The sequence below is a fragment of the Romboutsia sp. MSSM.1001216sp_RTP31141st1_G3_RTP31141_220114 genome, from assembly GCF_039031195.1.
Lineage (GTDB): Bacteria > Bacillota > Clostridia > Peptostreptococcales > Peptostreptococcaceae > Romboutsia_C > Romboutsia_C hominis.
In genome coordinates this window covers 173,015-230,685 of record NZ_JBCIUO010000001.1, presented here as the reverse complement: position 1 = coordinate 230,685, position 57,671 = coordinate 173,015, and the positions used below count along the sequence as shown (strand labels likewise).

58 protein-coding genes, 2 pseudogenes and 2 riboswitches (2 of these 62 running past the window's edge) are annotated in these 57,671 nt (G+C 26.9%); of the genes and pseudogenes, 10 read left to right on the top strand and 50 right to left on the bottom strand.

The features are described from left to right. The 22 genes and pseudogenes from fliD to ABCP60_RS01090 all read right to left on the bottom strand — a co-directional run. Positions 1-1,428, bottom strand: partial view of a flagellar filament capping protein FliD gene (gene fliD, locus ABCP60_RS01195; protein ID WP_343101048.1) — the 5' portion only. Its footprint begins 144 nt before the window's first position; the window shows 1,428 of its 1,572 coding nt (coding positions 1-1,428); the start codon lies at positions 1,426-1,428; its stop codon lies beyond the left edge, outside the window. A gap of 11 nt (positions 1,429-1,439) precedes the next feature. Next, a complete protein-coding gene (gene fliS / locus ABCP60_RS01190) occupies positions 1,440-1,823 on the bottom strand; it encodes a flagellar export chaperone FliS (RefSeq protein WP_195236873.1) in 384 nt (127 codons plus the stop codon). Between the two features lie 13 nt (positions 1,824-1,836). Continuing rightward, positions 1,837-2,049: a carbon storage regulator CsrA gene (gene csrA / locus ABCP60_RS01185; protein ID WP_092926915.1), complete on the bottom strand. Its 213-nt coding sequence runs from the start codon at positions 2,047-2,049 to the stop codon at positions 1,837-1,839. Further along, the gene (fliW, locus tag ABCP60_RS01180) at positions 2,036-2,431 is read right to left on the bottom strand and encodes a flagellar assembly protein FliW (RefSeq protein ID WP_195580889.1); all 396 of its coding nucleotides are present in this window, start codon (positions 2,429-2,431) and stop codon (positions 2,036-2,038) included. Before fliW ends, csrA begins: the two co-directional genes overlap by 14 nt. A 13-nt stretch (positions 2,432-2,444) precedes the next feature. Further along, positions 2,445-3,377, bottom strand: a complete 933-nt coding sequence (locus ABCP60_RS01175; RefSeq protein ID WP_195580888.1) for a hypothetical protein — start codon at positions 3,375-3,377, stop codon at positions 2,445-2,447. 9 nt (positions 3,378-3,386) lie between these two features. Next, entirely contained in the window at positions 3,387-4,670 is a 1,284-nt protein-coding gene (gene flgK, locus ABCP60_RS01170; RefSeq protein ID WP_195580887.1) for a flagellar hook-associated protein FlgK, read from the bottom strand. 17 nt (positions 4,671-4,687) lie between these two features. After that, on the bottom strand, positions 4,688-5,101 hold the full coding sequence (locus tag ABCP60_RS01165; protein WP_195580886.1) for a flagellar protein FlgN: 414 nt from the start codon (positions 5,099-5,101) through the stop codon (positions 4,688-4,690). Then, a complete protein-coding gene (gene flgM / locus ABCP60_RS01160; protein WP_092926926.1) occupies positions 5,098-5,370 on the bottom strand; it encodes a flagellar biosynthesis anti-sigma factor FlgM in 273 nt (90 codons plus the stop codon). The genes ABCP60_RS01165 and flgM overlap by 4 nt, the downstream gene beginning before the upstream one ends. A 33-nt stretch (positions 5,371-5,403) precedes the next feature. Further along, the gene (locus tag ABCP60_RS01155; RefSeq protein ID WP_092926928.1) at positions 5,404-5,724 is read right to left on the bottom strand and encodes a FliM/FliN family flagellar motor switch protein; all 321 of its coding nucleotides are present in this window, start codon (positions 5,722-5,724) and stop codon (positions 5,404-5,406) included. A gap of 11 nt (positions 5,725-5,735) precedes the next feature. Further along, on the bottom strand, positions 5,736-6,158 hold the full coding sequence (locus ABCP60_RS01150; RefSeq protein WP_092926930.1) for a YaaR family protein: 423 nt from the start codon (positions 6,156-6,158) through the stop codon (positions 5,736-5,738). A gap of 93 nt (positions 6,159-6,251) precedes the next feature. Next, positions 6,252-7,559 carry a GGDEF domain-containing phosphodiesterase gene (locus tag ABCP60_RS01145; RefSeq protein ID WP_166504980.1) on the bottom strand — a complete coding sequence of 436 codons (1,308 nt, stop codon included), beginning with the start codon at positions 7,557-7,559 and terminating at the stop codon, positions 6,252-6,254. Positions 7,560-7,738: 179 nt separating this feature from the next. Beyond that, positions 7,739-8,425: a lytic transglycosylase domain-containing protein gene (locus tag ABCP60_RS01140; protein ID WP_092926934.1), complete on the bottom strand. Its 687-nt coding sequence runs from the start codon at positions 8,423-8,425 to the stop codon at positions 7,739-7,741. 125 nt (positions 8,426-8,550) lie between these two features. Further along, positions 8,551-9,567: a sensor histidine kinase gene (locus ABCP60_RS01135; RefSeq protein WP_343101047.1), complete on the bottom strand. Its 1,017-nt coding sequence runs from the start codon at positions 9,565-9,567 to the stop codon at positions 8,551-8,553. 205 nt (positions 9,568-9,772) lie between these two features. Beyond that, complete coding sequence (locus ABCP60_RS01130) at positions 9,773-10,474, bottom strand: hypothetical protein (protein ID WP_092926938.1); 702 nt, start codon at positions 10,472-10,474, stop codon at positions 9,773-9,775. Between the two features lie 216 nt (positions 10,475-10,690). Continuing rightward, positions 10,691-11,341 (bottom strand): fructose-6-phosphate aldolase, encoded by a 651-nt coding sequence (gene fsa, locus ABCP60_RS01125; RefSeq protein WP_092926940.1) that lies wholly within the window; start codon positions 11,339-11,341, stop codon positions 10,691-10,693. 319 nt (positions 11,342-11,660) lie between these two features. Further along, positions 11,661-12,233, bottom strand: a complete 573-nt coding sequence (locus tag ABCP60_RS01120) for a xanthine phosphoribosyltransferase (protein ID WP_343101046.1) — start codon at positions 12,231-12,233, stop codon at positions 11,661-11,663. Positions 12,234-12,385: 152 nt separating this feature from the next. After that, positions 12,386-12,487, bottom strand: a riboswitch (purine riboswitch). Positions 12,488-12,825: 338 nt separating this feature from the next. Next, positions 12,826-13,675, bottom strand: a pseudogene (locus ABCP60_RS01115) (glycine reductase). 124 nt (positions 13,676-13,799) lie between these two features. Then, positions 13,800-14,454, bottom strand: a pseudogene (locus ABCP60_RS01110) (glycine/sarcosine/betaine reductase component B subunit); the annotation flags it as partial. Between the two features lie 118 nt (positions 14,455-14,572). Next, positions 14,573-14,890 carry a thioredoxin family protein gene (locus ABCP60_RS01105; RefSeq protein WP_092926943.1) on the bottom strand — a complete coding sequence of 106 codons (318 nt, stop codon included), beginning with the start codon at positions 14,888-14,890 and terminating at the stop codon, positions 14,573-14,575. 19 nt (positions 14,891-14,909) lie between these two features. Further along, entirely contained in the window at positions 14,910-15,875 is a 966-nt protein-coding gene (trxB, locus tag ABCP60_RS01100; RefSeq protein WP_195580884.1) for a thioredoxin-disulfide reductase, read from the bottom strand. 86 nt (positions 15,876-15,961) lie between these two features. Then, complete coding sequence (locus ABCP60_RS01095) at positions 15,962-16,150, bottom strand: GrdX family protein (protein WP_242871363.1); 189 nt, start codon at positions 16,148-16,150, stop codon at positions 15,962-15,964. 267 nt (positions 16,151-16,417) lie between these two features. After that, positions 16,418-16,527: riboswitch (glycine riboswitch) on the bottom strand. A gap of 109 nt (positions 16,528-16,636) precedes the next feature. Further along, positions 16,637-18,331, bottom strand: coding sequence for a M3 family oligoendopeptidase (locus tag ABCP60_RS01090; protein ID WP_092926947.1), 1,695 nt, complete (start codon positions 18,329-18,331; stop codon positions 16,637-16,639). Positions 18,332-18,468: 137 nt separating this feature from the next. Between ABCP60_RS01090 and yidA the strand changes: the two genes are divergently transcribed. Beyond that, entirely contained in the window at positions 18,469-19,281 is an 813-nt protein-coding gene (gene yidA / locus ABCP60_RS01085; protein WP_343101045.1) for a sugar-phosphatase, read from the top strand. Between the two features lie 160 nt (positions 19,282-19,441). On the opposite strand, the gene ABCP60_RS01080 is transcribed toward yidA, so the two are convergent. Then, positions 19,442-20,641 carry an ion channel gene (locus tag ABCP60_RS01080; protein WP_343101044.1) on the bottom strand — a complete coding sequence of 400 codons (1,200 nt, stop codon included), beginning with the start codon at positions 20,639-20,641 and terminating at the stop codon, positions 19,442-19,444. Between the two features lie 176 nt (positions 20,642-20,817). Between ABCP60_RS01080 and ABCP60_RS01075 the strand changes: the two genes are divergently transcribed. From ABCP60_RS01075 to ABCP60_RS01065, 3 genes are all read left to right on the top strand, one after another. Further along, the gene (locus tag ABCP60_RS01075) at positions 20,818-21,243 is read left to right on the top strand and encodes a hypothetical protein (RefSeq protein ID WP_092926953.1); all 426 of its coding nucleotides are present in this window, start codon (positions 20,818-20,820) and stop codon (positions 21,241-21,243) included. Positions 21,244-21,320: 77 nt separating this feature from the next. Further along, a complete protein-coding gene (locus ABCP60_RS01070) occupies positions 21,321-21,626 on the top strand; it encodes a DUF1540 domain-containing protein (RefSeq protein ID WP_092926955.1) in 306 nt (101 codons plus the stop codon). A 107-nt stretch (positions 21,627-21,733) separates the two neighbouring features. Beyond that, positions 21,734-22,036, top strand: a complete 303-nt coding sequence (locus tag ABCP60_RS01065; RefSeq protein WP_207741678.1) for a DUF1540 domain-containing protein — start codon at positions 21,734-21,736, stop codon at positions 22,034-22,036. A gap of 123 nt (positions 22,037-22,159) precedes the next feature. Here the strand turns inward: ABCP60_RS01065 and buk are convergent, their stop codons facing one another. The 5 genes from buk to ABCP60_RS01040 form a co-directional block, all read right to left on the bottom strand. Continuing rightward, complete coding sequence (gene buk, locus ABCP60_RS01060) at positions 22,160-23,245, bottom strand: butyrate kinase (RefSeq protein ID WP_092926959.1); 1,086 nt, start codon at positions 23,243-23,245, stop codon at positions 22,160-22,162. A 194-nt stretch (positions 23,246-23,439) separates the two neighbouring features. After that, the gene (locus tag ABCP60_RS01055; RefSeq protein ID WP_092926961.1) at positions 23,440-24,027 is read right to left on the bottom strand and encodes an indolepyruvate oxidoreductase subunit beta; all 588 of its coding nucleotides are present in this window, start codon (positions 24,025-24,027) and stop codon (positions 23,440-23,442) included. Between the two features lies 1 nt (position 24,028). Beyond that, entirely contained in the window at positions 24,029-25,828 is a 1,800-nt protein-coding gene (gene iorA, locus ABCP60_RS01050; RefSeq protein WP_092926963.1) for an indolepyruvate ferredoxin oxidoreductase subunit alpha, read from the bottom strand. 82 nt (positions 25,829-25,910) lie between these two features. Beyond that, entirely contained in the window at positions 25,911-27,176 is a 1,266-nt protein-coding gene (locus tag ABCP60_RS01045; RefSeq protein WP_242871344.1) for an aminotransferase class I/II-fold pyridoxal phosphate-dependent enzyme, read from the bottom strand. A 258-nt stretch (positions 27,177-27,434) separates the two neighbouring features. Then, positions 27,435-29,378: a sigma 54-interacting transcriptional regulator gene (locus ABCP60_RS01040; RefSeq protein WP_092926967.1), complete on the bottom strand. Its 1,944-nt coding sequence runs from the start codon at positions 29,376-29,378 to the stop codon at positions 27,435-27,437. A 140-nt stretch (positions 29,379-29,518) separates the two neighbouring features. Here ABCP60_RS01040 and ABCP60_RS01035 point away from each other — a divergent pair, with 140 nt between their 5' ends. Next, the gene (locus tag ABCP60_RS01035; RefSeq protein ID WP_176698701.1) at positions 29,519-30,160 is read left to right on the top strand and encodes an SIMPL domain-containing protein; all 642 of its coding nucleotides are present in this window, start codon (positions 29,519-29,521) and stop codon (positions 30,158-30,160) included. Between the two features lie 39 nt (positions 30,161-30,199). Here ABCP60_RS01035 and ABCP60_RS01030 read toward each other — a convergent pair whose 3' ends face one another. The 13 genes from ABCP60_RS01030 to ABCP60_RS00970 form a co-directional block, all read right to left on the bottom strand. Further along, positions 30,200-30,619 (bottom strand): DUF3785 domain-containing protein, encoded by a 420-nt coding sequence (locus tag ABCP60_RS01030; RefSeq protein ID WP_092926971.1) that lies wholly within the window; start codon positions 30,617-30,619, stop codon positions 30,200-30,202. A 10-nt stretch (positions 30,620-30,629) separates the two neighbouring features. Beyond that, positions 30,630-31,550 carry a biosynthetic peptidoglycan transglycosylase gene (locus ABCP60_RS01025; RefSeq protein WP_092926972.1) on the bottom strand — a complete coding sequence of 307 codons (921 nt, stop codon included), beginning with the start codon at positions 31,548-31,550 and terminating at the stop codon, positions 30,630-30,632. A 302-nt stretch (positions 31,551-31,852) separates the two neighbouring features. Further along, the gene (locus ABCP60_RS01020) at positions 31,853-32,332 is read right to left on the bottom strand and encodes a hypothetical protein (RefSeq protein ID WP_092926973.1); all 480 of its coding nucleotides are present in this window, start codon (positions 32,330-32,332) and stop codon (positions 31,853-31,855) included. Positions 32,333-32,607: 275 nt separating this feature from the next. Further along, positions 32,608-33,627 carry a serine/threonine-protein kinase gene (locus ABCP60_RS01015; protein ID WP_092926975.1) on the bottom strand — a complete coding sequence of 340 codons (1,020 nt, stop codon included), beginning with the start codon at positions 33,625-33,627 and terminating at the stop codon, positions 32,608-32,610. Continuing rightward, the gene (locus tag ABCP60_RS01010) at positions 33,618-33,917 is read right to left on the bottom strand and encodes a hypothetical protein (RefSeq protein ID WP_092926977.1); all 300 of its coding nucleotides are present in this window, start codon (positions 33,915-33,917) and stop codon (positions 33,618-33,620) included. The genes ABCP60_RS01015 and ABCP60_RS01010 overlap by 10 nt, the downstream gene beginning before the upstream one ends. Positions 33,918-34,111: 194 nt before the next feature. Further along, entirely contained in the window at positions 34,112-34,609 is a 498-nt protein-coding gene (locus ABCP60_RS01005) for a 3'-5' exonuclease (RefSeq protein ID WP_092926979.1), read from the bottom strand. Between the two features lie 175 nt (positions 34,610-34,784). Then, positions 34,785-35,903, bottom strand: coding sequence for a M23 family metallopeptidase (locus tag ABCP60_RS01000; protein ID WP_092926981.1), 1,119 nt, complete (start codon positions 35,901-35,903; stop codon positions 34,785-34,787). Between the two features lie 20 nt (positions 35,904-35,923). Further along, positions 35,924-36,829, bottom strand: a complete 906-nt coding sequence (gene ftsX / locus ABCP60_RS00995) for a permease-like cell division protein FtsX (RefSeq protein ID WP_092926983.1) — start codon at positions 36,827-36,829, stop codon at positions 35,924-35,926. Then, positions 36,813-37,499, bottom strand: a complete 687-nt coding sequence (gene ftsE, locus ABCP60_RS00990; RefSeq protein ID WP_092926985.1) for a cell division ATP-binding protein FtsE — start codon at positions 37,497-37,499, stop codon at positions 36,813-36,815. Before ftsE ends, ftsX begins: the two co-directional genes overlap by 17 nt. Positions 37,500-37,666: 167 nt before the next feature. Then, complete coding sequence (locus ABCP60_RS00985; protein WP_195580878.1) at positions 37,667-38,620, bottom strand: S8 family peptidase; 954 nt, start codon at positions 38,618-38,620, stop codon at positions 37,667-37,669. Positions 38,621-38,649: 29 nt separating this feature from the next. Further along, a complete protein-coding gene (locus ABCP60_RS00980) occupies positions 38,650-39,867 on the bottom strand; it encodes a hypothetical protein (protein ID WP_092926989.1) in 1,218 nt (405 codons plus the stop codon). Between the two features lie 96 nt (positions 39,868-39,963). Continuing rightward, the gene (locus ABCP60_RS00975; RefSeq protein ID WP_166504965.1) at positions 39,964-40,980 is read right to left on the bottom strand and encodes a 3'-5' exonuclease; all 1,017 of its coding nucleotides are present in this window, start codon (positions 40,978-40,980) and stop codon (positions 39,964-39,966) included. Between the two features lie 216 nt (positions 40,981-41,196). After that, positions 41,197-42,060, bottom strand: a complete 864-nt coding sequence (locus ABCP60_RS00970) for an ATP-binding protein (protein ID WP_092926993.1) — start codon at positions 42,058-42,060, stop codon at positions 41,197-41,199. A gap of 254 nt (positions 42,061-42,314) precedes the next feature. On the opposite strand from ABCP60_RS00970, the gene ABCP60_RS00965 reads away from it, so the two are divergent. The 3 genes from ABCP60_RS00965 to ABCP60_RS00955 are packed head-to-tail and all read left to right on the top strand — an operon-like array spanning position 42,315 to position 43,384. Beyond that, a complete protein-coding gene (locus ABCP60_RS00965) occupies positions 42,315-42,524 on the top strand; it encodes a spore coat associated protein CotJA (RefSeq protein ID WP_092926995.1) in 210 nt (69 codons plus the stop codon). 2 nt (positions 42,525-42,526) lie between these two features. After that, positions 42,527-42,790 carry a spore coat protein CotJB gene (locus tag ABCP60_RS00960; protein WP_166504964.1) on the top strand — a complete coding sequence of 88 codons (264 nt, stop codon included), beginning with the start codon at positions 42,527-42,529 and terminating at the stop codon, positions 42,788-42,790. 21 nt (positions 42,791-42,811) lie between these two features. Further along, the gene (locus ABCP60_RS00955) at positions 42,812-43,384 is read left to right on the top strand and encodes a manganese catalase family protein (protein ID WP_092926999.1); all 573 of its coding nucleotides are present in this window, start codon (positions 42,812-42,814) and stop codon (positions 43,382-43,384) included. A 624-nt stretch (positions 43,385-44,008) separates the two neighbouring features. Here the strand turns inward: ABCP60_RS00955 and ABCP60_RS00950 are convergent. The 3 genes from ABCP60_RS00950 to dut form a co-directional block, all read right to left on the bottom strand. After that, a complete protein-coding gene (locus tag ABCP60_RS00950; RefSeq protein WP_343101043.1) occupies positions 44,009-44,416 on the bottom strand; it encodes a hypothetical protein in 408 nt (135 codons plus the stop codon). A 248-nt stretch (positions 44,417-44,664) separates the two neighbouring features. Further along, positions 44,665-45,789 (bottom strand): SH3 domain-containing protein, encoded by a 1,125-nt coding sequence (locus ABCP60_RS00945; RefSeq protein ID WP_343101042.1) that lies wholly within the window; start codon positions 45,787-45,789, stop codon positions 44,665-44,667. A 313-nt stretch (positions 45,790-46,102) separates the two neighbouring features. Continuing rightward, positions 46,103-46,534, bottom strand: a complete 432-nt coding sequence (gene dut / locus ABCP60_RS00940; RefSeq protein ID WP_343101041.1) for a dUTP diphosphatase — start codon at positions 46,532-46,534, stop codon at positions 46,103-46,105. Between the two features lie 93 nt (positions 46,535-46,627). On the opposite strand from dut, the gene ABCP60_RS00935 reads away from it, so the two are divergent. Both ABCP60_RS00935 and ABCP60_RS00930 read left to right on the top strand, forming a co-directional pair. Next, entirely contained in the window at positions 46,628-47,257 is a 630-nt protein-coding gene (locus ABCP60_RS00935) for a hypothetical protein (RefSeq protein ID WP_195928310.1), read from the top strand. A gap of 86 nt (positions 47,258-47,343) precedes the next feature. Then, positions 47,344-49,524: a DNA topoisomerase gene (locus ABCP60_RS00930; RefSeq protein WP_343101040.1), complete on the top strand. Its 2,181-nt coding sequence runs from the start codon at positions 47,344-47,346 to the stop codon at positions 49,522-49,524. Positions 49,525-49,669: 145 nt separating this feature from the next. Here ABCP60_RS00930 and ABCP60_RS00925 read toward each other — a convergent pair whose 3' ends face one another. The 6 genes from ABCP60_RS00925 to glyQ all read right to left on the bottom strand — a co-directional run. Further along, positions 49,670-49,918 carry a zinc ribbon domain-containing protein gene (locus tag ABCP60_RS00925; protein WP_092927011.1) on the bottom strand — a complete coding sequence of 83 codons (249 nt, stop codon included), beginning with the start codon at positions 49,916-49,918 and terminating at the stop codon, positions 49,670-49,672. Between the two features lie 318 nt (positions 49,919-50,236). Beyond that, positions 50,237-52,861: a pyruvate, phosphate dikinase gene (gene ppdK, locus ABCP60_RS00920; protein ID WP_343101039.1), complete on the bottom strand. Its 2,625-nt coding sequence runs from the start codon at positions 52,859-52,861 to the stop codon at positions 50,237-50,239. Positions 52,862-53,010: 149 nt separating this feature from the next. Continuing rightward, on the bottom strand, positions 53,011-53,847 hold the full coding sequence (locus tag ABCP60_RS00915) for a pyruvate, water dikinase regulatory protein (protein ID WP_092927015.1): 837 nt from the start codon (positions 53,845-53,847) through the stop codon (positions 53,011-53,013). A 10-nt stretch (positions 53,848-53,857) separates the two neighbouring features. Beyond that, the gene (locus ABCP60_RS00910; protein WP_092927017.1) at positions 53,858-54,496 is read right to left on the bottom strand and encodes a helix-turn-helix transcriptional regulator; all 639 of its coding nucleotides are present in this window, start codon (positions 54,494-54,496) and stop codon (positions 53,858-53,860) included. A gap of 372 nt (positions 54,497-54,868) precedes the next feature. Further along, complete coding sequence (gene glyS / locus ABCP60_RS00905; protein WP_195236851.1) at positions 54,869-56,935, bottom strand: glycine--tRNA ligase subunit beta; 2,067 nt, start codon at positions 56,933-56,935, stop codon at positions 54,869-54,871. Between the two features lies 1 nt (position 56,936). Next, on the bottom strand, positions 56,937-57,671 hold the 3' portion of the coding sequence (gene glyQ, locus ABCP60_RS00900; protein ID WP_092927021.1) for a glycine--tRNA ligase subunit alpha. Its footprint extends 141 nt past the window's final position; only the last 735 of its 876 coding nucleotides appear in the window; its start codon lies beyond the right edge, outside the window — the gene reads right to left on this strand; its stop codon occupies positions 56,937-56,939.

Sequence of the window (57,671 nt, the reverse complement as noted above, 5' to 3'; positions counted from 1 at the left end):
TTCTGAGTAAAAATTCTTCACAACAGAAGATGTTCTCTCTAGCCCAGCTTTTCTAGCAAATATAGATGATGATCCTCCTATATTCTTGTTAAGAATATCATTCATTTTTCCCATTATACTAGATTTATCTTTTGCAAATAATTTATAGACTTTATCCGAATTATATTCTAAAGATTTAGTAAATTTATCCTCATTTAATGATATCTGACCTTTTTTATTATAGTCTTGTGGACTAGTTACACCCATTTCACTTAAAACTTTTATATTATCACCAAATATAGCATTTTGCATATCATTTATAAATCTTCTCATCTCAGAATCATTTCGAAGTATACCTTTTTTAGCATTAGCTTCCCATTTCTTTACTTCTTCTTCACTCATATCCTTTTTCTGTTCTTCTGTAAGCGGTTGATAATCTTTCTTAGATTTTTCAGTTATAAGACTATACATTTTATCCATTATTTTATTATAATCTTGTACAAAACCTTTCATGTTATCTAGGGCTTTGGTTGTATCCTTTTTTGAGGTTATCTCAGAAGTTCCTTTATTATAAATACTATAATCTATTCCATCTATTGAGAAATTATTTTTTTGCTCATTTATTACTTTACTAAATCCGTCATCTCCTGAGACTTTGATATAAGAATTACTTCCACTTGCTATACCTGAAAAATCAACCATATCAAAATCTGGTTCATTCTTTGAATTTAATACAAAACTTCCATCTGCATTTGTCTTGTATTTTTTTGTTTTTAGTCCTAAAAATTCTAGAGAATTAGATTTGCTTCCATCTTCAGAAATGATTTCAATATTACTGTTTGATCCTGTGTCAAAAGATTCAATACTAAAACTTCCAGTCATCTTGCTATATGATGCCTTTATTTTTCCATTTCCATTACTGTTAATTTTATCAACTAAAATCTCTATAGTATCACTTGATTCTATTGTTATAGGATTTGAGTATAAAATATTCCCTTTGTCATCTTTTCCAACAGAAATTTTAAATGATTCTCCTATTTTAGCTCCTAAATCCGCTAATTTACTTGACTTGTCTAAATTGTCTTTTGAAGATACAATTTTAGCTGGTTCTGCTATTTTATTAACTTCAAAATTATAATGTATATTATCTGCTCCCGCTCTTGATGTAGCTGACATTACACTACTATTAGAACTTTGAACTGATAATGTATTCCAAGCTTTACTACTCACTATTGAATCTTTAGATGTTACTGAAAAATATTTATCATTTATATTTTTCAAATCTTTCATTACGTCTCTATAAATTTCCTGCTGCCACTTTACTATTTGCTCTTTTTGCTTGACTTTATCAATTTTATTTTGTTCACCAACAAGCATTTGCTTTACAACTGTGTCGGTGTCCATTCCCGTTGCAAGACCTGGTATTCTTATTGTATTTACTCTTGTCATATAAAATTCACCTACTTACCTGTCTTTATTTTTTTGTCTACCTCATACCACATATCTCTAACATCTTCTATCACAGGAAGTACTTCATCTATTATCTTAATATCCTTTTTCATATTGGCTTTAGCAAGTTCGCTCTTTATAAAATCATATATATTATATAAATCTTCCATATATTTCCCAGCACTTTTATCCATAGTTATCATAAGTTCTAAAAATATATCTTGAACTCTAACCAATTCATTGTGAGCTCTAGAAATATTTTTTTCTAATATTGCCATTCTTGCTATTTTTGTATATTTAACTGCTCCATCTAACAACATCAACAATAGTTGTTCTTTAGAAGCCATATTTACTGAATTTTGCTTATATGTATTATATGGATTTGTTGTATACATTATTTTCCCTCTCTTACTTAAATAACTTTGTAATATCTTTAGTATTAATTATAGCCTTAGAATTTTCTTCTTTTATACTTTCGTAAACTTCTCTTCTTAGTATAACCTTATCTTTTGGCGCCTCTATGGCTATCTTTACGCTTCCATCCTCAATTTTTATAATTTTAACTTCTATATCATCTCCGATTAATATAGATTGATCTTTTTTTCTACTAATTACTAGCATTATTTTCACTTCCTGTTAAAGGTTCTTTTATATTATATTTGGTATCCTCTAGTATTAATTGCTTTCCTCTGTTATTATTTATGTTAATAATAATAGGAGCTCTTAAATTAACTGTACTTGTATCTATACTATTACCTAATGTTATTAGGCTTAATACTAGTACATCTTTATAATCTTTTATATTTAATTCATTTATTGTATCCTCATTTAATTCTATTTCATAATCTTTTTTTATCTCAAATGGAGATACACAAACAAATCCTACATTTAAGTCATCCTTAGATATCATGCTAATAAAATTTTTATTTTCCTTAATTTCTTCAAATAGAAAAGTATTATAATTTTCAAATCCAGGTATACCTTTTTCAAATAAAATGTCCATATGATCCTCCTAGCTATTTTAAGTAATCCATTATACTCGGTTGAATCAATCTACTTCCAACTTGAACTGACATTTGGTATATTAATTCAGCTGATTTTAATTCTATATATGCACTAACTTTATCTGTATCTTGAGTTAATGATAATACATCCTTCATGTTCATAATATTTTCATCATTTAGCTCTTTTATTTTTTCTGCAGTATTAACTTTTACACCAAATGATGTTCTTATATCTACTGAATGATTAAACAATGTATCAATATCATCTTTTATAGTGCCTAACACTTGAGCTTTATTAGTTTCTACATCTTTACCATTAACTATATCATTCATAGCAGTAGATAATTTATTTATAGATTCTAATAAATTTTTACCATCTTTGTTTAATAATTCTTTTGCTGATACATTATAATCTATATCTATTCCTTCAGATATAATTGCTTTTAAGTCTTGTGAATTTGATTTAGAATTTAGGGTAAGTTTAGCTACTCCGTCTTTTTCCTCGATAATTATAGGTAAATCTTCTACGTCACTTCCTCCAAACATATGATTACCACCATGACTTGTATTTAATGTTTCACCTAGTTCTTTTATTTTTTCATTCATTTCAGCCCTTATAGATTTCATCTCTTCTGCCGAATAAGTTCCATTACCTAACTTTATTATTTCATCTTTTATATCTCCTAATACAGTTCCTACTTCTTCTAAAGATGAATCTGTATTATTCATCCATCCTACTGCTTCGTCAATATTGTAATTATATTTTTCAGTATATTTTATTTCATTTTTTAAGTTCATTATTTTTATAGCTTTGTATGGATCATCTGATACTTTGTTTATAACCTTCCCTGTACTGATTTGTCTATTAAGCTTGTCCGTTCTTTGAAGATTTTCTTGATTATCATACATATTATTTCTTATCATTGAAGAATTGGCTATTCTCATACTATCCTCCTATCTTTTTAACCCATTTATTACTACGTCTAGTAAAGAATCTATAGTAGATATAACTTTTGCACTGGCATTATATGCATGCTGAAATTGGACAAGATTTACCATTTCTTCATCTAATAATACTCCAGATACATTAGCTCTAGAATTTTCTATTTCATTTATTATTTTATTTTGATTCTTTTCATTTCTTATAACTTCCTGCGCCTCATTACCTAGCTTTTGAACTATATTATTATAAAATTTATCTATGGTAATTTCTGGTTCATTACCAATTTTCATTTTTTTATCTTTAAATCTAAATATTTCACCTGCAACTTTAGATGAAACTGATAATTTATTTGAGTCTGTTAGATAATCATCATTAACTTTAAGTGATGGGCTGCCTTTTTTGTCAAATTCAAAAAAATTAATTCCTAAAACATCATTTATACCATTAGAAATGCCTTCTGATAGATCATCTATACTAGATGTATATTCATTAATTTTATCTACCATATCAATAGAACCTTGTATTTCACCTGAGACATCTCCTATTGCTTTTATATCCTCTAATGTAATACTTGTTCCATCATTTATTTTTTTTTCAATTAAATTCTTAACATTATTATCTTCTAGATTAAATTTATAACTTAATTTATCTAACACTTTATCTTTTTCATCTAGTAAGTCATTTGGTGTTTTTCCACTACCTTCGACAATTCTTATATTTTTATTTAATCCTCTTAATTGGTCAACCATATCATTTATTTCATTTAAATTTTTATTTATTTTATCATTTGCCTGACTTGATAGTTTTTCCAATTTATTTTTAAGATTACTTATATTAGTCGCTAAATATTTTGCATTTTGAACTACGGTGTTCTTTGATCCACTATCATTAGGATTTTTTGAAATTTCATTCCAACTGCTAAAAAAGTTGCTTAGTGATGATGAAATAGAAGTGTCTGATGGTTCATTAAATATAGTCTCCATATTAGTATAATACTCACTTTTTGTACTTACTTTACCATAATTATGAGACTCATTTCTAAATTGAAAATCAAAGAATGTATTTCTAATCCTTATAATATCTGTTGCTTCAACTCCTGTACCTAGTTGACCTGCACCCATACTACTGTTATATCCAGGGTAACTATAAGCACTTCTGGCACTTTGTTGTACTCTTTGTCTAGAGTACCCTGGTGTATTCATGTTATTTATATTATGAGACGTAGTCTGTATAGAAGTTTGACTTACACTCATACCAGACTTTGCTGTCTGTAAACTTCCTAGTAATCCTGACATAATTTTCCTCCAAACAATTACTTCCCTACTTGGCCATAAGCATTATATGTTCCAATACTTTTTCCTGGCTTTATGCAGTTTATCATCTTCTTTGTAAAAAATAATCTCTGCTTTATAAGAGTTTCATTTGCTTTTTTTTGTAATTCTATCATATTTAATATTTCTTTTATTTCTTTATAAGCTTGTTTTATATTTTCATCATTGCAATCTTCTATATAGTGCTTTACACTAGGCTTAGACTCCATTAAATTTCTTCTCTTTATTTCTAATCTAGCTAATTTTTTAGCAGCTTCATCTAATTCCTTAGCTATTTTATCTATCTTAATAAGATCTTTATTAATTATAAATTCATATTGATTATCTAAAAGATCTAGCATATTTTTTAGGACATTTTTTTCTTCAAAGATTACTATTTTCACCTCTGGAATCAATTATGCTCCCCCCTCATTTTTTCTATTATCTTCTTAGCTAATTCATTAGAATCTATTCTATATTGACCAGATTCTATCTTACTTTTTATTTCATTTACTCTATCTATGTTAACTTCTTCCTTAGATGAATTTACTTTATTTAAATACTTTCCCATTTGTGATATTTCAACTGTGTCACCTTTTTTCGTATTCTTTACATAACTAACATCTACTTTATTATTATTATATACTCTTTCTAAATTTCTAAATTTAACCAAATTTATATTCACAATATTCCTCCTTAGTATTTAGATTAATTAGTATTAATCTTCATCTGCACTTTTTATTTTAGCTAGTCTAACAGCTAGTCTATTGTCCATTATTATACTTTCTCCACTAGCTATCATTTTACCATTTACATTTATATCCAAATTCTCTTCTACTTGTTTATCTAGTTCTATTATATCTCCAACTTTATAGTTTATAATTCTCCCTATTTTTTCACTAGCACTTCCCATAGATACAGTTATATCTAATAGTGCTCCAAATATATCCGTAGCACTATTTAATGGAGTTTTCTCACCTTCTTTTAGCTGCTCAAACTCTATTTCATATACGTCTACATTATCTACTTCATTTTTCATGGTTATCCTCCTTACATGTATATATCTACTAAAAGTCCATTTATTTCATCTATTTTTGAAGCTATACTAATATTTTCTTTTTGCTCATAAATAAGTTCTCTAGTTATAGCCTCTAGCTTTTCATTTATAGTCCTTACCGTAGTAAAATAATTTCTATCCCAAAAGCTATTATCTTTATTTAAACTATATACATAGTCTACGGCTGATTTCAAATAATTCTTTATAGCTTTTTTATAATCTATAATATCACTATAATTTTTGGTAACTACCAATTTTTCTCCTATATTTTTAATCTCTTTCATATATACTTCGAGTTCTTCTTTGTTTTTCAGTCTATTTCTTTGATTAAAATTTTCTTCAAAATCTAGCTTTTCTTTTTTACCCTTACTTTCTATATTAATACTTTTATTTAATCCAATATTCCTTACCTTCATTTTGAAACCTCAATTTTTGTAATTTATATTATCTTGCTTTTGTAATAATACGGATATCCTTATTTTTTCTTAAGTTTTATATAACAATATATATTATATATCCTCTTGATTCAATATTTTTACCAAACTTTCATGCTCCATTGGTTTATGGAAATAGTACCCTTGAATAAAATCACACTCCATATCTTTGAGTAGTTTATATTCAAAATATTCTTCTACTCCTTCTGCTACTACTAAAGTATTGGTTGTATGTATCATATCTATCAAATTTTTTATGAATAAAGGATTATCACTTAAATACTTAACCAAAGACTTATCTATTTTTATTTCATCAACATTATAATTTTTTATATAATCAATAGAATTATATCCTTTTCCAAAATCATCTATGGAAACTTTTATGTCCATGTCTTTCATTTCACCTAGAATTTTTTGTATATTATCTATATTCTCTATATCATCGCTTTCTGTGATTTCGATTGTTAATAAATCTCTTCTAAAATTAGTTTCTTCTAGTGCTTCTTTAATATCTTTTATGAAATCTTTATGTTCTAATTGATAAGGAGAAGTATTCACAGAAAGATGTATTTCTTTACCCAAATTTGTATTTACATAATTTATATCTTCACAAGCTTTTCTCATAACCCATTTCCATAAGGTATTTATATATCCTGAACTTTCTGCAAATTGTATGATTTTATTTGGTTCAATATATCCGTGTTCTTTGCTAAACCATCTTATTAATGCTTCGACTCCATTTATTTTCTTTGTTTTTATATCTATTTTTGGTTGATAATAAAGTGTAATTTCTTCATTTAAGATAGCACTCTCTATAGTGTCTATATTTATGCGTAAATCATGCCTTTCATTATATATTTCAAACTTATTTACACCCTTTTTTATAGAATTTGACATAGATATTGATAATTTAGAAATCGCATCTTTTGTATCAAAATCACCATTTTTATAAATAACAGATGATATATTTGTAGAAATTTTTACAGTTTCAATTCCTATATTTACATTGGAGATCTTATTAATCATCTCTTCAATTATATTTTTAACGTAATTTATATCTGTTTGTTCTATATATACCCCAAAAGTAGATCCAGATAGTCGACATACTATACTACTTGTTTTCATATTCATTAAAATTTTAGCTATTAATTTTAATGCTTCATCCCCATATTTTATGCCAATATTTGAATTTAAAAATTTAATTGACATAACCTTAATGTTTATAAGAGTTCCATTTACCTTTTTTTCTATATAATTAAAAAAATAATTTCTATTATAAGCTTTAGTTAAATGATCATGCTTATTTAAGGAAATTCTCTCCCTACGTCTACATTTATTTAATAAAGTTTTATCTAATTTCAATATCTTTCTGCTTGTTTTCATTTTTATCTCCCAATTAATTTAACATTTAATTTATTAATCAAATCCCTAAATTATATTCGATTAACTATAACTTAATTTATATAGACTTTTGATAGATATTTATAAATTATAAATAAAAAGACTGTTTAAAAACTAACTTTGAACCTTCAATTTTTATATTTCATATATGTTTTAATTTTTTATGCTCTGTAATATTTCATAACTTTAGGTACATAATTTTGGGTTTCTTTTGGCATCTTATAAATATCATTTACAGATCTAACTCCTCTTTTTACCATTCTTGTTGGTCCTCCATTATATGCCATAAGACCCATTTCGATATTTCCATGGTATTTATCTATATATTCTTTTAAATGTCTTGTCCCAGCATCTATATTTTCTTTTATATCAAATGGATTTTTAACACCTAAATCCTTTATATTACAAGGCATAAGTTGCATAAGCCCTTTTGCTCCAGCCGATGATACACAGTTTGGATTAAAATCAGATTCTACTTTTATTACAGCTTTTATTAAATTTTCATCTATACCATATTTGCTCGAAGCAATTTTTACTGCACTTTCTATTTCACTTTTAGTATCTTTATCACTTGCTGTTACACTTACTTTTTTTAAATTTTGAGAACTATTAATGGTTTCTAAACCTAAATTTCTCTCTTTAACTATGCTATTCTCTTGTTGCTTTTTTCTTACTGCATCACTTAAATTACTTACTAAATTATAATTTTCTTCATCTAACAAAGTTAATACTAAATTTAGCATTAACTCATCAAAGGAACTATTTTTTTCGCAGCAACACCCACACTTATTTTGAGTATTAATACTACTATTAGCTATATTGCTAAATAAATTTATACCATTAACCATAATGCCTCCCTGTATTTTTTTATTTTTAATAATACGGTATTTTTTATCAATTCTTTATATATTAATTATCTGTATAAAAATTAAAGAGTTAGATTTTATAAATCTAACTCTTACTAATTTAAATTTTAATTTTTTCTTATATCATCTTTTCCAACAGGAAATATTATTCTTATTTCTGTTCCTTCTTGCTGTTTTGATACTATATTTATCCCTAAACCTAACTTATCACAAAGTTTTTTGCATAGATAAAGTCCTATACCAGTTGACTTTCCAAATATTCTTCCATTTTCACCTGTAAATCCTTTTTCAAAAACTCTATCTATATCCTTTTCATTTATCCCTACTCCATTGTCTTTTATACTTAATATTATATTATTTTTATTTTTTACTGCGTTTATTGATACTTTTCCTTCACTTTCTTTTGAATACTTTATAGCATTATTTATAATTTGATTTAATATAAATTCAACCCATTTTTCATCACTGTATACATTAAAATTAATTTCTTTTATATCTATCCCTATTCTTTTATTTATAAAATCACTTGCATTTTTCCTTATTACGCACCTAATTATTCTTTCAAGATTAAATTTTTTTATTATATAGTCTTTACTAACATCATTACTTCTTGAGTAATATAGAACTTGATCTATATAATTTTCTATTTTTTTTACTTCATACTTCATACTATTTGGTATATTGTCTTCATGATTTTCCATTATAAGCATTAACGATGCTATAGGTGTTTTTATTTCATGTACCCATGTTTCTATGTATTCTTGATACTCACTTTGCATATTTTTAAAATACTTAACATGTTCTTGCATATTGCGATTGCTTGATTTTAAAATATTATATAACAATTTACCCTCTATAAATTCTGGCTCACTTATTACTTCAGATATTAAATATTTCTTATCTAAGTTTTCACTTATACTTACAAGTTCATCATAATATTTTTTATGCTTTATCATCTCCATTAATATATATATACTAATTGGTGTAAACCATATTAAAAACACCATAGTTATAATGCTTATATTAACTTTAACAAATAACATTATACTTGCTGTGATTAAAAATAGTACTATATTCACTATAAAAAATAATGTCCTCTGCTTTAAATATTCATATACACTCATTTTGCTCTCCTAACATATTGTTATTTATTATTTTGTCCTATCTTTTATATTATATATCAACTTAAGCCTCTTAATATATTTTAATAAGTAAGTTATCTAATCATATAAATTAATAAATTTAAATCAATACATAAAAATAGCATCTTTTTAATTAAAAAAGATGCTATTTCTTTAAGTTTTAATTTGGAGTTTTATATTAATTATCTTATATAGCTAATTTAAGGTATCCACTTGGATGGAAGTAGTATATATTTGATGTATTCTTATCAACAAAAAATCCTAAATCAGTATCATAATCTGGGAAGAATACATATCCACTTAAACCTTTTTCTTTTAACGCATTAAAGTTATTTTCATCACCTTCGTAAGTATAGTTTACACCTTGATTATACATTTGTATTAATTCTTTAGCTTGTTCTTTGTTTAATACTTCTATAACTTCAACTTTACTTTCTTCTTTTATATCTGATTGTACTTTATCATTTGAAACTACTTTGTTTTCTTCTTGAACTTTATTGTCCTCAATTTTATTATCTTCAACTTTTTTATCTTCAGATACTTGTGGTTTTTCTACTACTTGATTATTTTCAGTAGTTTTAGTTTCTTCTTTAGTTACTACATTTTCTTTGTTATCTATTTTACTTTGTTTTTTATCTATGTAATCATTTTGATTGTTTAATTTATTATTTGTAACTATTTCTTGTTTTTCAACTTTTTTTACTTCCTTTTGTAAATTATCTTTATTTTCTTGCTTTGTTACTTCTTCTTTAGCATTGTTATTTATATTTTCAACTACTTCTGTAGCAGGTTTTTTATTAGAATTTTGTGCAAATATTATGTTGTTTATTGGACTCATAAATAACATTCCTCCACATAATACTGATAATGCTGTTATAGCTCTTTTCATTTAGATCACATCCTTTTCCTTTATATAAATTTATGTAAATTTTTGTTTTATTTCTTTCTATGTATTTATATTACCATAGTAAAATAATATATAACAGTTACACCGCTGTTACTTTAGATTACAAATTCGTAATTAAAGTTACAGCGGTGTAACCTTTGTTAAAACATGTTTTTAAATAATTAAAAAGGGTATGCAAATTTGCATACCCTTTATATATTATAATTTTAATGAAGCACCTTCCCAGTCTTTTATAAAGCTCTCTATTCCTTTATCTGTTAAAGGATGTTTAGTCATTTGCTTTATAACTTTAAGTGGAACTGTTGCTATATCTGCTCCTAATCTTGCAGCTTGTGATACGTGTATTGGATTTCTAACACTTGCAACTATTATTTGTGTATCTATATCATTTTGTGCAAATATATCCACTACTTCTTCTATTAATTCAAGTCCATTTTGACCTATGTCATCAAGTCTTCCAACGAATGGGCTTACATATGTAGCTCCTGCTCTAGCTGCTAAAAGAGCTTGAACAGAACTAAATATTAAAGTTACATTAGTTTTTATCCCTTTTTGAGATAATATTTTAGTAGCTTTTAGTCCTTCTTCTGTCATAGGTAATTTTATTACTATATTTTTATGTATTTTAGATAGTTTATCAGCTTCTTCTACCATTCCTTTTGCATCTAAGCTTATAACCTCTGCACTTATAGGCCCGTCTACTATTTCTGTTATTTCTTTTACTACTTCTATAAAGTCTCTTCCTTCTTTAGCTATTAATGATGGGTTTGTTGTAACACCACATATTACACCTAAATCATTTGCTTCTCTTATTTCTTCTACATTGGCTGTATCTACGAAAAATTTCATATTAGCCCTCCTAAAACTTATTTATATATTTATATTATTTTTTGTTTATATATTATAGTTAATATTATTTACTAGTCATAATTAAATATTCTAATAAGTAATATCATTTATATAATATACCATATTATACATATTTTTTCACGTTAATTAATTATTTAACTTCTTATATTTTATTATATAAATCTAAAAATCCTACATATTATATATTCTCTAATTGTAAGTAATAAAAAAGTATAGGACAAATAACATATTAAATACTTTATCCTATACTTTTATATTATAATCTAAATTAAATTTCTATTTTATTTTAAATATTATATTATCTAAATTTTATAACTCCATTTTCTATAGAATCAAGTATTGCTAATGATTCAAGTCTTATACCTTTACTTAATAAAAGTTCTCTTCCTTCTTGGAATCCTTTTTCTATAGCTATACCAACTCCTACTAAATTAGCTCCTGCTTGATCTACTAAATCTTTAAGACCAATTGCTGCTCTCCCATTTGCTAAAAAATCATCTAGAACTAGTATATTTTCACCTTCATTTAAATATCTTTTAGATACTTTTACACTATATTCTTTTCCTTTTGTAAATGAATATACTTTTGTTTCATATACTTCTTTATCTAAGTTCTTAGATTTTACTTTTTTAGCAAAAACCACAGGCACATTTCCAAAATGTTGTGATGCTATTGAAGCTATTGCTATTCCTGAAGCTTCTATTGTTAATATTTTATCTATTTTTTCATCTTTAAATCTATTTTTAAACTCTTTTCCCATTTCATTTAAAAAAGCTATATCTAATTGATGATTTAAAAAGTTATCAACTTTTAATATATCATTTCCTTCTATTCTTCCATCTTTTAATATTTTCTCTTGTAGTAATTCCATATTTATCCTCCAAACATTATGTTTAACTCTGATCTAATAAAAAACTCCTCTCTATTTATAGACAGGAGTTAATAATCTAGTTAAATATATAGAAATAGTCATTATGTAAATATTAAAATTACTAACAATGATTATATTACTAAATAAAACTATACTTTATATTAAGCTCCTGTAGTCAAGCTATTTACGGTAGCTATGTAGAAACATTTGAACCATATCTTCAAAAATATACAGGTAGTTTTTTATGTATCTATTTATTTATATAATTATATTATATATATTTACTTTATTCAATATAGTTTTATTTAAATTAAACACTTTCACTAGCATCTAAGCTATATTCTAATTTTAATAATATAAATATTTTTACTTCTCCTTTTCTTTCAAAAGTATTGTAATCTTTTAATAATTATCCATTAACTTCTTTATATAAGGGTCTTAGCTCAATTTATTTAAAAGTCACCACTTTTCTCCAATTTTGATTTAGAACTTGAGTTATAGTACCTTCTTCATATCTAGTTAATGTGTTTGTAGTTTTTATTTTATATGTTAATTCTATATTGCCTACTTTTTCATTAAATATTAATATAAACTATAAAATTATATTAATTAAAACTATAGGTCCTGTACAACCCATACCACTTTCTGCATATATATCATTTTCCCATAAATCTATGATTGCATCATCTAAATCCATAATATCTATTCCACTTATTTGTTCTGTAACTATTTCTTTTTTAGGCATTTTAACTTCTTGTTTTACTTTTATTTCTTTTTTTGTAGATTTAGATATTATATCATTTAATTTAGCTTTTTTAGTATTTCAAATTCATTTTTAGTTAATTCACTTATACTTCCTTTTACTATATCATAATCATACTTTATTGCATTTTTTACTACTGGAGCTCCTGATGCTCTAGATAATATAAGCATTTTTCAACTTGTCTAGCACCATCAACATTAAGTATACCTACCTTTGGATTTCTTATCCCTATGCTTTTTGCAGTAGCTATACCACATATTGCATTTCTAACCATAGACTCTATTCTATTAGTTGCACTAGTTCCTGTTGTTGCAAGTATCATTTCTTTTCCTTTGCCTGGTGTTATAACTCTGCCTACTGTGGATACACCTATAGGAAAGTTATAATGCATTGTAACACAAGCATCTATATATCCGCTATCTAATAACTCTTCCATTTTTTTATAAATTTCTTTTTCACAACTTACTTCTACAACTTCAAAGTCAGTATCTACTTTTTTACCTATTAAAACTATATCAAATAAGCTAGACTTGGCTAAATTAGCTCCATTTACTAAATTATCTTTTCCATGTTCACTTCCTAATGTAGTCAGTCCTATTCTTATTTTTTTACCAAATTCTCCACTTTCTATTGCATCAGCTATCTCTAGAAGAGTTTGCCCTATTATCTTTTTAGCTATAATATTACTTCCTATTCTTCTATCATATCTAATGCTAATTTTCTTAGGGACTCTGCTATTACCTTTTTAGCTTTTTCTTTAGATACTCCATTATTTTCTTCACTTATCCCTATATTTCTCTAAGCGCATCAACACCATATACATACGTATCATGAAGCAATCCTTGAGTTTGAAGCATATAAACATATGCTACTTTTGGAAGGTGTGGATACTCTTTTATTGATTCTAAAAGTGGCTTAGTTTCATAAACCTTAACTTCATCAGGAGTTAAATTTCTAGCAGTTTCCCCTAAATATGCTGCAGCTTTAAATCCTATCATTCTTACTGCTTTTTCATGGTCATGTTGTTTTAATCCATCTACTGGTTCTGCTATAACAACTATATTGTTAAGATTAGAGAAAGGGCAATATTTTGCCCCAGGTCCTGTCATATCGATAATACCTTCTTGTAATCCTACTATTTTACCAGTAGTAACAACAGTACACCCATAAATTGCATGAGTTTTTCCACTTCCAACAATTCAATCTTAGATATTATTCCTGGGAATATTCCTCCATTACCTTCTACTTTAACTCTTGGCTCTATAACATCTTTTACTGGTACTATTCTTACACTTTCACCTGGATGAGCTAGTTCTATATCTATAGACTTTATATGCTCGTACCCACCAATTTCTTTAAGCATCTCTTCCTTATTGATGTATAATGTAGCATCTTTAACTTTAGTTACTTCCCAAACTTAATATCTCTTATAAAAATTTTACCTAACTCAAGGCGCATGCTTGCACCCCCTAATTATTTAAGTTTTAAAAAACTAAAATTTATATTTCTCAACTAACTCAATATATAACCTTTAATATTTATTAAACTAGTTGTAAGTAACTACTTTATATAAATATTAAAGGTATTTCTTTATCATTTCTTCTATATTAATCTTAGTTGCATCATATTTTGTAACCTCATCTATTTTTTGACCATCTTTGTATATAGCTATTGTTGGAAGTCCTAATATTTTTTCTTTTATAGCCAATCTTCTAGCTTCTGTTGTATCTAGTTTACAGAATTTAAAATTTTCCTTATATTTATTAGCAAGTTCTTCAACCTCTGGAAGCAATGCTTTACACGGTTCACACCCTTCACTCCAAAAATCTACAACAACTATACCTTCATGTTTTAAAACTTCTTCTTCAAAGGTGTTTTTATCTAAAATTATCATTCAAATTCCTCCTTTATAATTAAATAGTTGATTTTTCTAAATTCCATTCTTTACTTTCTATATATTTTTCAGCACTTATTGTAGCTATAGCTCCATCATTAGTAGCTGTTACTACCTGTCTTAAGGCTTTAACTCTGCAATCTCCTGCTGCAAATACCCCTTCTATATTAGTCTTCATATCTTCATCTGTTATTATATAGCCATTTTGGTCTGTATATATTTTATCTCTAAATATCTCTGTTTCTGGTTTTAGTCCTATGAATACAAATACCCCCATTGTTCCATCTTCTTCATCTGCTTCATATTCACTTAATTCACCTGTTAGAATATTTTCAAATACAACTTTTTTTAATATTCCATCACCGCATAATTCTTTCACAGTCGTATTGTGTACAAATTCTATATTAGGATTGTTTTGTGCTTTTTCTGCTATTGATTTGGCACAAGTTAGCTTTTCATTTTTATTAACTATTGTTACTTTTCTAGCAAATTTTGTTAAAAAAATCCCTTCTTCAACTGCGCTATTTCCTCCACCTATTGCAAATACTTCTAAATCTGTGAAAAAATCTCCATCACACGTTGCGCAATATGATACTCCCTTACCTGTTAGCTCTTTTTCTCCTTTAACACCAAGCTTTCTAGGTGTAGACCCAGTAGCAATTACTACAGCCTTTCCTCTATATTCGCCTTTTTCACCTTTTAATACTTTTATATCAGATTCTAAATCTACATCTATTATATTATCTTTTTTCATTTCTGCCCCAAAACTTTTGCATTGTTCCACCATTCTTGCTATTAACTTAGGTCCACTAGCATTTTCTACTGAACCTGGATAGTTAGCAACATCATGAGTTGTTACTATTTGTCCTCCAGTTTTTCCTTTTTCAAGTATAAGAGTTTTTAACTTTGCTCTTGCACCATAAAGTCCTGCCGAAAGCCCTGCAGGCCCTGAGCCTATTATTATTAAATCATATATATTTCCCATAAATTTCTCCTTTATATTTATTTTTTTAACATTTTTATAAAAAAATATTTTATTATTTTGTCACATACAAATATTATTTTTAATTTCTATAATATATATTGAATTCTTTCTAATGTATTACTTAAGATATCTAAGTCTATAACTCTAAAGTCATCTATTACATTATATGTCCAATTAGGTGTTTGTTTATTATTTTGAAATTTATTAGAAATGTATATTGCTTCTTCAATTAATAGTACTGAATTTGTATCTAACTTGTTTGATTTTTTTAATATTATACTTCTGTATGGAGTTTCATTTGGCTTTATACTGGAATACAGATAAAAGTTCGTAACCTTTGTGAATTAGATTTCTACTTTCTTTTAAAATTTCTAGATATATGTCATTTATATATTTTACATTTTTGTGCTTTATTTTGTTTTTGACAATAGTATTATTGGTTATTATTATTATAAAAATCCTCTCCTTTTTAAGTCTATTTAATAAAAAACAGAGAAAACAAATCCCATTTGTTTTCTCTGTTAATATAATCTTCTGAGTTCCATCTGAATATAGTATTTTTACCTGAGAATTTCATTTGATTAAATTAGGATTTAATCAAACTTGTACCTTCGGTCACTTCTTTTTAGAAGTAATCTCCTATATCCTTCAACCGGAATGTTTAATTTTTTTATACTTTCTAAGTTAAGAAAAGAAACTTTCAATTTAAATTCCAATATATTTTTCTATAAATATTGCTACATATTTCTACCGTATATATATTATAAAGCTTTATCATCTATACTATCTAAATAATTTTTAATAACATCTATAATACTTTCTACACATCCATCTTCAAATGGAGATTTTAAATCACCTATCTTTACTATTTCTAAGAATGACTTTGTTCCTCCAACTCTACATATGTCTAGATAATTTTCCCATCCATTGATTCTGTCCACCCTCATTTTTTTCCAAAACTGTAATGCACATATCTGAGCTAATGTATAATCTATATAATAAAATGGATTTTTAAATATATGTCCTTGCTTAAACCACCAAGTTCCTTTTTCTAAAAAATCATTATCTTCAAATATTCTATGTGGTAAATATTTTTTCTCTAGTTCTCTCCAAATATTTTTTCTTTCTTCTTTAGTCATATTAGGCTGTTCATATATATAGTGCTGGAATTCATCTACTACTATTCCATATGGTATAAACTTAATAGCTGATGATAGATGAGTAAATTTATATTTCTCTGTATCTTCTTTAAAGAATAATTCCATCCAAGGCCAAGTTATAAATTCCATACTCATAGAGTGTATTTCACAACTTTCATAAGTTGGGAAGTTTATTTCTGGCATATCAATCCAAGTTGACATATAAAGCTGAAAAGCATGACCTGCTTCATGAGTTAATACATCTATATCATCTAATGTTTGATTAAAGTTCGAGAATATAAATGGAGATTTATAATCTGGTATATATGTACAGTATCCACCTGCTGCTTTACCTTTTTTAGTTACTAAGTCCATAAGTTCATTTTCTAGCATGAAATTAAAGAATTCTTTAGTTTCATTTGATAGCTCAGAATACATTTTTCTTCCATTTTCTATTATGTATTCGTCACTTCCCTTAGGTGTTGCATTCCCACTTAAAAACTCAAGGTTTTCATCTACATATGTAAGTCTATCTACACCTATCCTTTTAGATTGTCTTTCGTAAAGACTATTTGCTACAGGTACAATATAATCTAAAACTTGTTTTCTAAAGTTTTTTACCATGTCTTTGTTGTAATCAGTTCTCATCATTCTTATATATCCTAATTCTACAAAGTTGTCAAAACCAAGTTTTATAGCCATATTATTTCTTACTTTAACTAATTTATCAAATACTTCATCAAATTCATTTTCTTTTTCTTCAAAGTAATTGTAATATGCCTTAGATGCCTTTATCCTCATATCTCTATCTTCACTTGACATAAATTTTAAAAGTCCAGATAGGTTTCTTTCTTCTCCTTCAAAATGAATTTTAGCAGATGCTAATAGTTTTGTATATTTAGAACAAAGCTTATTTTCCTCTTGAAGGTCTTTTATTATTTCGCTACTAAAAGACTTTAAATTAAAGCTTGCTATATTTATAAACTGTCTTCCAAAATCTTTTTGAATATCTTCTTTAAATTTTGAGTTTACTACTGATTTATAAAAAAGTGAATTAAGTTCTTCATATAATGGAGAATATTCGTCCCAATACACTTTTTCCCTTTCATAAAACTCATCTTCAACATTTATACTATGTCTTATAGAACATAATGTACTCATAGTTTCTATATTATTTCTAATGCTATTTAGTTTATCAATATTTTGTCTTTGCTCTTTGTAAGTTTTTGAATTTTCTATATTATTTATTATTTCTATTATTTGATTTTTACTTTTTTCATAATTTGGTCTTTCATATTCAAAATCTGAAAACTTCATTGAAATATCTCCTTTATTTATATTTATTTTTAATATTTATATTATAGCATACACTCTTTTTTAATTTTCTCTATATAAATTCTGCATATATTGATATAATTATAACTATCTTTATGTAAATATCATAGGAGGATTATATGTATAAATTAATAGCACTAGATATTGATGGCACTTTATTAAATACCGAAAAAAAAATAACTAAGGAGGTTTTTGACTCTATCCAAGAAGCTAAACAAAATGGGAATAAAGTAGTTTTATCTACTGGTAGACCACTACCTGGTGTAACTCCACTACTTGAAGAACTTAATTTAACTGATGAAGGGGACTACGTTATATGCTTTAACGGAGCTGTTGTTCAAGAAGTTAAAACTAAAAAAGTTATATCTAATATAGAAATGAATTATGATGATTTTAAATCTATATATGAACTTTCTAAAAAACTTAATACTTATCTTCATATAAGTACACCACTTGATGTTGTAACACCTAACAAAAAACCTAGTAAATACACTGTTTTAGAATCTGATTTAAATAAAATACCTTTAGTTTATAAACCAGAAGAAGAAATAGATGAAACTATGAGATTTTGTAAGGTTATGATTGTTGACGAACCTGAAAAATTAGAAGAAATAATAAAAAATGTACCTCAAGAATTTTTTGATAAATACACAGTTGTTAGATCTGCTCCATTTTTCCTAGAATTTTTAAATAAAAAAGCTAATAAAGGAAATGCGCTTAAAGCTTTATGTAAAAATATAGATTTATCTATAGATAAAGCTATAGCTGTAGGTGATGAAGAAAATGACAAGCATATGATAGAGTATGCAGGGCTTGGTGTAGCAATGGGTAATGCTCGCGATAGCATAAAGAATATTGCAAACTATATAACTAAAACTAATAATGAACATGGAGTTGCACATGTTATCAATAAATTTTTACTAAATAAATAAGTATTAATATTAATCATGTAATATAATTCTTTCTTTGTGGATATAAGTCGCTTTATGTAAACTAACTTATATCCATTCTTTATATATTCATATGCGTTTAAGTTCTTGTATTACATTATTTTTTATTATTAAATGTTATATCTTTGAGTTTAAATTCTCTTTATTTTGTTATCTTCCTAGACAATGTAGCTGTCCAAATACCAACCATAGTAACACCTAAAAGCATTTCTATTGCAGATAATAAAGTACTAAAAAATCCTACTGGAGTTATATCTCCATATCCAACTGTTGTAAAAGTTACTATACTAAAATACAATGAATTAATGAAGTCTTTATTTATAGAAGATACATCTATATTTCCCATTAATGCACCTTTATAATTTATAAATTCTCCACCTATATTAAGACCTGTTATCATGTATAATATAGCAAATACCAATACAATTTCTAAAGATGTTATAAGCGCATATGTTGGACGTTCTCCATAACCACAAAGTGCCCAGTATATTATGGACTTTAACTTAGCTATTCCTTTTAAACCATCTTTCTCTATTAATTTAGCTATATAATAATATTCTCCACCTATGTTTAATAATCTATTAGCTTCAAATTTTGTTGATATATCCTTATATACCTTGTATATATCTATACACTCATTCTTATCTTTTTTCTTTAAGTCAACTTTATCTATAAATGTATGCTCGTCAAATTTGCTTAAATAATAATCTTCAAAAGATATATCTAAATGCTTTGGACGTAATATTTTAATAGCACTTAAATCACTGTCACAAATTATAACCTCTTTCATTATGCATTTATTAAATATAGAACCATTTAGATTACTTTCCTTTATATATACATTTTTTAAACTCATGCTTTCAAATTTTGTTTTTTCTATATTACTATTAGTAAATCTAACATCTCTAAACTTACATTCATCTTTAAATATATTTATATCATCTTTTTCATTATAGAATTTACAATCTTTAAATATTACATTTTCAAAATCACATTTAAAAAACACATTTCCTATAAATATACAACTTATAAATTCTATATTTTCAAACCTACATTCTTCAAATTCACAATACAATACTCTTAAGTTTTTTAACTTTTTTTCATTTCTTTCTTTACTATAAAATTTACCAATACTTTTTTTGTGTATTCTTAAATTATATAGCTTTTCTTCATCATATATATTATATAAATCACTATAATCTTTATTTTGAGTTTCTATTGTATATATTTGTTCTTTTTCTATTTTAAAATTTAACTTATTTATATATTTCATTTCTTTCTTCATTTTTTCAAGTTCGTTGTATGAATCTTCTCTTACTTTCTCAAAATTATAAGTTCTCATTTCATCACCCTAGTTTTAATTAATATAACATAATTACTTTATTTTTTTATAAAACCCTTTATTTATAGAATATATATCACTATTTTTTAATATATCTTATAAAGAGTGTTTATCAATGAATTCTAAGTTTCACTATATATTGTTTATTAAAGTATATAAATTATTGGAGGTTACATATGAATAAAAGTGTTGAGAAACTTAAAGAAGTATTACCAAAGAAATGTTGTTCTTATTGTACTCATCTTTCTCTATATGGTCCTGATGAAAATTACAAATATAATATAAAATGTATATTGCTAGATTCACTACCTAACCTATATAATGATTGTGATTATTTTGAATGTGAATATTCTAATCTAACTAGCTTTGACTTAGATAATCTGTATAGTGAATATTTAGAGGCATGCCTTAAAGTTAAGTATAAGGAATACTTAAATAGCATACATTGGCAAATATTTAAAGATTATGCGCTTAGAGAAAATGATTATACTTGTTCTATTTGTGGACAAGAACACAACTTAGATGTGTATCATATTAATAAAAATTTAGGCAGAGAGACTCTAGAGGATGTTGCAGTTTTATGTGACAATTGCCTAGAATAAATATATACCTTAAATGGATTAAATCTTTAATTTTTTCACATACTAAATTAGATAAAATTCTAGGAGGTATATTAATTATGAATGGAAATTTAGTATGTTTAGCATCTACATGTTTTTATAATAAATGCAGTAGTTGTTATGCTAACGGTATAAATATCTCAGGTTCTATAGCATCAAATACAAATGGTACCCACTGTCTAACTTTTGAAGATAGAAAAAATGCAACTTTGACTAACTCAACTAGTAATGAAGACTATGCTAAAACTCACAATATAGCTTGCCAGGCCAAAGAATGCAAACATAATGACGAAAGTTCTTGTGTTGCATTAAATGTTCAAATAAACAACGAAAATCAAAGTTGTGAAACATTTTGTCCTAGATAATAGCTATAAATAGATTAACTATAATTATTAAGTTGTAATATATAAGTTATATTTTCTTTTATTTTTCACATACTAACCTAGAAGATAATTTTAGGAGGAATGTAATTATGAATGAAAATTTAAATTGTTCTGCAACTAACTGTGTGTATAATAATAGCAAAAAATGCTATGCTGGAGGCATAAATGTTGCTGGTAGTAGAGCAGATTCTACATCTCAAACTACTTGTTCAACTTTTGTCGAGGGTTCTTTTGGATCTTTTACAAATAGTACTAATGATGAATATATAACACCTGAAAATATAATATGTCAGGCTGAAAAATGTAAATATAATGTTAGTAAAGCATGTAAAGCTGAAAAGGTTCATATAAACTCACAGGATGCAAGTTGCGAAACTTTCATATCTAAATAATTATATTTTAATATTTACTTAATCTAAAAATCACTGGATAAGTATCCAGTGATTTTACCTTAATCTCAGTAAAAACGCATTAATATGTATTATAATTAAAATTTACTTAAGTTTATAACACATTTATGCATTAGCTAATATTTCTTCTTTATATTCCCTCGCAGTTTCTTCATTATTTAAAACTCTTAATGTACCAAGTGCTAATGAATCTAATTCATTTTCTCCTGGCATTATTTCTACATGAGATATAAACTCTACTCTTCTCTTTATATGTTTTGTTACAAGCTTTGAGTAAGCTATTCCACCTGTCAATATTATTGAATCTACTTTTCCTTCTACAACTGTAGCTAATTCACCTATTGCTTTAGATACTTGATAACACATAGCATCATGTACTAATTTAGCTTCTTTATTTCCTTCTTCCATCATTTTTTCCACTTCTCTAACATCTACTGTATCTAAATAAGAAACTATTCCACCTTTTCCTCTTATCATCTTTAACATTTCTTTATGTGTGTAATTTCCAGAAAAACATGTATTTATTAATTTTTTACAAGGAATCCTACCTGATCTTTCTGGTGAAAATGGTCCTTCATCATCTGATACAATGTCAATCATTTTTCCTTTTTCATGAATACTTACAGTTATGCCCCCACCTAAATGAGCAACAATTATATTAAGATCATTGTATTTTTTATTATTGTCTTTTGCAAACTTTATAGCCATAGCTCTAGAGTTAAGTGCATGACTTAGACTTTCTCTATCCATATTTTTAATTCCCGATAATCTAGCTATATCATTAAATTCATCAACAGCTACTGAGTCATATATGTATGCATTTACTCCTATAGATTTTGCTATTTCATAAGAAATTATAGCTCCTAAATTAGATGCATGTTCAATAACAGGTCTATTAACTAATCTATCTATCATTTCATCATTTACTAAATATGCTCCTGATTTTACTGGAGGAAGTAGTCCCCCTCTTCCTACAACAGCACTTAAAGTATTTATATCTATATTATTTTCAGCTAGTACTTTTAATACTTCTTGTTTTCTCATTTCAAATTGGTCTTGTATTCTTTCATAATTTGCTATTTCTTCTGCTTTATGATCTATTCCTTTTACTAACAATTGCTCTTCATTGTCATATACTGCTATCTTAGTTGATGTAGACCCCGGATTTATAGCTAATATTCTATAGTTCATAATAATCCCCTTTTCCTTTATTTAAGTTATATATTAAATAATTCTAATTTCTATTTATAATTTTTCCCCATAAGTTATAAATAAAATTAATATAATTATTCTTAATTTTAATGTATATTTAAATTAAGCTACTATAAGTATTAACTTATAATAGCTTAATTTTTATTTATATAAATTTGTGTGTTTTATGATTTTTAAGCTAAAGCTTCATTACTTACTAGTTTCATCCCCTCATTAAATGCTTTTATATTTATATCTACAAATTTTTCTTTTACATTGTCTTTTATTATTTTTTCCCAATTTATGTCTTCTAAGTTCATAGATTTAACTAATGCACCTAAAAGGATTATATTCATTACTTTAGCATTCCCAAGTTCTAGTGCTTTTTCTGCTGCATTTAACAAGCTTCCATTTAATCTTTCTAATTCTTTTTCTATTTCTTCTTCTTTGTATTCGGCCTTTCCTGTAAGTATTGGCATAGAATCCATTCTATAGTTATTGTATATTATTTTTCCCCCTGGCTTTAAATACTCTAACCATCTTAAAGCTTCCATTTTTTCAAAAGAAACTAATATGTCAGCTCCACCTATTTCTATAACTGGAGAATATACTTCAGATCCATATCTAACTTGAGAGGAAACAGAACCTCCTCTTTGGCTCATTCCATGTATCTCACTCATTTTTACATCATATCCAGCTTCCATAAGCCCTGTAGTTAATAATTTACTAGCAAGTATAGTTCCTTGCCCACCTACTCCAACTAAAAGTATACTTTTTGTCATATTAGTTTACCTCCTTAGCTAATCCATTATTAGATATTGCATCTTTAGGACATACTTGAGAACATACATTACATCCTACACATTGATTTTTATCTATATTTACTTTCTTTTCATCCTTGTCAAATGATATAGCAGGACAACCTGTTTTCATACATATCTTACATCCTATACAAGCATCTTTATCTATATCACATTTATTTGTAAATGGATTGTTAAATTCTTCTATGTCTTCTTTAGAGAATCTCTTAAGTACACATGGCCATCTAGTTATTATCACTGAAGGTTCATCTAATTCAAATGCCCAATCTAGCGTCTCTTTTACTTCTTTTAAGTTATTTGGATCTATTGTTCTAACTTGCTTAACACCACAAGCTCTAACTAAACCTTCTATATCAACTATTTCAGTAACCTCTCCTTGTAATGTATATCCTGTTCCTGGATTTTGTTGATGCCCTGTCATTCCAGTTATTCTATTATCTAATATTACAGATATTGAATTACCTTTGTTGTATACTACATCTAATAATGAATTGATTCCTGTATGGAAGAAAGTGGAGTCACCAAGTACACCAACTACTCTCATTTCGTTATCTTTTTTCATATTAAATACTTTTTGAGCTCCATGACCTGCACTTAAACTAGCTCCCATACATACTACTGTATCCATAGCATTATATGGAGGTGCAAATCCTAATGTATAACATCCTATATCTCCTGATACTAATACATTTTTTCTCTTTCCTAACTCATAGAAAAATCCCCTGTGTGGACATCCTGCACATAGACCTGGAGGTCTTGGCACTACTAATTCCTTATTATATTCTATTGTATCATTTGTTTTCCCAAATACAGCTTTTCTAAGAACATCTGGAGTCATTTCTCCCATTTTAGGGAATAAGTCTTTACCTATACAATCTATGCCAGCTGCTTTTAGTTGATCTTCTATAAATGGATCATTCTCTTCTATTACATATATTTTTTCTACATTAGATGCAAACTCTTTTATTCTTTCTATAGGTAATGGATTTGTAAATCCTAGCTTCATATATGATGCATCATTTTTAAATACTTCTTTAGCAAACATATAACACATTCCTGATGCTATTACACCTACTTTGCTATCATTCATTTCACAATAATTTAAAGAAGTATTGTTAGAATATTCTTCTAGTTTTTCTAATCTTTCTTCTACTGAATGTCTAAGTACTCTTGCATGTGCTGGTACTGTTAATGTCTTTTGAGGATTTTTAACATAATCTTTTATTCCAACTTCTACTCTATCACTGCACTCTACTATTCCCTTTGAGTGACATAATCTAGTTGTAACTCTATATAATACTGGAGTATCAAATTCTTCACTTACTCTATATGCTTCTTTTATCATATCCTTAGCTTCTTGGCTATTTGATGGCTCAAATAAGGCAATTTTTGCAAATTTAGCATAATTTCTGTTATCTTGTTCATTTTGAGAAGAATGCATTCCTGGTTCATCAGCAGAAACTAATATCATTCCCCCATTTACTCCAGTATATGCAAATGTAAATAATGGGTCTGCTGCAACGTTAAGTCCAACATGTTTCATAGATGCTATTGTTCTAGCACCTGCAATAGATCCTCCTATTGCAGCTTCAAGTGCAACCTTTTCATTTGGTGCCCACTCAGCTACTATTGAATCTTTATATGTAGCTATATTTTCTAATATTTCTGTACTTGGAGTTCCAGGATAAGCAGATGCATATTTTACACCAGCTTCATACGCTCCACGAGCTATGGCTTCATTACCAGTCATTAGTTTTTTCATATTAAATTCCCCCATATATCTTAGTTTTAAATCTATTTCCCTTATATTTTTAACTAATTTATATATAATACATTTAGTATTATTATCTATTTTCTACCAACTTCTGACTTTTTACATATTCAAGCGCATTTTTGATTATACTTGGTGCTATCTTACATTTATTTTCATTTACTGCACAAACAGCAAATCTAAGCCCTGCTTTTAAAGGTACCATATATACATTATCTTTAGTTAATTCCTCGCATACTTCTCTTGAATTTTCACAAGGTATACTTACAAAAAATCCATCTCTATATGGAAGTATATCAAGCCCTACTTTTTCAGCTTCTTCTACAAATGCATTAGCTCTTCTTTTTAGCATTTCCTTATACGTATTTTTTTCCTCATTGTATTTCTTAAACTTCTCTGAATTATTTACTATATTGGAAATAATTGCCATAGCTCCTCTATTGCAATTTGACCAATTTGCTCTGCAAGAGTGTACACAAGCATAGTAGAATTCTTCTGCTACATTTTCACTTGAAGTTATACAAACTGCTGCTCCCATTCTCATACCATAAGCTGTAAATCCTTTAGACATACTAAATCCTACTATAACCAATACATTTTCTGGTAGATTTGAGAACTTTTCAAAGAACATTCTACTAGCATTATCATCACTAGCAAAATCAATATATGCTATATCAACAAACAATATTATTTTCTTTTCTTTATTTTGAGCTACTTCTTTTGATAATCCTATTATTTTATCCCATTCATTATCTGATATGCTGTATCCTGTTGGGTTATGTGCTGGTGTGTTTAGAATTGTAAATATTCTTTCTTGTTTATCTGCTATTCTTAAAAATTCTTTTTTAAATGATTTGAAGTTGAAATTATTATTTTCATCAAATAACTCATAAGTTCCTACCGTTCTTCCTATTTCTTCTGTAATGCTTACATATGGACTCCAAAACCAATCTGATGTTAATACTTCATCACCTGGATTTGTATAATTCCAAGTAGCTAATTTTATAGCTCCACTTCCTCCTGGAGATGCTACTGCTCTTATATAACTATTTGGCATGTAATCTTTAAAAACTACTTTTTTAACAGCTTCAAGATAATCTGGCTGACCTTCAAGTGCTGCATAAGCAGATATTTCTGCATTTTCTAAGTTTTTATACTCACTATAAACTGTATCTAAAGTTATTAATCTTCCATAGTCATCCATTAATGCTCCTATAGTAGCATTTATAACATTTTCTCTTCCTATATTCTTTTCAGCTCTTTGAGCTCTCCCTGATAAATCAAATATTATATCTTTCTCTCTTGGCCATATAGAATGCTTAGCCGCCATACTTTGCATAATATTCCCACCACCCTATAATTATTTACTTTCACCCTTAATATAAAGCAACACTTGTGCCAAATATTCAAATATTTGAATTAATTTACTATAATAAACTAATAATTAATATAAACTAATAAAAAACAATTTTTTTTAAGTAGGCTTGTTTTTTATTAGTTTCATACTTATGTGAATCTTATTATTTATAATGACTTACCTTCGATGATAATTTTTTATGTTAATAAATCTTAACATTAGTTACTATTTTTTAACACATTAATCATTATCTTTATATTTTTTCCAAAGAGCTGTTCTGCTTATCCCTAAGATACTTGCCACCTGTGTTTTGTTTAATCCTTGAGATAATAATATATTTATAATCTTTGTTTCAACATATTTATTTATCTCTTTTATATCAATACCTATTTTTTCGTAATTTATATTTTCAAATTGACTATTACATGTATTCAAGTTATATTCATCCACTTTATTATCTTCATCTTCCACATATAATATTTCTATTTTACCTGTTAATACATATTTTTGTGCTACATTCTTTAGCTCTCTAATATTTCCCAACCAATTGTGATTATTTAATAGATTAACCTCTTCTTGCTTTAGCTGAAAGTTATCACTGATAGAAGATAGATTTGAAAAACCACCTTCTTCTATCATTTTTCTCACAAAATATTCAAACAAAAATACTATGTCTTTTTTTCTTTTTCTAAGTGGAGGTATATTTATCTCTAGGCTACTTAATCTATAAAATAAATCAGCTCTAAAAGTTTTATCTTTTATTTTTTGTCTTAGATTTTCATTAGTAGCAGCCATTATCCTTATATCTAGAGGTATCACCCGATCTGACCCCATTCTCATTATCTTTTTTTCTTCTATAACCCTAAGTAATTTAGTTTGTATATTTATAGGTAAGCTATTTATTTCATCTAAAAATATACTCCCTCCATGAGCAAGTTCAAAAAGCCCTGGCTTCCCACCTTTTTTTGCTCCTGTAAATGCTCCTTCTTCATATCCAAATAATTCACTTTCTAATAAACTTTCTGATATAGTGGCGCAATTTATAGCCACAAAAGGTTTATCTTTTCTTTGACTAATATTGTGCATACTTTGTGCTAACACTTCTTTTCCACAACCACTTTCTCCATATAATAAGGTCGTAAATTCTGTTTTACCAATCTTTTTAGCCATTTCTACAAGTTCTTTACTTATTTCATCTTTGAATATATAATCATCAAATGTATATTTAGCACAGAGCCCCTTATTATTTAAATCCATACGTATTTTTCTTTCTAAACTTTGTATATTAGTTATATCTTGAAGTATTCCAATTATTCCTTGAACTTGTCCATCAACTATTATGGGTACTGACCTTGTGTTTACTGTCAATTTATTTATATTTCTTATCTTACGCTTATGACTCTCATTTTTAATCATAGCCTCTACTAACCAATCCATACAAGGAAATACATCTTTTATATTTTTCTTATATACTTCTTCCTTTTTTGTATTTAATATTTTCTTTGCACTTTCATTAAATAGTATTATTTTGCCTTTTGTATCTATAGCTATTATTCCATCTTTTACTCCATCTAGTATATTTATAAGCATTTGATTGTTAAATTTCTCATTTGATAATGAACTTATTATATTTTTAGCGTATTCTATAGCCTCTGTTATAGATTCTTCACTAGCATTTATAAATACATTATCTATGTTATACTGTCTAGCAAAAGAACAAGCTATTCCACTTCCAACTATAACTATACCTTCTTTTTTATCGATGTATTTTAATACCTTGCTTCTTATTTCATATTTAGATTTGAACCATTCTTCCTTTATACGTATATTTATTACATCCTTTAAACTTATATAATCAAAATCTACTTCATCATACCCTAATATAAGAACTATTTCCTTTTTATATGTACTAGCTAATTTTATAGCTTTTAGTAAATCTATAGATTTCATATTTAAAGGTATTATGGGTACATTTACAGTATCTAATATAAGCTTATATCCTCCACCTCTACCTATTATTACTTGAGCTCCTTTGTCAACTAATATCTTTCCTTGTTCTTCTAATAAATCTAATTCTATAATATCTATTATAATTTCTTTATTTTTTATTTCCCTTGGGTAAAGTGTTTCTATTTTTTCTTTTAACTCTATATTTGACGCTATAACCCCTATTACATTTTCCACCTTTAGTTCCCCTTTTATCTCATTTTAAAAATTTATATTAATTATATCATATTAAATTTCTATTAATTAATATAATTTAAAGTATACTTATTTAAATATATAAACTTAGTAATAAACTATAAAGTATGGAGGTTTTGTTTATGCAATATAAAAATAGCCTATTTAATATGCCCTCTGACAAGGGCTCGTTAACAGTTAGAGGTGTAAGTTCTTTAAATATAGAATCTGATATGGCAAAAATTAATGTTAGAATCTCTTCTCAAGATAAGAGCTTAGAAATAGCAAAAGATAAAAATAGCGAAATTTTAAACAGACTTTTATATAGTCTTTCTGATTATGGTGTTTCAAAGGATGATATTTTTAGTAAAGACATTTCTGCTACTCAAAATTATGATTATGAAAAAAATACATTAATTTCTTATACTGTAACTCAACTTATAACTATAATAGTTCATGATTTAAGTAAAGTTAATGATATTTACTCTTTAGTAGTTGAAAATGGTGCAAATGATGAAATATATATAGATTTTTCTTTATCTAATCCTAATGAATACTATAATAAAGCATTAAAAAAAGCTACTCAAGATGCTAAAGATAAAGCTAGTATTTTAGCTAAAAGTTTTTCTCTTAATTATAATCCCATACCTTGTAAAGTTACTGAAATAAGTTCTCAGCTAAATAATATTAATTATTCATCTAAATCATCTATCACAAATGTAGTACCTGGTATAGTTAAGATAACAGCACAAGTAGATGCATCCTTTTTAACTTATTGTATGTAATAAAAAAAGTCTACCAGATCAATGGTAGACTTTTTTTATTTATACTATACAGTTTTCTATTTGTATTATATAATCTTGGCAGTTTTCACATATTATTATACTAACTATATAACTGTCATCAACTTTACCTGCTCTTAATAATTTGTTAAAACTTAATCCTTCATAACTTTTATCTATATCACTTATAACAAACTTTCCATTTTTAGTGAATATATAAAAATGATATTCTAAAAAACCAAAAAACTTTTGCTTTTCCTTAACTCCTTTTAGACATTCTGGGCAAGCTTCTTGGTAATATTCCATATCAAAATCTATTTCACTGCCATTAGATAACATTTCTAATATATTTTCTAATTTTATGCCATCTACGGGCTTTTCTTCATCATTTAATAAACCACTACAGTTATCTAAACTTAATACATATTCTTTATCTTCATAATTAAACTTATACTCTTTCATATTACACCTCTTATTTACCTATTTCAGATACAAAAGTTACTTCTTTAGTTAATGCATCTTCATATTCTGCATCATTTATATATCCAAGTTCATGCATTTTATAAAGTATTGTTTCTTGTCTTTTCTTTGCTTGTACAAATTGACCATATTTTGCTGGACTATTAGTTATTCCTGCTAACATAGCGCATTCAGCTAAGTTTAAATCTTTAACATCTTTACCAAAATACACTTTAGCACCTTTTCCTACCCCATAGGCTGATTTACCTAAATATATATTATTTAAGTATATACCTAATATTTCATCCTTAGATATGTTTTTATCCATGGAAGTTGCATTAAACATATCCTTAAGCTTTCTTTTTATAGTTTTATCATCACTTGTAAGTAAGTTTTTAGAAATTTGCATTTCTATAGTGCTTCCGCCCTGAGTTGTATCTGTTAGTAAATTATGTACTACAGACCTTACTAAAGATATAGTATCTACACCATTATGTTTATAGAATCTTTCATCTTCTATAGATACAATAGCATCTTTTAAATACTTTGGTATATCATTATTATCTACCACTTCACTACTTATATAATTTTGCTCTAATAGCTCTTTAGTTACTTTAGGTGAGCCTTTGACCACTGTAAATACATAAATACTAGAAACTATTGATACTAAAGCTAATACTAATAACATTGCTATTAGTAAATTTTTAAATAATTTTAATAACTTTTTATTTTTTTTTCTCTTGCTTTTTTTAGCTCTTGAACGAGAACTATAAGTACTACTTCTTGTTCTTCTATTTATAGTGTTTTCATTTTTTATTTTTTCACTTACACTTCTATTATTAAATACTTTATTATCCGTTTTATTTGTTGTTTTACTTGTACTTGAGCTTACTCTTTTCCGTCTTATTTTATTATCATCATTATTATAACTCATAAAACCTCCTTATTTATAAAGTAATTATACATTGTTATACAAAATAAATCAAAGAACAAATTTGTAAGATTATGACTATACTTAGTTTATGCAACTTTATATATTATTTGTATATTATTTGGCTAAAAAAAATGATTTTTGGAAATTATATAATATATATAATAGCAAAGGAGATTTTGTTATAGCTTATTTTATACATGATACTTGTATAGGTTGCGGCACTTATGAACCAGAGTGTCCTGTTGATATTCATCAACCTATGGAATAATACATAAAAAAAAGAAAAGCAACGCTTTTCTTTTTTACTTTATATTTATGCTATGTACAATTTGTTCTTTACTTTTATCTTCTATATTATTTAACTCTAATTTTATAGGATCTTTAGTATTATGAAGTGTTATTCCCATTTTTATATCTTTATCTTCTCCACCTTTTATATTTCCTATAAATCCTTGTATATCTTCATTAGCTGTTGAAACAAAATACTTAACTGGTTTTCCGCCTTGATATGGATATACATCTATATTAGATAATTCTATGTCGTATTTACTATTATTTCTAACATTCATACTTATTATAGCAGAAGAATTGTAAACATCTCCTACACTTATTTTTTCCTCTACTATATTTATATCCTCTATGCTTATTTTTATATCATCTTTTTCTACATTATTTATTAATATATCTTTATTTAGTATATTGTTTTTTTCTATACATATTGATGTATTTGACATAGCTATAAAAAATAATAAGGTTAAAAGCAAACATTTAGATTTTTTCATATATACCTCCTAGATTTTTATAGTTTATCCAGAAGATGTATTTTTATACATTTTTATTTAAACTAAATTTAATTTTTAATTAAATTTAGTTTAAATAAAAATTTTATAAAACTTTTTTTAAATTTACTATTGCTTTTTTTGTCGAATCTTGTTATTATAAATACAAGGTTATTCCCCTAATAACCGATTATTTACTCCCCAAATAAAATATATTCCCTAATAAACCCCTTTTTATAATATATTTTACCCCTTTTTAATGACCTTACTTGATCGGTTTAAAGTAAGGTCATTTTTTTATTCTTTATAATACTTCTTATAAGCTTATATCCCTTAGCCTTTGTGTCTACTGTATAAATTTTCCCATCACTCAATACTTTCCATACTGTATCTTCTTTGTATAACCTTATATAAGTATTGTAGTTTTTATCTTCTAGTTCCCATACAAAGTCATTTTCTTCTAATTTTTTATATCTCCAATCTAAGTTTCTACTTACACTAGATAAATCATTCATTATTTCTAAAACATCTTCATACCTATCCCTTGGATCTATCATAAGACATTTTTCTATTATATTTATAATTTCTCTTGGTACATGAGGCAAATATTTTTTTCTTATAGGGAACTTCCCTTTAGCGCATGCTATTTTTAAACTATTTAAGTCCTTATATTTTCTGGCTTGATTATTATATTCTTCATTTCCATTACACATTCTATATAATGTAGTACCTATTTGATATATATCAATTTTTTTATCTATTATAGAATTTGTACACTGCTCTGGAGCTATATGCTTATAATATACATTTCTAAGCCTTGCATTTCCTGAATTATTTAAATACAATGCCGAACCAAAATCGGTTAGTATTGCATTATCATTATCACTTATAAGTACATTATTTGGCTTTATGTCACAATGTATTATACCCAAAGAATGGATATATTGTATTGCTGATAAAAAGTCTAATGAATACTTTATAACTTCTCTAATGGTTAAGCTTTTATTCTCTAATAAATTATATAAAGATCCTCTTTCTAGGTATGGCATTGTTATATATATATTATTTTCATCTTGAGATGCTGTATTTATATTCATTATATTTGGATGATTGCACCTATATATCTTCTTAGATTCGTCAAAGTATTTATCTGCAGATTTTAATTTTTTTTTACTTATTTGCTTTAGTATAAATTTACATCCAAGCTGAGTATCTTCTACTAAATATAAATTTGAATTAACCCCTTCAGATTTAATCTTTTTTATTACCTTTAAGTTAACATTTGGATTTATTTGCATATTTCCACCCCACAATTAAATAGAAGTTCCTCTACTATACCTTCTATCTTTATTAACTGTATAGTATCTTCATTTTCTGATTCATTTTTATTTATATAGGATTTATTAATATCATGCTCTTTTATAATAGTACTTACTAATTTTTTTATATAATTTAATCTATTCCCGATATCAAAAGACTTCGGTATAATTAATTTATTTTTAACGATATATATCTTCTTATTTTTTATTTTTTTAAATATTGAAAACTCTATCTCACTTACAGATATATTAAATTCTATAAAATTCATATGTCTAACCCCCTAAAGGTTTTTTAAGATACTATATACTATGAGTTTTAATAAAAATTAACCACTAAATATAATTAGTTTTAAAAATTTTTTATTTTGAATGATATAAATTTATGTCTTATATGAAAATAATTTAAATCATAAAATTCTAACAAAAAAGCAAACTATATTTAAATAATAGTTTGCTTTTTTGTTTATTTTATTTTTAAAAATAATTTAGCTGTAGCTAATGTATCACTATCTGCTCTATGTGCATTTTTATTTTCTATTCCATAATATGCACATGCTGTTTCTAATTTTTTATTTTTGCCTTTATAGTCCTTATTAGCCTTTAACATTTCTAATGTACATATATGGTTAGTTATAGGTTCTAAATTTAATTTATCTAAATAATAATTTAAAAATTTTAAGTCAAATTTAGCATTATGAGCTATTATAGTCCTATTTCCTATATATTTTCTAAATCTAGGTAAAACTTTTTCTATAGGGTCTTCATTTTTAACCATATCATTAGTTATGTTAGTTATATCTGTTATAAATGGCGGTATATCTGAAGTTGGTTTTACAAACCTTGAATAATTCCTAATTATTTCGTTATTTTTTATCTCAGTTATTCCGATTTCTATTATTTCGCAACCCTTATATGGGTCAAGACCCGTGGTTTCTAAATCCACAACTACATATTCTTCCATGTGTAAAACTCCTTTTAGATTCTTGTTTATCTAATCATATATTATATGATAACATGTATTATGTTTTAGAACAAAATTTGCTAATATTTATTTAAATGTACAACTTAATTCATTTATTTCTAAATAAAAAAATAAGTATCTATTAAATTATTTTTTAATAGATACTTATTTTTTATTACCCTATGTATGGCATAGGATTTGTATGCTTTCCATTTATTCTTATTTCAAAATGTAAATGTGGCCCTGTTGATCTTCCTGTATTTCCTATTTTAGTTACTGCTTGTCCTTTTTGAACCTTCTGTCCAACAGATACTAGTAATTGATCGTTGTGTGCATATAATGATACCTTTCCATTATCATGTTGTATCATTACAGTATTTCCATAACTTCCTTTAGGTCCTGAATATATAACTGTACCACTATCAGTTGCTACTGCTGGGGTTCCTTTTGGTGCGGGTATATCAATACCTGTATGTATCTTTTGAACATTTAATACTGGATGAAGCCTATATCCATATGGAGAGCTTATTCTAGTATGTCCTGGGACTGGCCAAGATCCACTTGATATTATTGCTCCATTTAAATTTTCATCAATTGATGCAGCACTTTGTTGTGCTTCTTGTGCTTGTTTAGCTGCTGCTTCTGCTGCTAATTTTTCAAGTTCATTTTGTAAATTATCTTCTTCAGTTTCTAGTTCTCTCTTTAAAGCTTCTAGTTCACTTTTATCAGATTGTACCTTTTCATTATTTTCTACTAGAGATATTTTTAAATCTTCTTGCATTTTCTTTTTATAATTTAAATCTTTTTCTTTTTTCTCTACTTCTGATTTATTTTCATCTAATTCTTTTAGTATCTTCTGATCTTGTTCTACAACTTGCTTAACTACATATATGTTATTGAAAAAATCTGATATAGAAGTACTACTTAATATAACCTTAATATATCCCATAGAATAATTATTGTTTATTGCTTTTAATCTTTTACCTAGAGCTTCTTCATTTTTACTTATATTTTCGTTTAGTTTTTCTATTTCAACTTTAGTAGTTTCTATTTCACCATTTAAATTTTCTATTTTATCATTAGTTTCTTTTATATTTCCTTCTATTTCTTTCACTTTAAAATCTAAATCTCTTATTTTAGATTCTAAAGTTGTTTGCTCTTCTCTGTTTTTGTTTAATTTATCATCTACACTCTTTTGTTTAGTTTCTATATTTTTATCTTCAGTATCTGCATATATATATGTTGTTCCAAATACTAAAGAGCATACTGTTAGCACTGTCAATATTTTTTTCACTCAATCGTCCCCCTATTACTTTATACTTTTAAATGTCTTTTAACTGATATAACACTTCCTAATACCCCTATAACTACTCCTGTTATAAGCAGCGTCGATATTAGTGAAGATGATATAGAAGCCAATGGAAGGACTGCACCCGACATAATATTGTTTATTGGATTTATAAATTGCTTTAAATTTTCTACTATATATCCATACATAACCAAACATATACCAATAGCTAAAGTAGCTCCTACTAATCCAATAAAAAAGCCTTCTACTATAAATGGAGATACTACAAATAAGTTACTACCACCTACATATTTTATAATTTGTATTTCTTCTTTTTTACTATATACTCTACTTTTTATCGTATTAGATATTATTACTAGGCATATTAATAGTAAGCCCCCTATTAAAATTGACCCAAATTTCTTAACTGTACTTGATATACTTAAGAAATTTTGTATTATATCTTGAAAATAAGTTATCTCTGTTACACCTTCTAACTTAGATATCTCTCTCGATATTTGCTTTATATTCTCTGGATTATCTATTGTAACAAGGAAGGAATCCTCTAAAGGATTTTGTACACCTTCAAGTAGATATGCTTCTTCTCCAAAACTTCTTTTAAGATCGTTAAAAGAAGCTTCTTTTGTTTTAAACTCAACACCTTTAACACCATTTATATCTTTAATTTTATTTTTTAATTCTATTCTCGCATCATCATTAGTGAATTCTTCTATAGATACCCTAACTTCATTTATTTCATCTTGTGCATATTTTATAAATTGGTTTATATTTAATACTATAGTTAAAACTATTCCTAGTATTATTAAAGATGCAGATATAGAAATTGTAGATATAATAGTCATAGTTTTATTGTGAAAAGCACCTTTTATTCCTTGCTTTAGACTGTATAAAAATTTAGACATTAATTTCATATTTTTCCCTCTTTGTATCTTTAATTATTTTTCCTTCTTTAAGCTCTATGACTCTCTTTGGAAATAGCTTTAATATTTCTATATCATGTGTTGCCATTATGACGGTAATCCCTTCTTCATTTATTTCATTTAATAATTTTAAAATTTGAATAGAATTATGTATATCTAAATTTCCCGTACATTCATCTGCAATTATTATAGATGGTTTATTGACTATAGCTCTAGCTATACCAACTCTTTGAGATTCCCCACCTGATAATTCATGTGGATATTTACTATGTTTTTCAGCTATGCCAACTCTTTTTAACACTTCCATAACTCTTGGTCTAATTTCTTTGGCATTTGTACCTACAACCCTAAGCGCTAATTCTACATTTTCATAGACTGTTTTTTCATTTAATAGTCTAAAATCTTGAAATACTATTCCTAAATTTCTTCTGTAATTATGTACTTTGCTTGCTTTTATTTTAGTTATATCTTCCCCTAAAACAGAAAGTCTTCCTGATGATATTTTTTCTTCTCTAGTCAATAATTTAAGTAAAGTAGACTTTCCTGCTCCTGAATGTCCTACTAAAAACACAAATTCGCCTTGTTTTATTCCTAAATTTACATTATCTAGTGACTTATTACCATCTGAATAAAATTTATCTACATTAGTAAATTTAATCATTTTCATCACTCCAATTTTGCTTTTGTTGCCCTATTTTTTATTTACTATACCATTATACACAATTTAGCATTTTTTTGTAACCTTTTTGTAACTTTAATTGCAAATTTTTATCATTTAATATCAAAAAACTTCGCATATCTAATTTTTTTATAGATATGCGAAGTTTTTTAGTTCTTTTTCTTATTTTTAGTTTTAACTTGCGCTAGATATACAAGCCCATTACCTTGAATAGTTCTTGGATAGTTAATAGATTTTGTATGCTTTATAAGTTGAGCATATAATTCAGTTTCACTTAAATCTCTTTGAAATTCTTCCCTTGACCAGTTTTTAAGTAAAGCTAAGCTTCCTGTCACATGCGGTGTTGCCATACTTGTTCCACTTAGTACTTCATATTTGTTATTTGGATAGGTTGAAAGTATTTCTACCCCCGGCGCAATTACATCTATAACTAAATTTGCATTACTAAAACTAGCAGGATTTCCTTTTTTATCAACTGCACCTACTGATATTACTTCTTCATAAGCAGCTGGATATGAATATTCAAAACTATCAGCATTTCCATCACCACTATTTCCAGCTGCACATACTACTAATATTCCTTTTTTGACAGCTTCCTTTACTGCCCTTTCTAATTTATCTGAACTTCCACCCATTCCAAGTGACATAGATATTATATCTACCTTTTTTTCCACAGCATAATTTATGGCATTAACTACCCAACTTAATTTTCCTAGTCCATTACCTTCTATAGCTTTTAATACATATATCTGTGCACTAGGTGCTATACCTACTATATTATTATTTGGATTATTTGCCACAATAGTGCCTATAACATGAGTACCATGTCCTACTCTATCAGTTACAATATTTGGATTTTTATTATCTTCATTTGTAAAATTTCTAACTTCTACTATATTATTTTTTAAGCTTTCATGATATATATCACATCCTGAATCTATTACTGCTATACGTACTCCACTTCCTTTATTAGATTCTTTCCACATATCTCTAGCTTTTATCATATCCACTCCGTATTGGTTGATTGTATTTTTTCCTCTTGAGTTTGATTCTATTTTAAATGGCAACAATTTAATGTTTAAATCTTCAGGTTTATTTTTCATATATACCACCCCAAAATTTATTCTTATAATTAATTATATATTTTTGAAGTGATAATGTGATTCTGTTCTTTATCATTTTCGAGGTAGTTTTCTATATTATTTAATAAATATTTTTCATTTATTTCACTTACATCTATATTATGTAGGTATCTTTTATTTTCATTACATATATATACACCTTGTGTTATAATATTTTCTTCTATAATTACTTCTAAAATAATATTATTACTTAAGTAGTAGGTTCCTACCTTACCTTTTTTATCTTCTTTAAATTCGCCTACATATTTATATAACTCACAAGTGTATGTTCCTACTCCATGTTTTTTACCTTCTTTAAACTCTCCTTCATAAGTACTTTTATCTTTATATGTATATCTTCCTCTTCCATTTATAATATCATCCTTAAATTCACCTTCATATATTTCACCATTTCTATATTTCATCATACCCTTGCCTTTTTTTAATCCATATTTATACTGACCTTCATATATATTCCCATATTTATCTATGTAGCATCCATGACCATGATATATATTGTCTTTAAATTCACCATTATATTTGCTTCCATCTACAAATTCATATCTGCCTTGTCCATTTTTTTTGCCTTCTACAAAATCCCCTTCATAAATCTGCATATTTACATCAATAAGCCTTCCTTGCCCATGTTTAAGGTTATCTTTCCACATTCCATTATATTTGCTTCCATCTTTACAATATAAAATTCCCTTTCCATGTCTTTTTCCGTCTTTAAAATATCCTTTATATATGTCTTTGTTTTTATAAGTATAAGTTCCTATTCCTTCTATCTTATTTTCTTTAAAATCACCACTATACGACCCTTTATCATGATAAGTATATTTACCTATTCCATGCATTTTATCATCTTTCCAAAGCCCTTCATATCTATCTTTATTCATGTATATACATATACCAAAACCCTCTCTTTTTCCATCTTTAATCTCCCCTTTGTATACATCCCCATTATCATATTGCATAGTTTTCTCTTTACTTGATATACTAGAGTTTTCTATTTGTCTTATATTTTCTTTTACTTTCTTTGTATCTACATTGCTTCTGTCGTCTATCATTAAGCTATTTCTTGTATATCCTCTTGTATGTCCTTTATTTTTAGGCTTGTTATATTTTGCTTTTAATATAATACTTACACCATAAAATAATATAAATATTGATGATAAAGATATAAATACCTTAAATATTATAGAAAAATAATTACTTATTTCTTCCACAAAAACTCCTCCTATTTCCTTTTTTGGTTTCTTATAATTTATATTTATTCTTCTACATATTTATTCATATTAAAAAGCTGTTGATATTTAATTTTATCAACAGCTTTTTTCTAGTATATAGTCAAATTCTATTTCTTCATACTTTAAATCATCAGAAAATAAGTTTATTATACTATTTATTTCTTCTACGTATTCCTCTTGCTTTAACTTATAAAGCATTAAATCGTCTATTAAATCTTTCATATCAAAATATACATTCTCAAGTATATAAAAATGCCCAGTTCTAATATCTTTTAACTTATCTATTGTGTCCATTTTTCTACTTATATCTCTTATTATATCTATATTGTATATGTCTATGTTATTTATAGATTCCAAATACAAATATACAGTTTTTATAACTTCTATGGATATATCAAATTTGCTAGCCTCTTTTGGATTTTTATAGTATATATTTGTGTATTCATCAAAAACTTTTTCTAAGTTTTCATTTAATATTATAAATGGTGGTCTTATAAAATCTTTTATTATTAGTATGTCCCTTATCCCTTCATTTTTTTCTAAAACTTCATCTAATACATATAAATTATATGCATCATATAAAGGATCATGTGCGTCTCCTTTAAATTCTACGTTTGCACATTCGAGTAAATTTTTTAACGAAACATAATTCATACATTTTATCCCGCATTCTAAATATTTGTCCTTTATATCTACGAATAAACCTTTTATATTATTTATAAATCTTGGGTGATTGTTTTTTTGAGCACTCTTTTTATCTGTATTATTAAAGCAAGTTAAATCTAGATTTCCAAAGGTATATATACCCTCTATTTGAGAAAATGTACCTAACCATTTTTTAAATTTTCTCATAACTTCTTCATATGTTGGAGCATCTTTAACATCATCTTGCTTTATATGAGTTAATTCTTCTATATGTGGATATATTTCTTGGTTAGTTACAGGCTTTATTAATGACTTAAATTCTTCTATATTACCTGTATCCGTATCATATTGTATAGCTCCAATTGCAATTATATCTGCATTTAGCATATCTCTTTTATTTCTTACACTTGGCATATTCATTTCAAAGTCTATATAAACTCTTTTCAATCCAAACTCCCACCTTCTAAATATCTTTACTTATATTTTATCATTTTATGCTATTTTTTCACTATACATTTATAAAATTTTCGCTTTTCTTGCTTATTCAAATATATTTCATAAAATCAAAAATAAAAGGAAGAATAAAAATTCTTCCTAAATCTATAAATATATTATATCTAATTATACTAAAAATAAATAATGTAAACTTTAAAGAATTTCTAGTTAGTCTTCAAAATTTTCCATAAATGAATGCTTTACTCCATCTTTTTGCCATCCAAGTACAGAATCTATATTTACATTTTCCGCTGCTTTAAATATTGATTTTTCTACATCCTTAAAGTTTTCTCCAAGGCTTTTGATTAAATCTTTTATTTCATATCTCTTATTACCAGTCTTTTTAGCCGCTACCATACATGCACAATTTAGTGGCCATATACCACTATTTTGTATAAATCTTACTATATGCTCTTCTCTTATATAATAAAGTGGTCTTATTATTTGTATACCATCAAAGTTTGTTGAATGTAGTTTAGGTAACATTGTTTTAAAGTTAGCCGAACATAGTAGGTTAAGCATTGTTGTTTCTATAACATCATCATAATGATGTCCAAGTGCTAACTTATTACACCCTAGTTCTTCAGCTTTAGAGTATAGTGCTCCTCTTCTCATTCTTGCGCACATATAACATGGATAATCTTTAGCTATTTCATCTGCTATTTCAAATATTCTTGAGTCAAATAAGTGTATTGGTATATCTAAGTACTCACAGTTATCTACAAGTAACTTTCTTATGTCTTCATGATATCCTGGATCCATAGCTATAAACTCTAATTCAAAGTTTACTTGTCCATGTCTTTTTAACTCTTGAAACATCTTAGCCATAAGTAGACTATCTTTTCCTCCAGATATTGCAACAGCTATTTTGTCGCCTTCTTCTACTAAATTATAATCTCTTATAGCTTTTATAAATTTTGACCATAAATGTTTTCTATATCTTTTTATTATACTTCTTTCTATATCTTTTAATGGTTGTCTTTCGTCAAAAGGTACTATTATCTCACAGCCTTTTCCCGCTAAGTTACTCATATTATCACCTCTTATTTATATTTTGGTTATATATATAATTCATTTTCATTAAGTTTCAATTTTAGACTATTTTTAATAAAACATGCAAATTATTTTATCATATATTAAGCTAATAATTCAAGTAATCTACTCATTTATTTTAATGTGTATTTTTGACTTAAATATAGCTTATATATTTATTAGTAACACTTTTTCACAACTACAATATATTATTATTAAGTTCATTCTCACTTTAAGACAGGAGGTTAAATTATATGCAAGATGATAATAGAAAAAACTGTATGGAACCTAGATATTCCTTAGCTAGACCTTATATTAAGCGTCAAGTCTACACTAAAACGTATAGCTTACCTAAAGCCTTTCAACGTGGTACTCTATTCCCTGAGCTATATCTAATAGATTCTCCAATTTATAACAAGAATTTATATTCAACTCCACTAAGAGAAAAAGGAGGTAGAGAATAATTATGAGTGACTCTAGAAATGAATTAATGCGAAAAATTCAAGAGCTTTGTTTTGCATGTTTAGATATGAATTTATATCTAGATAATAATCCTTGTGATAAAAATGCAATTGCTACTTTTAATTCTCTATGTAATCAATTTTTAGAAGCAAGATGCTTATATGAAAATAAGTATGGACCTTTAACTAACTTTGGATTTTCACCTAGCAAGTATCCTTTTAGATGGGTAGAAAGCCCATGGCCTTGGGAAAGAGAATTTAACGACTAATAATTAAGGAGGATTTAATTTATGTGGATATATCAAAAAACATTACAACATCCTGTTAATCTTAAAACTAAGGATATAACTATGGCTAAATATCTTATAACTCAATTTGGTGGACCTAATGGAGAGTTAGCAGCTGCCCTAAGATATCTTAGTCAAAGATATACTATGCCTACAGGGAAAACTAAAGCACTTTTAACTGATATCGGAACAGAGGAATTAGCACATGTTGAAATGGTAGCTACTATGGTTTATCAACTAACATATGATGCTACTCCTACTGAGTTAGAAGAAGCAGGACTTGGATCTAATTATGCTCAAAATGGATTTGGTATATATCCAACAGATTCAACTGGAAATCCATTTAGTGTTTGTCCTATTGCTGTTATGGGAAATGCCGTTACTGACTTACATGAGGATATGGCCGCTGAACAAAAAGCACTAGCTACCTATTATCAACTTATAAATCTAACTGATGACGCTGATATAATAGAAGTTTTAAGATTTTTAGGTCAAAGAGAAATTACTCATTATCAAAGATTTGGGGAAGCTTTGATGGACGTTTATGATTTTGAAGAAAGTAAACATACATTTTAATCTATAAATTTGTTTTTAATGTCTAAGGCAACCTTTTGATTTGCTTTAGACATTTTTTATGTATAATATTTTTTAATTTAAAACTTTATAATTTAACTTATAATAAAAAGGAGCTAAACTCTATTTTCTTTGAGATAGCTCCTTTTTAATCGGATTCATTATCTATATTCACTTTATTTCTCCTTTTGATATATAATATTACTTATGCAATATTACTTATGCTTTAATTATTATTCATTTTCATGTTCAGGTATATAATCATATGCCATTTCCTTTTCATATTCAAATATCATCAAATCTATATTTTTCTCCATTTTTTACCTCCATTTTTTATTTATATAAATTATATTAGTTGATTTAGCAAGATAATTTTTATTTTATTCTTTACTTAATCTAAACTTGAAAAATCCTTTTTACTTTATTCACTTCCACTATCTGGTGTATAATCATATTCTATTTCTTTTTCATATCCAAACATTACTAATTCTAATCTATCATCCAAATTAACATCCCTCCTTCTTTTTATAATACATTAAATATGAAGGATTAATTTTAAATGTTTCATATTTAATGTATTATATGCAAGATATTTAGAAATATTTCCTTTTTTTGAATTTAATTATTTTATATATTTGAAAGTATCCTTATCTTTACGTCTTCACTTAGTGTTATAAAATTTGCTATATTTTCTATATCCTCTACTATATATAAATGAAAATAATTGCTTAACTCTTTCAGAGCTCTATACTCTTTTCTATCAAAAAAATATAGATATAAATTATTTATATATCTCAAATAACATTTGTGTATTTTTATTTCAGCATAAACATGACTTGTACTTTTTCTTGCCTCTTGAAATAATTCTTTTAACTTCATATATGCACATTGAGAGTCTTTAGGTATATATTTATCACTTAGAATTTCATTTAAGGCTGATTCAATATTTGGTATTGCTCCTTTATTTATAAATACATCTAAATAGTAGTCATCTTTTCTGTATTTGAATTTATAAAAATCTGTTACTACACCCATAGAAACACTCCTTGTTAATCTATAAATTTAATTTACACTATATATTATTTTCAATATATTAGATTATTTATTCATCAAAAATCTTTTTACTTAATATATTAGATTTTTTTATTTTCAAATTTATTCATCTGTGTATATTCACAAACTATCAATTATTTTATGCTTAATATAAGATTATTGCATAAAAAAATAGATGTTTTATTAATAATACATCTATTTTTTATATAATGAGAAAATTTTTAAGTTATTTATAAGACTCTTCTTGCATTTACATATGCATTATTATAATAATTACTTAATTCAGATATAACTACTTTTCCTTTACTCGATGATGCATGTATCATTTTATTATTACCCATATATATCCCAACATGACTTACACTTCCATCATTTGAACCACTTGTATCAAAAAATATTAAATCTCCTTTTTGAAGATTATTTTTATTTACATATTGTCCAAATTTTGATTGATCTTTTGATACCCTTGGTATATTTATCCCCGCAGAATTTTTAAATACATATTGAGTAAATCCTGAGCAATCAAAACTATTAGGCCCTTCTGCTCCCCATACATATGGCTTTCCTAGTAATGTTTGTGCTAAATTTATTACCTTGTCGGCGCTTTGAGATGTTGTTCCACCACCATTAGATATATCTGCTGTTAAATACGCGCTTGATACATATCCTATTTGTCCATTATATTTTATCTTTGCCCATCCATTTGATTCTGATATTACTCCTACCTCAGCACCATATGGTATTGAACCTATTTTTGAGTGACTTGTGCTTGGTCCTTTTCTAATATTTAGTGAGCTTGCATTTACTTTTCTATTATATTTTACTTTTTCTTCACTTGGTGTAGTTGAAGCTTCACTGCTCTTTAAATATTGACTTGATACATATCCTATTTGTCCATTATAACTTACCTTTGCCCACCCATTTGACTCAGATATTACTCCTACTTTTGTTCCATTAGGTATTGAATCTATCTTTGAGTAACTAGTCCCCGGACCTTTTCTAACATTTAAGGAACTTGCATTTACTATCTTATTGTATTTTATAGTATTATCTGATGTATTTCCTTCAGAAGAGTTTGAAACGTAATCTCCATGTACGTATCCTACTTTTCCATTATACTTAACATTTACCCATTCTCCACTTTTTCCTATGTACTCTACTTTGTCTCCTTTATAAAACTTACCAATTGAACTATAGCTAGTACTTGGTCCTTTTCTAAAGTTTACCAAATTTCCAGTTATCGTTTTATATTCTATGTTTGCTTTTTGTATAGTATCAGCATTTGATACACTAACTGACATTGGAAGTAATATTGATGTTGCTACCAATCCCATTTTTATACTTTGTTTATTCATATTTTATTACTACAGCTTAGAAGCTATAGTATACTCAACTCCTCTCCTTAATTGGTATTTATACCCTAGTTTTAAATTTCATTTTATAATACTTTTTTATTTTATATTTTAACGTTTTGCCCATGCTAATATTATTTCAAATTTGTAAGTTTTTGTCTATATTTTTCGATAACTGTTATATATTTACAATTTATATATATTTTTTTTCTTATAAAATTTTCTTAACATTTAAATCTTATATATCATTTTTAGCTTATAACAAATTGGCATAAAAAAAGAACCTTAAAATAAGGTTCCTTTAAATAAATATAGTCTAATATCCAGTTGATCCAAATCCACCATTTCCTCTTTCAGTGTCATCTAAATCATTAACTTCTAATATATTTATATCATATATAGGTTTAACTACCATTTGAGCTATCTTCATGTTTTTATTTACTGTGAAATCTTCTTTACCATGGTTTATAAGTATTACACCTATTTCGCCTCTATACCCTTCATCTATAGTTCCTGGCGTATTTAGTACTGTTACAGAATGTTTAAATGCTAATCCACTTCTTGGTCTAACTTGAGCTTCTGTATTTTTAGGAAGTGCTATACTTATTCCTGTTTTTATAAGTCTAGATTCTGAAGCAGGAATAACCACTTCTTCTATAGAATATAAATCCATACCAGCATCTCCCTTGTGGGCGAAATTTGGTATTATTGCATCGTCATGTAATTTCTTTATTTTTAATGTATACATTTTAATGTCTCCTTTTATAATTTAATTAAGGGTTATTTTAATATTGTATTAAAATACATTAAATTTAAAATACTAATTCTAGGAGGAACAAATATGAATTTATTACATGCCCCTTGGATGAAAAAAAAACTTGAGGTTATTTACAATAAGAGTATAAACGGTAATCTCTATATTATGTATAATGATATTAAATTTTTAAATTATACTCCAACTACAACTAGTATTTTGATTAATCTATTAGAAGATTATAACATAAATATAGACATAAATAATAAACTTTATCTATATTTACCATTTAACTTAAATATCTTTTTAAAAGATTTAATAATTAATCTAAAATCACTATATGAAAATAACTTATATATAATACTCTGTGGATATAGTGAAGAATTAAATAATTTAAATCAAGATAATACTTTAAGTAATATTTATTATAAGTATCCAGAACTTAAAGGTCTTATTGATTATTTATTAATTACTGATAAATCAAAATGCTATGAAATATTTACAGCACTATATGATACACAAGGTATTTATATAAGTCCAGATTCATCTTTAACTATATCTTGTGTTACCTTAAATAAACTATGTGATTTAGAGGTAAGTGACTACAACCACATCTCTTTTGTTGATATAATAGATAATGAAGATAGCAACTATTATTTTAACTCATATATAAAGGGACTTACTAATCATAATAATAATTTTAACTATTATTTATAAAAGACTGCCTTGCAGTCTTTTATTTTTTTATGATAATATATTTAAGTTACAAATGTAGTATTTAAGCACCTTGAAAGGAGTTTTACATGAAACTTATACTAGCAGAAAAGCCATCTGTGGCTAAAACTATCGCATCTTTTTTAGGAGCTAAAACTCGTCTTGATGGTTATTTTGAAGGTAATGGATATATAGTTACTTATGCTGTGGGGCATTTGGTGAGTCTATATGATGTCAAAGACTATGATAAAGATAAATACTCTGGTTCTTGGAAAATGGCTAATTTTCCATTTATTCCACCAGAAAAGTTTAAGTTCAAAGTAGATAGTTCTAAGAAAAAGCAATTTAATACAGTAAAAAAACTGTTACATAGAGATGATATTGAATATGTTATAAATGCAACAGATAATGATAGAGAAGGAGAATTAATTTCTTTTTTAATATTTTTATTATCTAAGAACAAAAAACCTGTAAAAAGAATTTTAGTAAACGAATGGACACCAGAAGATATAACTAGGGGTCTTAATAATTTAAAAGATGATAATGAAATGAGAAATTTACAATCAGCAGGTTACACTAGACTTATAACTGACTGGCTAATAGGTATAAATTTTACATCAGTTGCCACATTAAAGTATGGTAACGGTAAACTACTAAATATAGGTCGTGTAATACTACCTACAGTCAAATTAGTTTATGATAGAGATATGGAAATTAAAAATTTCGTACCAAAAACCTACTATGAAATAGAAGGAAATTTCAAATGCCAAAATGGAAAATATAAAGGTAAGTATATAAAAGGAAAAGAAAGTAAATTTGATACTATAGAGGATGTTAATAAAATTATTAATAGCATAACTTCTAATCAAGGTAAAATACTTGATAAAAAAGTTACAATGTCTAAAGAATATGCACCTAAACTTTTCAGTTTAACTTCACTACAAGGATATATAACTTCTAAACATGCTAATTTCACTTCAGATAAAGTTTTAAGCGTGTGTCAGTCTCTTTATGAGGGTAAAGGTAAGGGTGGTTATATTACTTACCCTAGAACCGATTCTATTTATTTAGAAGAAAGTTTAGCAACTAAAGTGTCTCAAGCTTTAAATAAATTAAAGGCAACAGTTCCTTATAGTGACAAAATCAAATTTACTAAAACTAAAAGGGTTTTCGATTCTTCTAAAGTAGATAGCCATAGTGCAATCATACCTACTTATATAATACCTACTAATCTAACACCTGATGAACTTATAGTATATAACGCCATCAAAGATAGATTCATAGCAAACTTTATGCCTCCTGCAGAATATGAAAATACTGAAATTAAAACTGATGTAGATAAAAATATATTCTTAACTAAGGGTAAAGTACTTAAAACTAAAGGATACTTAGAAGTATACAATAAGGAAGAAAAAGATGATTTACTCCCTATGGTAAATAAGGATGAAATAGTTGATGCCATAGATATTAAACCGATAACTAAACAAACTACACCACCTAAGCCTTATACAGAAGATACCTTACTTAAAGCTATGAAAAATTGCGGTAAAAATGTACCTGATGATGATACTACAGTTTTATCGGGTTATTCAATAGGTACATCTGCTACTCGTGCTGATGTATTAAAAAAGATATCACAAGTAGGATATGTTAATAAAAAAGGTAAGTCTTATTCTGTAACTGATTTAGGTAAAAATTTAGTTGAAATATTCCCAGTAAAAGAGCTATTTGATGTTGATTATACTGGCAAATTAGAAAAAAGTCTAAGTGATATCCAAAAAGGAACTTTCACTAGAAAAGAGTATTTAACCAATATATTTAACTTTATATATAAAAATGTTGAGCTAATAAAACATGATAGCCCTAAAAGCATAAGTACAGAAAATTATGTTTATAATCCTAAAACTAAAAAATTTACTAAAAATATATCTAATACTAAATCTTCTAATAAAAGTGGTGCTAAGAATGATTCTCCTTCAAATGAATCTCTTGGGAAATGCCCTATATGTGGTGGCGATGTTGTTGAGATTCCTAAAGGATATATATGCAACAACTACAAAGAATGTAAATTTGGTATATGGAAAAATGATAAATTTCTAGAATTTTATAAGAAAAAACCTAACAAAACAATGGTTAAAGGTATATTAAAAAATGGTCAAGCCAAAGTTAAATCACTAACAAGTAAAAATGGTACTAAATTTGATGCTATACTTAAATATTCCAAAAAGGCTAATGGTTACTTTGGATGGGATATTGAAATAAAAAAATAATTACTTAAGTGTAACTAATATATAATAATTTACATACTTATATATTAATAAATGTTTTCTTTTCATGTATTAAGTCCTATCTTAAAGAAACCAATTTATGTAAACTTCAATTCTTTCCAAATAAAGGTTGCTCTAAATGCAACCTTTATTCTTTTTCATTTAGTTTATCATCTATTTTACATCTTGCCATTTTTATAAATTCTGTTAAAGTATAATTTTTTAACTTACAGCCACATTTTGGGCAATATTCAAACTTTTTAGATACTAATGCTCTGCAACTTGTTTCTGGGCATCTTATTTTTTCGTTTACTTCTGATACTTTTAGCCCACATCTAGGGCATATACTTCCTGGTCTTGATGATACTTCCTTTGAGCATCTTGGACACTTAATCATACAATCCCCTCCTTACTTATTTATACATCTTATAAGTACATTAGTATATTGTATGATAAATTTATTTTACTGTGATATATGTTAAAATCATATTTTAGTTAGTATGATTAAATCATACCATTTTTAGTATCTTCGCAAAGCTCTTTACTTGCGCTAATTAAAAAACTATGCATAAAATTTGTATTTTGTTTCCTAATAAATTTATATAGTTTGCATCTATATTGTTAATAATTATAATAAGGCATTATTGTGTATAAAAATACAGGTTTGTGATATAATCACAAACCTGTATTTTTATAGATATTTTATTAAATTTATTTATTTTTCATTTTTTATTACTGCTTGTGCTGCTGAAAGTCTAGCTATTGGTACTCTATATGGTGAACAAGATACATAGTCTAATCCAGCTTTGTAACAAAACTCTATTGATGAAGGTTCTCCACCATGTTCTCCACATATTCCAAGCTTTATATTTGGCTTAACGCTTTTACCTAGTTTAGCTCCTAGCTCTATAAGCTTTCCTACTCCTCTTTGATCTAACACTTCAAATGGATCTTTTTCTAGTAACTCTCTATTTACATATTCGCCTAAGAATTTACCTGCGTCATCTCTTGAATATCCAAATGTCATTTGCGTTAAATCATTAGTACCAAAGCTGAAAAAGTCAGCTTCTTTAGCTATTTCATCTGCTGTTAAACAAGCTCTTGGTACTTCTATCATTGTACCTATTGTATAATCTATTTTCATATTTTCTTTTTCTAATATATTATCTATCGTTTCTTTTATATCTTCTTTTATAACTTTTAATTCTTTAGCTTCTCCAACTAAAGGTATCATTATTTCAGGCATTACTTTTATACCTTCTTTAGTAGCTTCTATTGCACCATTAATTATTGCTTTAGCTTGCATTATATATATCTCAGGGAAAGTTATAGCAAGTCTACAACCTCTATGCCCAAGCATTGGGTTAAATTCATCTAGATCTACTATTCTTCTTTTTATTTCACTAACTGAAACTTTCATTGACTCTGAAAGGCTTTTTATAGTTTCATCATCATGTGGTAAGAATTCATGTAGTGGTGGATCTAATAATCTTATGTTTACAGATTTACCATCCATTACTCTAAATATATCTACGAAGTCTTTTTGTTGCATTGGAAGTAATCTTTCAAGTGCTACTAGTCTTTGTTCTAATGTTTTAGAAAGTATCATCTCTCTTACTGCTGGTATTCTATCTTCGTCAAAGAACATATGCTCAGTTCTACATAATCCTATACCTTCGGCTCCAAACTTTATGGCAGCCTTAGCATCTCTTGGATTATCTGCATTAGTTCTTACCATTAAAGATTTATATTTATTTGCCCAATTCATTAATTTTTCGAAATTTCCAGTTAAAGATACTTCAGTTTTTTCTACCTTACCTATATATACACATCCACTAGAACCATCTAAAGATATATATTCTCCTTCTTTTATAACTACATCTTCAGTTCTTATTTCTTTGTTATACTCATCAACCTTTATGTCTGAACATCCTGCTACACAACATTTACCCATTCCACGAGCTACAACTGCTGCATGAGATGTCATTCCACCTCTTGCTGTAAGTATACCTTCTGCACATACCATACCTTCTATATCTTCAGGTGAAGTTTCAAGTCTTACAAGTATTGATTCTTCTCCCCTATTTTTAGCATCTACTACATCTTCTGCATTAAAGTATACTTTTCCACAAGCAGCACCAGGTGATGCTGGAAGTCCTTTTGCTATAACTGTTGCTTCATTTAAAGATTTACTTTCAAATCTAGGATGAAGTAATTGATCTAATTGCTTAGGCTCAATTCTCATTATAGCTTCTTTTTCATTTATTATACCTTCTCCTACTAGGTCTACAGCTATATTTATAGATGCACCAGCTGTTCTTTTTCCACTTCTAGTTTGTAATATATATAATTTTTCATTTTCTATAGTAAATTCTATATCTTGCATATCCTTGTAGTGATTTTCAAGTATAGAAGTAATTTTCATAAATTCATCATAAGCCTTTGGCATCACTTCTTTTAGTGAAGATATGTCCTTTGGTGTTCTTATACCTGCAACAACGTCTTCACCTTGTGCATTCATTAAAAATTCTCCAAATATTTTATTTTCACCAGTTGAAGGATTTCTAGTAAATGCTACTCCAGTTCCACTAGTTTCTCCCATGTTTCCAAATACCATTGATTGTATATTTACTGCTGTTCCTAAATCACTTGGGATATCATTTAATTTACGATATACTATTGCACGTGGATTATTCCATGATTTGAATACTGCTTTTATAGCTAACATTAGTTGTTCTTTTGGATCTTGTGGGAATTGACTTTTTATTTCTTTTGTATATATTTCTTTATATTTTTTTACTAATTCTTTTAAATCTTCTACATTAAGTTCTGTGTCTAAAGTGTATCCTTTAGCTTCTTTTATTTTATCTAGGGCATTTTCAAATTTATATTTTGGTATTCCCATAGCTACATCAGAAAACATTTGTATAAATCTTCTGTAACTATCATATGCAAATCTTTCATTTTGAGTAGAATTTGCTAAAGCTACTACACTTGTATCATTTAAACCTAGATTAAGTATTGTATCCATCATTCCTGGCATTGAAAATACTGCACCAGAACGAACTGATAATAATAGAGGATTAATTTCGCCTCCTAATGTTTTTCCTTGCTTTTCTTGTAATTCTTTAAGCTTTTCTTCTATTTCATTTATTATATTATCACTTATAGTCTCATTATTTTTGTAATAATCATTACAAGCATCTGTGCTTATTGTAAAACCTTGTGGTACTGGTAGACCTATATTTGTCATTTCTGCTAAGTTAGCACCTTTACCACCTAAAACATATCTCATGTCTTTGTTACCTTCTTCAAAACTATAAACATATTTAGCTTCCATTATTTAACCCCCATCATTTTGTATTTTGGTTAGTTTAATATAATTAGCCTTTATGCATCTTAGTTAGTTTAATATAAGGTTTTATTTACTATAAATAACTTGTATTAAATTAACTAAGATGTTTTTAAGGTTTTTCTCTTTAAATTTAACTATCTATCACTATCTTTGTATATGTTTAATCCATTTTCTTTGATAATATCAAGAATTATTCCAGCTGTTTCTTCTATTGCTTTACTTGAAACATCTATTACTGGACATCCTATTTTTTTCATGACTTGTTCTGAGTAGTCTAATTCTTGTAGTATTCTATCTAAGTTAGCATAGTTTGCATTACTTGATAGTCCTAATGCTTTAAGTCTTTCTGCTCTTATTTGATTTAACTTCTCTGGAGTATTAGTAAGTCCTATTATTTTTTTATTATCTATTTCAAATACCTCTTTAGGTATAGGTATTTCTGGAACTAAAGGTACATTTGCTACTTTTATGTTTTTGTTTGCTAGATACATACTAAGTGGTGTTTTAGAAGTTCTAGATATCCCTACTAAAACTATATCTGATTTAAGTATACCTCTTGGGTCTTTACCATCATCATACTTTACTGCAAACTCTATAGCTTCTACTCTTTTGAAATAGCTTTCATCTAACTTTCTGATTATACCAGGCTCTCTTTTAGGTTTCATTTGAGTTTTATTTGCTATTTCTTTTAAAATTGGTGTCATTAGGTCTATATTACTTAAATTTTCTTTTTCACAGAATTTTTTAGTAACATTTAAAAGATTTTCGTCTACTAATGTATATACTATTATAGCATCTTCACTTTTTCCACCTTCTAAAATTTCTAATAAAAAGTTTTCATCCATAACATATGGGAATCTTCTTATTTCACACTCTTCACTAATTTTAAATTGAGAAATAGCAGCTTTTGTTACTTGTTGCGCAGTCTCACCTACTGAGTCTGATATAACATATATAATTAAATTTTTCATTTATTCCTCCTTAATTGTCAGCTAATTCTAGGAAAAATTTTGTTATATTAGTCTTAGATATCCTTCCTACTACCCTTAAGTTGTTTTTGTTATTTTCATCACGTTCAACAACAGGAATAGAATCAACTTCGTGTTCTATTATCTTTTTAGCTGCCAATACTATATCCTCATCTTGATTTATAGTAACTATGTTGGGCATCCTAGTCATTATCATGCCTATTGGCATATGATTTATATCACTAGCACCTATAGTAGCTTTAAGTAGATCTTTTCTAGAAACCACTCCACATAGTATGTCGTCATTATCTATTATGAATATACTTCCTACATCTGATAAGAACATATTGACTATAACTTCATATATACTCATATCTTTTTTTACTAATACAGGTAGACTCATGATGTCTCTTACTTTTTTGTCTTTTATGTTATTGCCTATTAAATTTAATTCGCTAACTCCAGAGTAAAAATATCCAACTTTAGGTCTTGCATCTAATATTCCTGTCATAGTTAATATGGCTAAGTCAGATCTTAGTGTAGCACGAGTTACGTTTAAATGAGCAGCAATGGCTTCACTTGTTATAGGCTCATTCTCTTTTACTATATCAATTATCTTTAATTGTCTATCATTAAGTTGAATAATAGTCACCCTCTTCCTTATGTGCTATACTTTATATTACTTTTTCTTTATATAGTATATTATATACCCATATATATGTAATTGTAAATCTTTTTGTTATACAATTCTCATACTTTTTATATATTTATTATATACTATTTATTCTTTTGTATATATTAATGGTTTATATACTAAATAATGTAGCTAAATTGTTTATACTAAATCTATTATAATATAACATTGTATATATTAAATAGTTTTAATATATATTATTGATATTTTTTTAATTATTTTAATATTTATTATTTGTATTTTTTCCAAATAAATTATTTTGAATCTTTTTAGGAAAATGTTATTTAAAATAATATAGGGACTAAAAGTGTCCTCTTAGCCCCCGATATATTATTTATAAACTATTTTTGATAAATCACATATACTTAACATTGTATCATATATTTGTTTTAAAAGTCCTAGTCTATTGTTCTTTATAGCTTCATCCTTATCCATTACCATAACAGAATCAAACATATTATCTATTGATGGTCTTAGTGATGCAAATGCATCTAATGACTCACTATATCTCTTTTCACTTAATAAAGATTTTACGCTTTCTTTAACATTTTTAAATTCATTGTATAAAGCCTTTTCAGCATCTTCTACTAATAACTCTTCCTTCACTTCGCTAGAAGTAGCTTTTTGAGCTAATGTAGAAACTCTATTAAATGCTGTTAGCATTTCAACTAACTCATCTTTTTGTAGCCAATTATTAAGTTCTTCTGCTCTTATATACATATCACTTACATTGTCTATGTTTGCACTTAATACTGCATCTATAACATCATATCTTATTCCTAGTTCTCTAAATAAGTTCTTGATTCTTTCATTGAAGAATTCCATCATTTCATTAGCTACAGTTTGCTTGTCAAATTCTAAGTTTGTATAATTTTCTAAAGATATATCAACTAATGATTTTAGACTTATATCTAACTTTCTATCCATTAGTATATTTATAACACCTAATGCTTGACGTCTAAGTGCATATGGATCTTGAGATCCTGTTGGATGTATTCCTATTGCAAAAAATCCTGCTATAGAATCTAATTTATCAGCTATAGATAAAGCTATACCAGCATTAGTTTGTGGAAGTATATCTCCTGCAAATCTTGGTAAATAATGTTCAAATATTGCTTCACTAACAGCTTCATTTTCTCCACCAACTTTTGCATACTCTCTTCCCATTATCCCTTGAAGTTCAGTAAATTCAAATACCATTCCTGTTACTAAGTCAGCTTTACATAATTTAGCTGCTCTTTTAGTATCAGCTTCATCTTGACTTAAGCCTAATAAATCAAGTATCTTAACACTTAATTTTTCTATTCTTAAAGATTTGTCATAAACTGTACCAAGCTTAGCTTGGAATACAACACTCTTTAATTTTTCTATGTAACTTTCTAAGTCTTTTTTAGTGTCTTCTTTGTAGAAGAATAATGCATCTGCAAGTCTTGCTTCTAAAACTTTTTCGTTACCTTTTTTAACATTCTCTATTTTATAGTCATTACCGTTTCTTACAGCTATAAAGTTTGGTAATAATTTCCCATCCTTTAATACTGGGAAATATCTTTGATGTTGCTGCATTGGAGTTGTTACAACTTCTTTAGGAAGTTTAGCGTATTCTTTGTCAAACTCTCCATAAAAAGCTGTTGGATATTCAACTAAATGAGTTACTTCTTCTAGTAAATCTTCGTCAAATTCAATTTCTCCACCTAAAGTGTTAGCAACATTTATACATTGTTCCTTTATTATAGCTTTTCTCTTATCTTGATCTAATATTACGAAGTTTTCTTCTAATTTAGTTAGATAATCTTCTAAAGAGTTAACTTCAAATTCACTTTGTCCTAAGAATCTATGTCCTTTAGTTACATTTGAAGATATTATACCTTCTAAGTCTATTTCTAGTACCTTATCATTTAGTAATGTAACCATCCATCTTATAGGTCTCGCAAATCTCATGTTTTTTCCACCCCAACGCATAGCCTTAGGGAATACTACCATCTTAACTGCTTGTGGTAATATAGTTTTTAATACTTCACTTGTCTCACAACCAGCTTGTCTTATTGTTCCAAATATATATTCATCTTTTCCAACAGTTTTAAATATTACGTCTTCTTCTTTTAAACCTTTACTTTTCATAAATCCAAGTGCTGGCTTTGTGAAATTTCCATCAGCATCTATTGCTATTTTTTTAGATGGACCTTTTACTTCTTCTTCTAAATCAGTTTGCTTATCACTTATACCTTCAACTATAAACGCTAATCTTCTAGGTGTTCCATAAGCTTTTATATCATCAAATTTTATTCTATTTTCGTTAAATAATTTTGTTAAGTTACCTTTGATTTGGTCTAATGTAGAACTTACAAATCTTGATGGTAATTCTTCAACTCCAACTTCAAATAAAAGATAGTTATTCATATTATTTTCCCTCCTTTATAAGTGGGTATCCCATTTCTTCTCTTTGCTTAACGTAAGCTGAAGAAACATTTCTAGCCATTGTTCTAACTCTTCCTATAAATGATGCTCTTTGACTTACTCCAACAGCTCCTCTAGCATCTAAAGTGTTAAAGGTATGAGAACATTTTAACACATAATCGTATGCTGGTATTACAAGTCCTCTTTCTATAAGTCTAGTAGCTTCTTTTTCATATGTATCAAATAAATTAAATAACATATCTGCATCACATTCTTCAAATGCATATACAGAGTTCTCATATTCAGCTTGTCTAAATACATCTCCGTAAGTTAACTCATCATTCCACATTAGGTCATAAACACTATCTACTTCTTGTATATACATAGCAAGTCTTTCTAGTCCATATGTTATTTCTCCGGTTTCAAGCTCACACTCTATACCTCCAACTTGTTGGAAGTAAGTAAACTGAGTTATTTCCATACCGTCTAACCAAACTTCCCATCCAAGTCCCCAAGCTCCAACTGTAGTTGATTCCCAGTTATCTTCAACAAATCTTATATCATGTTCATTTGGATCTATACCTATTTCTTTTAAACTATTTAAATATAATTCTTGTATGTTATCTGGTGATGGTTTTAATATAACCTGGAATTGATGATGTTGGTAAAGTCTATTTGGATTTTCCCCATATCTACCATCCGCAGGTCTTCTTGATGGCTCTACATAGCAAACCTTCCA

Coding starts and splice junctions, on each gene's coding strand:
- fliS (WP_195236873.1), bottom strand. CDS start 1,823: ATGTATACAACAAATCCATATAATACATATAAGCAAAATTCAGTAAAT.
- csrA (WP_092926915.1), bottom strand. CDS start 2,049: ATGCTAGTAATTAGTAGAAAAAAAGATCAATCTATATTAATCGGAGAT.
- fliW (WP_195580889.1), bottom strand. CDS start 2,431: ATGGACATTTTATTTGAAAAAGGTATACCTGGATTTGAAAATTATAAT.
- ABCP60_RS01175 (WP_195580888.1), bottom strand. CDS start 3,377: ATGAGAATAGCCAATTCTTCAATGATAAGAAATAATATGTATGATAAT.
- flgK (WP_195580887.1), bottom strand. CDS start 4,670: ATGTCAGGATTACTAGGAAGTTTACAGACAGCAAAGTCTGGTATGAGT.
- ABCP60_RS01155 (WP_092926928.1), bottom strand. CDS start 5,724: ATGAAAAATGAAGTAGATAATGTAGACGTATATGAAATAGAGTTTGAG.
- ABCP60_RS01150 (WP_092926930.1), bottom strand. CDS start 6,158: ATGAAGGTAAGGAATATTGGATTAAATAAAAGTATTAATATAGAAAGT.
- ABCP60_RS01145 (WP_166504980.1), bottom strand. CDS start 7,559: ATGAAAACAAGCAGAAAGATATTGAAATTAGATAAAACTTTATTAAAT.
- ABCP60_RS01140 (WP_092926934.1), bottom strand. CDS start 8,425: ATGGTTAATGGTATAAATTTATTTAGCAATATAGCTAATAGTAGTATT.
- ABCP60_RS01135 (WP_343101047.1), bottom strand. CDS start 9,567: ATGAGTGTATATGAATATTTAAAGCAGAGGACATTATTTTTTATAGTG.
- ABCP60_RS01130 (WP_092926938.1), bottom strand. CDS start 10,474: ATGAAAAGAGCTATAACAGCATTATCAGTATTATGTGGAGGAATGTTA.
- fsa (WP_092926940.1), bottom strand. CDS start 11,341: ATGAAATTTTTCGTAGATACAGCCAATGTAGAAGAAATAAGAGAAGCA.
- ABCP60_RS01120 (WP_343101046.1), bottom strand. CDS start 12,233: ATGGAATTACTACAAGAGAAAATATTAAAAGATGGAAGAATAGAAGGA.
- ABCP60_RS01105 (WP_092926943.1), bottom strand. CDS start 14,890: ATGATAATTTTAGATAAAAACACCTTTGAAGAAGAAGTTTTAAAACAT.
- trxB (WP_195580884.1), bottom strand. CDS start 15,875: ATGGGAAATATATATGATTTAATAATAATAGGCTCAGGGCCTGCAGGG.
- ABCP60_RS01090 (WP_092926947.1), bottom strand. CDS start 18,331: ATGAAGTTTTCAGATTTTGAATATGAAAGACCAAATTATGAAAAAAGT.
- yidA (WP_343101045.1), top strand. CDS start 18,469: ATGTATAAATTAATAGCACTAGATATTGATGGCACTTTATTAAATACC.
- ABCP60_RS01080 (WP_343101044.1), bottom strand. CDS start 20,641: ATGAGAACTTATAATTTTGAGAAAGTAAGAGAAGATTCATACAACGAA.
- ABCP60_RS01075 (WP_092926953.1), top strand. CDS start 20,818: ATGAATAAAAGTGTTGAGAAACTTAAAGAAGTATTACCAAAGAAATGT.
- ABCP60_RS01070 (WP_092926955.1), top strand. CDS start 21,321: ATGAATGGAAATTTAGTATGTTTAGCATCTACATGTTTTTATAATAAA.
- ABCP60_RS01065 (WP_207741678.1), top strand. CDS start 21,734: ATGAATGAAAATTTAAATTGTTCTGCAACTAACTGTGTGTATAATAAT.
- buk (WP_092926959.1), bottom strand. CDS start 23,245: ATGAACTATAGAATATTAGCTATAAATCCGGGGTCTACATCAACTAAG.
- ABCP60_RS01055 (WP_092926961.1), bottom strand. CDS start 24,027: ATGACAAAAAGTATACTTTTAGTTGGAGTAGGTGGGCAAGGAACTATA.
- iorA (WP_092926963.1), bottom strand. CDS start 25,828: ATGAAAAAACTAATGACTGGTAATGAAGCCATAGCTCGTGGAGCGTAT.
- ABCP60_RS01045 (WP_242871344.1), bottom strand. CDS start 27,176: ATGCAAAGTATGGCGGCTAAGCATTCTATATGGCCAAGAGAGAAAGAT.
- ABCP60_RS01035 (WP_176698701.1), top strand. CDS start 29,519: ATGCAATATAAAAATAGCCTATTTAATATGCCCTCTGACAAGGGCTCG.
- ABCP60_RS01030 (WP_092926971.1), bottom strand. CDS start 30,619: ATGAAAGAGTATAAGTTTAATTATGAAGATAAAGAATATGTATTAAGT.
- ABCP60_RS01025 (WP_092926972.1), bottom strand. CDS start 31,550: ATGAGTTATAATAATGATGATAATAAAATAAGACGGAAAAGAGTAAGC.
- ABCP60_RS01020 (WP_092926973.1), bottom strand. CDS start 32,332: ATGAAAAAATCTAAATGTTTGCTTTTAACCTTATTATTTTTTATAGCT.
- ABCP60_RS01015 (WP_092926975.1), bottom strand. CDS start 33,627: ATGCAAATAAATCCAAATGTTAACTTAAAGGTAATAAAAAAGATTAAA.
- ABCP60_RS01010 (WP_092926977.1), bottom strand. CDS start 33,917: ATGAATTTTATAGAATTTAATATATCTGTAAGTGAGATAGAGTTTTCA.
- ABCP60_RS01005 (WP_092926979.1), bottom strand. CDS start 34,609: ATGGAAGAATATGTAGTTGTGGATTTAGAAACCACGGGTCTTGACCCA.
- ftsX (WP_092926983.1), bottom strand. CDS start 36,829: ATGAAATTAATGTCTAAATTTTTATACAGTCTAAAGCAAGGAATAAAA.
- ftsE (WP_092926985.1), bottom strand. CDS start 37,499: ATGATTAAATTTACTAATGTAGATAAATTTTATTCAGATGGTAATAAG.
- ABCP60_RS00985 (WP_195580878.1), bottom strand. CDS start 38,620: ATGAAAAATAAACCTGAAGATTTAAACATTAAATTGTTGCCATTTAAA.
- ABCP60_RS00970 (WP_092926993.1), bottom strand. CDS start 42,060: ATGAGTAACTTAGCGGGAAAAGGCTGTGAGATAATAGTACCTTTTGAC.
- ABCP60_RS00965 (WP_092926995.1), top strand. CDS start 42,315: ATGCAAGATGATAATAGAAAAAACTGTATGGAACCTAGATATTCCTTA.
- ABCP60_RS00960 (WP_166504964.1), top strand. CDS start 42,527: ATGAGTGACTCTAGAAATGAATTAATGCGAAAAATTCAAGAGCTTTGT.
- ABCP60_RS00955 (WP_092926999.1), top strand. CDS start 42,812: ATGTGGATATATCAAAAAACATTACAACATCCTGTTAATCTTAAAACT.
- ABCP60_RS00950 (WP_343101043.1), bottom strand. CDS start 44,416: ATGGGTGTAGTAACAGATTTTTATAAATTCAAATACAGAAAAGATGAC.
- ABCP60_RS00945 (WP_343101042.1), bottom strand. CDS start 45,789: ATGAATAAACAAAGTATAAAAATGGGATTGGTAGCAACATCAATATTA.
- dut (WP_343101041.1), bottom strand. CDS start 46,534: ATGTATACATTAAAAATAAAGAAATTACATGACGATGCAATAATACCA.
- ABCP60_RS00935 (WP_195928310.1), top strand. CDS start 46,628: ATGAATTTATTACATGCCCCTTGGATGAAAAAAAAACTTGAGGTTATT.
- ABCP60_RS00930 (WP_343101040.1), top strand. CDS start 47,344: ATGAAACTTATACTAGCAGAAAAGCCATCTGTGGCTAAAACTATCGCA.
- ABCP60_RS00925 (WP_092927011.1), bottom strand. CDS start 49,918: ATGATTAAGTGTCCAAGATGCTCAAAGGAAGTATCATCAAGACCAGGA.
- ppdK (WP_343101039.1), bottom strand. CDS start 52,861: ATGGAAGCTAAATATGTTTATAGTTTTGAAGAAGGTAACAAAGACATG.
- ABCP60_RS00915 (WP_092927015.1), bottom strand. CDS start 53,847: ATGAAAAATTTAATTATATATGTTATATCAGACTCAGTAGGTGAGACT.
- glyS (WP_195236851.1), bottom strand. CDS start 56,935: ATGAATAACTATCTTTTATTTGAAGTTGGAGTTGAAGAATTACCATCA.